A 56,454-nucleotide genomic window follows, 5' to 3' on the forward strand; every position below is an offset into this window, starting at 1 on the left:
CCCGGTCGAACCCCCCCCCCTCCCCGTCCCAGACCGGATCGTGCGCGGCCAGCCTCCCCCAAGGCTGGCCGCACCCCGTTTGAAGCCTCAGAAATTCCGATTTCGTTGGGACTTTCGATACTGACACGTCGCTATCGCGCTGAATCTATCGCGAACGCGCGGGCCGAGGCGCGGAAAATCCGTGGAATTTATTCCCCAATCGTTCGCACCTGATTGACGACGCATTCGAGGCTGAGGCCCGGCTTGATAAGGCGATCAGCATCCGATGGGCCGGTCCGATGACAGGCTACGAAAAGCCCTCCCCCCTCGGACTACGGCTTATGGCAGGCCTTTCCAGGGGGTGGCGCCACTGGCCGATGGCGCGACCACACTCAGCCGCCCGCTGTGCCCCACGTCGCTGCGTGCGAGGAATGGCGTCGGGTCGATCTGCTGCCGAGGCCAGACAAAAAATCACCCGAAGGGGAGCGCTGATCAGCGACGAACTACCAGCTTTGGAGAATTGAGCAACGTCATCCAAACGAGATTGTAACTCCGTTGTTAGAGGCCTGCTTACGAACCACGTCAGGACTCACGCGAAGCTCATCGGCCAACTCTCGTATATCGGATTGAGTGAACTTGCTTTTCTTCCCACGGAAACGCGATCGAATCAGCGCCTTTGGCGCCGTTAATTCCGCTGCAAACGCGCGGTTTGCCTGCTGATCCCTCGTGACAGCAGATGTAAGAAGTCTACTCTCCGTTGGGGTCTCGGAAGACCAAGCGGAAAATACCGCTCGCGCTGCAGCGAAGCGCCTCTTCGCTTCTGTTTGCTGCAGCAAGGCAACCTTCATCTCATTTTCAAATCGAACAACTGCTCCGGTAACTGCAACATCATCGTTACGTTGAACCGATTTAGTCTGGAGCGTCGTGTCGATTTCCAGCATATCAAATATCCGACTGGCAGCGTTCGGATCAGTATCGCTGATCCCCAGTCTCTTTCGCAGGATTTCTGCCGCCTGAAGTCCTCGCCGGAACGCCGGAACTGCGTAGTTATCCTGGGGAACGGAAATAGCTTCGATCGGCGACAATGTAGACTTCTCAACCGTCCTCGTGAGAGCAACAGCATCTTCCGCAACCTTAGAAACAGAAACGAAGTCGTTTTCCGACGAAGCCAAACACAGGTCCATAAGCAGGCGCTCGCCAAGCGCAACTTCGAGTCGCTCTAACAGTTTGGCGAACCCATCGTCGACATCGTATGGAGACATACCTAGTGCTCCGACGAAGCGACAGAAATTCAGCTCATCATCTTTTGTTTCAGTTATGAGCGACCAAGTATCTTGTAGCCAAGTTTCGGAAACGCGACGATCGTTCAACCGGTCGACGACCGACTGCACGAACTGCCTCAACTCGGACTCGACCTTTTCTCTCGGCGCTGTTGCGCGTGCGGAATTGCAGAAACGAACATCAGAGAATCTTGGATCTCGCGCTCTCGCCGAAATCTGTAGTGTCCCTCCCGACGCCACAAATTCCAACCGTGGCAGGGAGAATCCATGCTGAGCAGTTAGCAACGAATGACGCGACAGGAACTCGTCGTCATCGGCTTCTTCTTCGTTCTTTCGCGGCTCCCATAAAATGGGCCACCAGTTATCGGCAATCCACTCTGCGACGAAGTAAGCGGGGATTTGGACCGCCTTGCATTTGTTTCGTAGCGGACCGCCAAATTTGTTCATATGCCGAGCAGTAAATTCGGTCACAGCGACGCCGCCCACCTGGATCAGCAGGCTTGCAAGAGTAGCGTCGGATTGGTTCCGCCCCTCTTGGTCGATCCAATCGACTTGCAGCTCAAAATCGCTCATGATCTCATTAGCTCTGGCGGCACGACCTCGCGTACAGAGCGGCGGAGGCAGCAACCTCCAGCTCCTCCGCGCTCACGTTCTTGCGCAACACGCGTTGTTTACCGGGAAAACGAACTTCCCGGCCTTTCGGCCTCCCCATTCCCGACGCCCCACAATGCCGTTTGCAGTCTTTGCAACCATATGTCTCTGTTCTCTGAAAACGCAACCATTCCAGGGAGACGTGTTGAGACCGTCGCCCTGGATGATCTGCGGCTAATCGAACGCGAATAGTGGTCCCACCGCCGAGGGCGTGGAAAAGTCGTGGAAACGTAACTGTTGCCCCGTAACCATTTGATGTTGCTCACGGCTGCGTCGCCTCCCCAAGGCTGGCCGCACCCCGTTAGGGCGTTCCCGAGCGACGTGGAAGCGGTTCGGGGACGCAAGCGCGTCAACCGGATCGCCGTAGCTGCTCGGGGGCGCTCCCGTCAGACCGGGTTTGCGGGCCCCGCCATCCGGGCCCCGACCTTCAGGTCTGGTCGGTCACCCTCTGCATCGCCAGCTTGGTCCGGTGCTTCAACATCTCGAGCTTGGCTTTGACATCGTTCAGCGCTTCGGCATCGAAGTCGCGGAAGATGTATTCGTGCAGAGCTTCCCACCGCGGCGACAGGTGCTCGATCTTGCCCCTGGCCTCGTCCGACAGCGACATCAGCACCACCCGCGCGTCCTCCGTCGAGGGCACCCGATTGAGCAATCCCATTCGCTCGAGAATCTTGGTCTGGGTTGTGACGAAGGTCGAGACCGCGTGGATCTTCTGCGAGACGTCGCCGACCGACACGCCCTTACCCTGATCGAGATCGGCGATCGCCATCAGGATCAGCCATTGCGAGCCGCTGATCCCGAACAGCTTGGCCCACGCCCGCCGCATGTCCTCGAGATTGTTGCTGATCGACACGAAATCCCAGATCACCTGGTAGGACAACCCGAAATCCCGGTGCGCGCAGGTTTGCGGAGGACCGAACGGCTCCTCCACCGGCACCGGCTGGGGCGACGGCGCCGACGACGACGTCTGTGCAGCCGGCTCGCTGTGGTGCTGCTCACTCCTCCGATGCCGCATTCCGCGCCTCCGAATCATCCCCGAAACGTCTTTTGTTGTTTGTCGACTCGGACGAACCCGAAATCGCGGCGCAGCCCAACCTCAGCTATGTATCAAACTCGAGCCGAGACCAAAGCCGACAATTGCCGTCTCAGCCGTACTCCTGTTCGTCGCATCCGTCTCGCCGGCATCGGCCGTTGGCCTGAAAATTCAGCCAATTCAAGCCCATCGCTGCCGCCGACCGAGAACCGGATCGCTGCCGACAAAGTCCGGATGACGGAATTCCGTCATGACAGAATCATGACGGCCTGTTGCCTCAATACCACAGGTCTGTCCGATGACGCGCACTAGCGGTGTTCGATCCTTTCGTTAGCTATTTTTGTTATGTATCTAGTTCCCTGACGGAGGGGGGCAACCTCGAAGTCGTCCCGGCTCAAGCTGTCCAGCGCCTGCGGCAAAGGACAGTCGGGTTCACGGGCGGGCCGTTTCCCGGCGCAAGGCGCCGGTCCGGCATGCCCTTCGAAGGCAAACTTGGAGGTTTACGATGAATTTTGCGAAGAGCCTTATGCTCGGTGGTGCGGCGCTCCTCGTCGCCACCGCTGGCGCACAGGCGGCCGATCTTCCGCTGAAGGCCAAGGCGGTCGAATACGTGAAGGTCTGCTCGCTGTACGGCGCCGGCTTCTACTACATCCCGGGCACCGACACCTGCATCAAGCTCGGCGGCTACATTCGCGCCGAGTACGCGTTCAACGCCGGCGGCATGACGGAAACCCCGTCGTGGAACGGCAACGCCGGTCAGGGCAACCGGCTGTCGAACAACACCATCTACCGTTCGCGCGCCGACGTGAACATCGACACCCGCACCGCGACCGAATACGGCGTGGTCCGCACCTACTTCGACTCGGTGTTCACCTGGACCACCGGCAGCGACACGACTGCCAACGGCAGCCTCGGCGTGTTCTTCGCGTTCGTGCAGTTCGCCGGCTTCACCTTCGGTAAGGCGGTTTCGGCGTTCTCGACCCCGTGGCACGGCGGTCCGGGCAACATCACCTCGAACCTGCTCGGCGGCGACGACACCTCGACCGGTATCAACCAGGTCAGCTACACCGCCGAATTCGGCAACGGCGTGTCGGCCTCGATCAGCCTTGAAGACCAGAGCAGCTATCGCACCGCGTCGGGCGTTTCCAACGTGGTCAACACCACCGGTGGAGCCGCATCCGCCTGGCTGCAGGGCACCGGTAACGGCACCAACTACACTGCCGGCACCAACGTTCCGGACATCGTCGGCAAGATCCGCGTCGACCAGGCCTGGGGCCTGTTCCAGGTGTCGGCCGCGGCCCACCAGATCCGCGCCAGCTACTATACCCCGGCGCTGGAGACCTCGGGTCATCCGAGCGACAAGTGGGGCTTCGCGGTGCTCGCCGCCCTGTCGCTCAAGAATCTGCCGACCGGCGCAGGCGACTCGATCAACCTCGATGCGACCTACGCTGACGGCGCGACCCGTTACGTGATCGGCGGCACCAGCCCGAACGCCTTCGCGATGTACAGCGACAGCAGCGCTGGCGTGTACCAGAGCGTCGGCTTCGGCTCGGCTCCGGACGGCGTGTTCGGCGGCACCAACAACCTGAACGGCACCGGCATCTCCACCGTCAAGGCCTGGGGTATCCGCGGCGCGTTCAACCACAACTGGAACAAGAACTGGGCGACTTCGCTGTTCGGCGCCTACTCGTCGGTCGACTTCGGTGGCACCGGCGGCGCGCTGTACAACGCGGGCCTTGCCGCGGCGGTCCCGGGCTTCGGCACCACCTACACCGGCAACCCGAACTTCAACATCGCGCAGATCGGCACCCGCACTTCGTGGACTCCGGTCAAGAACCTGACGTTCTCGGGCGAAGTGATGTGGATGCGCCTCGACCAGAACTACTCGGGCGTGACTGCCGCCAACGTGCAGCCGACCGGCACCAAGCCGAGCGCTCGCTACGAGTTCAAGGATCAAGACACCGTGGTGGGCGCAATTCGCGTCCAGCGCACCTTCTAAGTCCGAGTAACTTGTAGACCTCCAAGGAACCTCCGGCGATGCCCCGCCGGAGGTTTTCCTTTTTGAGCGCCGCTCTGCGCGTCGAAACTCCTCCGCGCTTTGAAGGGCTGAAACGAGATCGCCGTTTTGGTGGGCGATCGGCAATTCGCCGCAGCTCCGCTGCTGCGCCCCCGGAACGTTTCTCCACCTCGGAACTTGACGTCGCGGAGACCCCGCGATGCGCAAGCTGATCGGCTTCGACGACGACACTTTCGACAAGCTGAAGCGGCTCGGCCGCGATCGGATGGCTAGCCTGCAGGAGCTCGCCGACGAAGCCTTCGCCGATCTTCTGAAGAAGCACGGCGTTCCGATCGACTTGAAGGACGCTCTGCGCAAGAGCGCAGCGGCCGGCTCGCATCGCAAGCATGGAGGAGCAGCCGATGTCACGCGACCCGGATCCGTTCACACGGGGCGAACGCGCAGCGCGCGACAACATTCCCGCCGAAGCTAATCCGTATCACGACGGCAGCGAAGAATACGCGCTGTGGGCGGCCGGCCACGAGCGCATCGCGACGGCGATGGAGGCGAGCGAATCGGAGGGGACTTGAGCGCCGCGACCGCCGCGGCCGATGGACCTCAGCCGATCTTCTTCAAGCCCTTGGCGTAGCGCTGTCCGTTGGCGACGTAGAACCCGGCGCCGGCCAGCATGGCTTGCACCTGCTCGGGCGTCAGCGTCCGCGCGATCTTGGCGGGTGCGCCGAGGATCAGCGAATTTTCGGGAAACGATTTGCCTTCGGTGACCACGGCCCCTGCGCCGACGACGCAGCCGCGTGCCAGCTTGGCGCCGTTCATGACGATCGCGCCCATCCCGATCAGCACGCTGTCTTCGATCGTGCAGCCGTGCAGGATGACGTTATGGCCGATGGTACAACCCTTGCCGACGGTGAGCGGAAAACCCGGATCGGTATGGCAGGTGGTGCCATCCTGGATGTTCGACCCTTCGCCGATCTCGATCCACTCGTTGTCGCCGCGCAACACTGCGCCGAACCACACCGACACCGATCCCCCGAGACGGACCTTGCCGACCACAGCGGCGTTATCGGCCACGAAGTACTTTCCGTCAGCCGGAAGAACCGGCGCCTGCCCGTCGAGTTCATAGATTGCCATCGCTGTCTCCTGTCCCCGCTCTCGTCATCGCAAATGCGAGCGGGACGACGCAATGGTTTTCAGGCGATCAGCCCGACCGCGTGCAGCGCCATCAACACCACGGTTCCGGACATCAGACTCCAGGTGCCCGCGATCACGGTCGCCAGCATCACGAATTCGGCGCGCCGTCGCGCGGTGATGGTGGTGCGCGGCCCGAGCAAGGTGTTGCGCATGATGATGAACGGAGCGGCGAACATCAGGAACGGCACCGCGGCGAAGCTCTGCGTCGCCACGCCTTGCTGCAACATCGTGAAACCTGCCGACCGCTGCGTCAGCGCCTGATAGGCGCAGGTCGCGGCCCCGGCGACGGCGAACCCGATCAGAAGCGAGAACAGGTTATTGAAGGCATCGGGCGACATCGGCGGCCTCCGGCTCGATGGGTGAGGCCCAGATGTCGCAAAATCCCGCGCAGGCCGCCACGACAGCCTTAAGAAAGGGTTAACGCGCGGGCGAAGAAATTGCCGGCGTGCGACGCACAATCCCGTTCGGCTGCGATTCGGCACGTGGCATAGTCCGAAACGATTCGTGTGGGCTCAGACATCTCGCGTCGTCATGACTTTGGTATCGTCGCTTGCCGGCCGCCAGCGCCACAGCCGCGCTTCGCGGACCAGCTCCCGTGTTCCGCTGATGATCGGCGGCGCCATCGGCGCGGCATCGGTCGCGGCTGTCGCCTATCTGCTGTGGCCGACCTGGCATGTGCAGCCCGTCGGCGATCCCGACAGGACACCGGTGACCATCGGCGACACCCTGTTCAACGTCCCCACCAAGGCGTTCAGGGTGAAGTATCAGCGGCGCTCCGGACCGCAGGAGCGGGTCGATCTGGCCTTCCTGTATCCGTCGCTGGCGCCGCCCGAGCACGTCGCGCACAAGACGGCGGAGCAGATCGCCGAATTTCAGCCGATCGATCGCATCTTCGTCTCGATCGCGGCGCATCATGACGCCCTCGCGCCCGACACTCGGCTGCGCACGATCTACCCGCGCTATCTCGCTCCGGTCGCGCCGCAAACCGCGGACGGGCTGACACTGCGCTCGTTCGTCGAGGGCTCGCCCTATGCGAACGAGGATCTGTTCACAGCCGACCAGCCCGAGCTGTCGGCGCGCTGCACCCGCGACCGTCAGACGCCGGGAATGTGTCTCAGCGAAATCCGGGTCGATGGCGCGGACCTCACCTTCCGGTTTCCGCGACAATGGCTGACGCAGTGGCGGGAGGTCGCGCATGCGATCGCGCAGCTCGCCGCGCAGATGCATGTGCGCGGCTGAGGCGACAGATCCGGTCAGTCGACGTCGGCGAGATCGTCTTCCAGAATCGCCATCTGGAACTGGAACGAGCGATCGTCGTCCTCGTCGTCGACGAACAGAACGCCGATGAACTCCTCACCGATGTAAACCTCGGCCGAATCTTCCTTCTTCGGGCGCGGCACCACGCGGATCTTCGGATTGCCGAACACCCGCTTGAGATAGGCATCGAGTTTTCTGACTTCCTGAACGTCCACGGTGATCTCCAATTCAACTGATTAGCGGCCGACGCGGGGCGGACAGCACGCTCATCGCGCGGCCGGGGTCGCCGTCAGTACTTTCTCGCGACCGCTGCCGCAACCCCTCGTCGCGAGTTGCGAACTGCAATCGAGGCGGCCGTTCGGCCGGTCGATCGAGATCCGCGCAAGCGCATTGCGCCGATCAAATTCCGATCGCGTTGAGCATCTGGTCCATGGTGCGCGAGGGCTCGGCGCAGCCGGCCTCGCCCACCACCTTTGCCGGCACGCCGGCAACGGTCATATTATGCGGCACCGGCTTCAACACCACCGAACCGGCGGCGACGCGGGCGCAATAACCGACCTCGATGTTGCCGAGGATCTTGGCGCCGGCGCCGATCATCACCCCGCGGCGGATTTTCGGATGACGATCCTCGTGCTCCTTGCCGGTGCCGCCGAGCGTGACGCCGTGCAGGATCGAGACGTCGTCCTCGATCACCGCTGTCTCGCCGACCACCAGCCCGGTGGCGTGATCGAGGAAAATGCCGCGGCCGATCTTGGCGGCCGGATTGATATCAGTCTGGAACACCGCGGAGGCTCGGCTCTGCAGATACAGCGCGAAATCCTTGCGGCCCTTGGCGTTCAGCCAATGCGCCAGACGATGGGTCTGGATCGCGTGGAAACCCTTGTAGTAAAGCAGCGGATCGATGAAGCGCGAAGTCGCCGGATCGCGATCGAACACCGCGACCATATCGGCGCGAAACGCGTTGCCGAGGTCCGGCTGGTCGCGCAGCGCATCTTCGAAAGTCTGACGGATCAGATCTCCCGACAGCGCCGAATGATCCAGCCGCTCGGCGACGCGATGCACGACCGCGTCTTCCAGCCGGTCGTGGTGCAGCACAGTGGCGAAAATAAACGACGCCAGTTCCGGCTCGCGCCGGACGATGTCCTCGGCTTCGGCGCGGACCCGTTCCCATATCGGATCGAGCGCCGTGACCGTCGCACTTTGCGGATTGATCTGATGCATCACCATGCGGGGCTCTCTCGATCGGGTCGTTGTCAAACTATAGCACGGCAGGCGCCGCGCTGTCGCGGCGCATGGCGGGCGCCGTCCGACGCCCGCTCCCAAAATGTTAACCCATTGACGTCCCCCGACATTCGGCAGCCCAGCCGAAACCACGGGCAACCATGGACATTTCAACGTGGGCTGCTGCCGGGATGGAATCAAGAGCCCGACGTCCGTCGCGGCGGCCGACATCGGCGGCGCATCACGGCCGCCGCGCGAGAAAGTCCACCACCCCTTCCTTGTACACCCGGTCGCCGACCGCACGCATGTGATCGCGGCGCGGGATGTCGAGCACCTCGGCGCCCGGAATGATCGCCCCGAGCGCGTGCGCCGAACCGGCGACGTCGTCGGTGGTGCCGACCGCGATCAGCACCGGCACGGCGATCTGCGCCGCCTGCTCGCGTGTCATCAGCCGCCGCGAGCCGCGCATGCAGGCGGCGAGCGCACGTCGGTCGGAGCGCGTCTGCTCGGCGAAGACACGGAAGGTGCGGCCCATCGGGTCGACGACATCGTCGAGAGATTGCGCTTCGAGCGCGGCAGCCACGTTCTCGCCCGGACCGCCGCCTTCGATCAGTCCGAGACCGAGGCCGCCGAGGATCGCCGAGCGCACCCGGTCCGGATGCTCGCGCGCCAACGTCGCGGTGATCCGCCCGCCCATCGAATAGCCCATCACGTCGGTGCGCGGTAGCTCCAGATGATCCAGCAGCGCCAGCGCATCGCCGGCCATCGCCGCGAGCGTGTAGTCCGCCGGGTCGTACAGCTTGGTGGACTCGCCGTGGCCGCGATTGTCGATCGCGATCACCCGCCGGCCGGCGCGCTTCAGCTCCGACAGCCAAGACGGATACACCCAATTGACGTTCTTGTTCGACGCGAAGCCGTGAATGAGCAAAATCGGCTCCCCCTCGCCGTCGTCGAGGTAAGCGATGGTGAGTCCGGCGTGATCGAAGCTCGGCATCAGGTATCCGTCGTTGATGATGGGAATGAGCGTGGCGGGTTATGTCGTCAGCCCGAACGGCGAGCGCAGCCGGACCACACGATCCGTCGCTTCGGCAAGCGAGTACGGCCGCGATAGGCGCCGTCGTATCGAACAGGAGAGAACGTTATCATTGTGGCGGCGCTCGCACTATGCCTCGACCGCAGCAGAGGCCGCGCGGACGGACGGCTGCGGCTGTGTCTCGGCGGCGAGCACGCGTTTGGCAGCCTTGCGTTTGCGGCGGTCGAGCCAGCGCTGCGTCAGACGCTCGGTGCCGGCTTTCAGCGAAGTGACGACGCCGATCAGCATCAGCAGCGCGCTGAAGATCCACGAGGCGAAATTCCACGTTCCTGCCGTGAGCAGCAGGGCGCCGCGCCCGAACAGCTTGATGATCGCGCGGGTCTGACCGCCCTTGGCCTCGGCGAGCTTGGCGGCGCGCGCGACGTCCTTCGGACTCTCGGCGACTTTCAACGCGTCGAACGCGCCGCGGGTGCCGGCCTTGTCGCCGATCCTGCCGACGTTCTTGGCGAGCCGCAGCAGGCCACCGGCCTTGTCGGTGCGGACCGCCGCCTTCACGGCATCGAGCGTCTTTGCAGGGCGGAGCAGCGAGGCATCGGCCACCGCGCGTCGCAGCGCCGGCGTATCGACGATGTCGCGCGCCGACCGCCCGGCCCATGTCGCCAGCCCCTCGCTGATGCGGCCGACCTTGCGCGCATCCTTGACCAGCGTCAGTCCGGCGCGCGCCGGAGCGGCGGCGCCGATGCTGACATAAGTCGCGGCCGTCACCGCGATGCCGGCCGCGGCGAGCCCGAGCACCAGATGATCGGCCGCCTCCCCGCTCGCCAGATGCTTGCCCTCGCGGATCACGTCCCGGATATCACCGAACACGAACAGATCACCGGCCATCGTGCCGGACAGCCCCGCGAGATCATCGGCCTGACCGGTGACGAGACCGGTGGCGAACCGGCTCGCGACTTGCGCCGGCGCACGCTCCGCCGCGACGGCGTCCGCCACCCGCCGGGTGAGCGGCTCCGCCAGCGCAACCTGATGCGCATCGGCCAGCTCGACCAGACTGCGTGCGAGATCGGCGTCGCCGACCGCGAGCGCGGCTTCGATCTGGCGCTCGATCATGCCGCGATCCTGCCGCAATGCTTCCGCGATCTGCAGCTCGGATAGTCGGACCGGATCGTCCCCGGCGGCCAGCATTGCAGCGCCATGGCGGGCGTGCGGCCAAGCCGCCACCAGCGCCACTGCGCTGATTGCAAGGCAGAGCTTCGCCACGCCGAGTTGCAGCCGCATCGGAACCTCGTGTTCTCCCGAAGAAGATGTGGTGCGTCATCACTTCGACACAACCGATCAGACGAAAGAAGGGCTTCTCCCACACCACGGGATTGTGTCGAATTTCACTGGGCAATCTCTATTCGGCCGCTCTAGGAATCAGGCAGCGGCGCCGGTATGGTGCGCTGCACCGTGTTAGTTGCCCATCCGCTGTCAGCAAAGGTGAGCTGAATGTCCGACCACGTGGTTCCCCACTTCCAGAACGATGCCGGCGTTGCGACGATCGAAATCGGTTCGCGGGAATTCATGTGCGTTGGCGCCGCTCCTCCGTTCGATCACCCCCATGTGTTTCTCGACCTCGGCAACGACAACGAGATCATCTGCCCGTATTGCTCGACGCTGTATCGCTACGCACCGGACTTGAAACCGGGCGAGGCGCGGCCGCCGGAATGCGTGCTGAAGGACAAGGTCGCCTGATCGGACGCTGACCGCGACGTGGCGGTCTCCCGAACCATGATCGTCGCCGGCGCTGGAATCGGCGGCCTGACGGCGGCTTTGGCGCTCGCCGCCAAGGGATTCAGGGTTGTGGTGCTGGAGCGGACCGAGCGGCTCGATGAAGTCGGCGCCGGCCTGCAGCTCTCCCCCAATGCCTCCCGCATCCTGGTCGATCTCGGCCTGCAATCCCGGCTCGAAGCCTGCGCGGTGGTGCCGGACGCCGTCACCGCGATCAATGCGCACTCCGGCCGCGCCATCGCGCGGATGCCGATCGGCGATGTCGCCGTCCGGACCGGCGCGCCGTATTGGGTGGTGCATCGCGCCGATCTGCAAGCGGCGCTGGCCGCCAAGGTGGCTGCACATCCCTCGATCGACCTCCGGCTCGGCTGCGCCGTCGAGGATGTCGCGCCCCATGCCAACGGCATCACCGTGTCGGCCGGCGGCGGTCAGGAGTCCGGGCTGGCGCTGATCGGCGCTGACGGCATCTGGTCGGCGGTGCGCGGCCTTGCTTTCCCAAAGACTCCACCGCTGTTTTCCAGCCTGATTGCCTGGCGCGGTACGCTGCCGGCCGAGGCGATGCCCGGGGGCCAGAAGCTGCGCGGGGTGCAGCTATGGCTGGGGGCGGACGCGCATCTGGTGGTGTATCCCATCTCCGGTGGGCGCCGGATCAATCTGGTGGCGGTGGTCAGCGGGTCGTGGAACCAGCACGGCTGGAGCGCGCGCGGCGAACCCACTGAGATCGTTGCGCGTTTCGCCCATTGGGCGGGTGCCGCCCAGGGGCTGATCGGGGCGGTGACAAGCTGGACGCGCTGGGCGCTGTTCGCGATGCCGGACGGCGGGGTGTGGACCCAGGGCCCGATCGCCCTGTTGGGCGACGCCTCCCACGGCATGCTGCCGTTCGCTGCCCAGGGCGCCGGAATGGCGATCGAGGACGCCGCTGTGCTGGCGGATTGCCTCGCCGCCAGCCGTGGCGAGGGCCGCGGCGGCACCGCTGCCGAGGTCGCCGCGACGCTGCAGCGCTATGCGGCGCTGCGCCGGCCCCGGGTCAAGCGGGTGCAGCAGCTCGCGCGGCAGAACGGCACGATCTACCACCTGCCCGGCGTCGCCGCGATGGCTCGCGACGTCGCGATGCGGGCGCTCGGCCCGGAGCGGCTGCTGGCGCGGCAGAGCTGGGTGTACGACTGGCGCCGCTGAGGGCGGCAGCGCCGACAGGCTCGGCCAACCAGCGCGAGCGCGCGCCGCTTCAGCGCGTCCCGCGCCCCGCCCGCTTGGGCTCTGCCGGCGCTGCGGCGGGCTGCTCGGGCGTCTCGGTGCAGCGGTTCTCCCGCCAGGTCTGCTCGGCGAGCCGCGATAGCGCCTTCAGGTTGATGTAGTCGTTGCGGTAGGCCATTTCGGAGACGACCGGCCCGGCAACCCCGGTCTGCGCCTTGCGCATCAGGCCGTCGAGCCGGGCGAGCTGGGCATCGAGCCCCTTGCGCTCGACCTCGAGCTGCTTGCAGTCGTACAGGGCGTAGCGGGCCGGATCGACGAACGCCTGCGACAGCGCACTGTCGCCGATCCCGGCGCAGCCGGACAGGCCGAGGGCGGCGAACGTAGCGGCGGCAGCGGCGCGGGCTGCGGGGAAGGCGGACGAGCGTTGCGATGTCATGGTGACGGGCTGTGTGAACCAGGTTGAGGTTTCGGTCAAATCAGGCTGTGATGACCGCAGTGTGGCCGGCCAGCTAGGCCCCACTGCCCGTTGTCCAACTCGGCGCGTTGTCTCCACGCGAACCGGCTCCGACTTCGCTCGACAACGCCAACAGGACGCGACCGATGCCGAAGATCCTCCTCCCCTATGACGGCTCCGCCAATGCCGGCCGCGCGCTGGACTGGGTGATCGCCCTCGCCCACGACAACGTCCCGATCGAGCTGGTGCTGGTCTACGCTCATCCCGAACCGGCGCTGTATGGCGAGATCGCCGTGTACGTCTCCAAGGAGAAGATGGAGGAGCTGCAGCGCGCGCACAGCGACGACATCCTGCAACCGGCGATCACCAAGCTGAACGCGGCGAACATCCCGTTCACCGCCGAAGTGCTGACCGGCGACACCGCGCAGCGCATCGTCAAGCGCGCCGAGGAGCTGGGCTGCAGCGCCATCGTGATGGGCACCCGCGGCCGCAGCGCGATCGGCAATCTGGTGCTCGGCTCGGTGGCCAACAAGGTCGTCCACCTGACCAAACTACCTGTGACGCTGGTGAAGTAACCGCCCACTCGCGCCGCGCTCGCCTTGCCAAACCGGCGGGTTTGGAACAGTGTCGCGCCGCAATCGAACAGGCTTTCCGAGGAGCGAGCGGTGTCGGGATTAAAGCAAATGCTGCGTGCCCCCTGGGTGTGGCGGGCGCGGGCGCGCGACCGCCTCGTCGCGCAGCGCGACGTGCCGACGCTGGCGGTGGTGGCGATCTTCCGCGAAGAGGCGCCGTTCCTCGACGAGTGGCTGCGCTTCCACGAGGCCGTCGGCGTCGGCCATTTCTACCTCTACAACAATTTCAGCACCGATCACTTCCGCGACGTGCTGGCGCCGTGGATCGCGCGCGGGCTGGTGACGCTGACCGACTGGCCGGTCGAGGTCGGGCAGCTGCCGGCGTATCGCCACTGCATCAAGCAGCACATGCTGGATGCGAAGTGGATGGCGTTCATCGACATCGACGAGTTCCTGTTCTCGCCGGTCGCGGACAAAGTCACCGACGTGCTCGGCCGGTTCGACGGCGCGCCCGCGGTCGGCGTGTTCTCGCCGTATTTCGGCTCGGCCGGCCACGAGCAGCGGCCGCCGGTGCCGATCAGCCGCGCCTTCACCAAGCGCTCGCCGCTGTCGAAGATCTCGGCCAAGACCATCGCCAACCCGCGCTGGATCCGCGCCATCCGCAACGTGCATCTCTACAAATACTGGCAGGGCGAAACCATCGACACCATGGGCCGCCTGTTCCAGGGCGACCGCCCGGTGCTCGACCTGCTCCGCCTCAATCACTACTGGTCGCGGTCGCTGTCCGACCTGCAGACCAAGATCCAGCGCGGCGACGCCTCGACGCCGGTGCCGCGCGACAGCGACTGGCATTTCGCCGCCGAGAAAGACATGAACGCCGAAGACGACACCTCGATCCTGCCGGTGCTGGATCGGGTGTTCGGCAAGGCGGAGGACGCGGCGAAGGCCGGGTGAGGCCACGCCTGACGAAAGGCATCGCATGCCTGTATTGATCCGCCGCGGCACCCCCGCCGACGTCGCGGCGATCACCGACCTCACGATGCGCGCCTATGGCAAGTGGCTGGCGCTGATCGGCTACGAGCCGCTGCCGATGCTCGCCGACTACGCGGTGGCGATCCGGGAGCATCGGTTCGATCTACTCGAAGCCGACGGCGTGTTGGCCGCGCTGATCGAGACCGAGCTGCGCGACGACGATCTGTTGATCGTCAACGTCGCGGTGTCGCCCGACGCCCAGAAACGCGGCTACGGCCGCCGCCTGATGGCCCTCGCCGAACAGATCGCCGCCGAAGCCGGCTGCACCACGTTGCGCCTCTACACCAACGAGCGCTTCGAAGAAAACATCCGGCTGTACGCGTCGCTCGGCTACGTACAGGAACGGCTGGAGACGCGGGCCAACGGAGCACGGGTGGTGCATATGGTGAAGGGGATGGGGTAGTTTTTGCCACGCGAGATCGCGCATCGCGTAGAATGACACCACATCCAAGTAACTATTTTTGATAGGTCCGACGAGTTATTCCCGTCACTATCGGCATTCGCCCCGCTCTTGCCAACACGTTGTTCAACCGAGCAGACGCTCTCTTTCGTCACAACAAACGACGTGCCTGTGCCGCGCGCGGCATCAAGAACGCCGCCAAATCTGCGACAACATCCGCCAGCGGCACAACATCGACTTCGATATTCTCCATGAACGCCTTCCACTGCTTGGCTTTGGCAGCACCTTCGGCAAATGCCTTTGTCAGCGCATCCGGCAGCTCTGTTGGAATCTCTGTCCGTCGGCGCGCGAAGGTCGCTGCAATGGCACGCGCAAGGCTTTCGCCTTCAAACTGATAGTCACGCGAAAGAACCCAAATATCATAGAAGTCTTTCATCCGACTGTTTGCCCTGCCAAGCGCGACCATCGCCTGAAACTTCTCGGCGATCACGGTCTAGGGCGGATAAGTCCGGATGCGGGGAGACGGCTGATCGAGCAGCACCGGCAAATCGACTTCTGCCGCTTGCGGTTCAACCGCATCTCCAAAGCCGATGTCGACGACAACCCGCACTCGGGCTCCGCCGACCGTCGCATTGGTCTTGATGCGAAGGCCACCATACTCAAGTTCTTCGCGGATTTGGTCGATCTCGAGTGCAGCAACGTCGAAGACAACGCCGTCGTCGAAGTCGATGGCGCAAACGTCCGTGAATACGCCCAGCATCGTGTCCGGGTCTGGATCGCCATACCCGAGCAGATCAAGATCGCGCGTCGGCCGGAATGCCGCCTCCAGCCATGTTGTCAGCAGCATTGCGCCCTTGAGGACAAAACGAGAGCCGTGAGGAGTCTGGCTCAAACGGAAAAGCAGCCGCTCGAGCACATAGCGCGTCAGCAACAGCTCGAACGGTTGCTTGCGCTCGCGGGCGAGATTGGCGAGGCGATCCCGCGCCGACGCGGCGACATTCCTGACCGGCGGCCTAGCCATCGGTAGTCATTGCATCGAGATAAGGTCGAACGACCTTCCAAACGCCGGCCTCTTCGGCGTACTTCGCAATCTGTGCAGGCGTCGCTTTCCGTTTGCGAAGCGCCTCTTTCATGCCTTCCAGCGCGAGACTGAGACCCGGACTGCGCTTGAAGCGCCTCCCCTCGCTTTGGCGATAGCGAAACAGGTCGACGACTGTCTTGGCGGGGTTGTAGATCCGCACAGTCACGCCCTCGATCCGGTGCTCCTCGATACCCGATTTGAGAACCTTGCCGCCGAACCGGACAAACTGAAGAAGCGGCTGCGTGACGCGCGGCTTCCAATCCTTGGGCCCGATGGCAATCCAGATGCGCGGCGGGATGGTGTCGGTCAGCTCGTGAAACGCCAGCGCTGACACGAGGCAAACAACCCCTTTGGGCGCAAGCTTCGCTGCTTCAGCAAGCGAGCTACCTACTCCCGGCGCGGCCCCGGCAAGCTGATAGAGACCTCGGCTGAGCTGGACGATGTCTCCCCGTTCTTTCATCCGCGAAATCGTCGTCGGCGAAATGCCTTCACTGCGGAATTCGGCCGCACGAACCAGCCCGCGCTCTCGAAGAAGGAGCTCCACTCTCTCCGATTGCGTTCTTGAGCTGGCCGTCATACGGCAAGATTGGTTCATTTCCTCGGATACGTCAACTACGTATCCGAGGAAATGAACCCACAAGGTTTCGGCGGAATAGGGCATTCCGCGAACGCAAGGTGCCTGTCAGCCCGCTATGGGCTCTTTGACAACGGCGTCAATGCCGTGGCGCCTTCGCCACGCCTGATCAAGCCTTTCAAGGCGATGTGATTGCCAATAGTCGCGCCAACCGGCATAATAACCGGCAATATCAACGGTCTATTTCTCTATAAGATATTGATATTTAGAGACTTAAACCGGCAAAGAAAGCGGCAAAATTGACTTCTCCCAGCGCCATGGAACCCTTGCTCCCGGAAGAGAACAAGGCGCTTACGGATCTTGCGACCGACCTCGTCGCCAAGAGCAACGCCCTGGCGGGCCGCCTCCATCCGATCATTCAGACGAGCGTCGGCGACCTCGTCCGGTCGATGAACTGCTACTACAGCAATCTCATCGAGGGGCACCACACCCACCCTGTCGATATCGACCGGGCCCTGGCCGGGGATTACAGCGCCGAACCGGAGAAACGGAACCTCCAGCTCGAAGCCCGCGCACATATCGACGTGCAGCGGAAGATCGATCTTGGCGAAGGCCCGCAACCATCGACCTCGACCGACTTCATCGCTTGGATACACAAGGAGTTCTGCCAGCAACTACCTGAGGACCTCCTGATTATCTCTGATCCACGCACCGGCAAACAAGAGCGGGTGATCCCGGGCGAACTGCGGAAGGTGGCCGTCCAGGTCGGGCGTCACATCGCCCCGATGTCAGAGGACCTCGGGCCCTTGCTGATCCGCTTCGCAAGCGCCTATGGCGACACCAAGCTATCGACCATCCAACGCATCGTGGGCGTGGCGGCTTCCCACCACAGATTGCTCTGGATTCACCCATTTGCCGACGGCAACGGCCGCGTCGCACGCCTGTTCTCTCACGCCTTCCTGAAAGAACTCGGCATCGGCTCGAGCCTCTGGTCGGTCTCACGAGGACTCGCCCGGGCGGTCGACAAGTACAAAGCCGCCCTGCAAGCCGCCGACGAACCACGGCGGGGCGATCTCGACGGGCGCGGCAACCTCACCCAATCCGGCCTGGTGGGCTTCTGCACGTTCTTTCTCACCAGTTGCGTCGACCAGATCGTCTTTATGAACTCCCTGTTCGAACCCGGCGAACTCCAACGCCGCATCGAGATCTGGTGCGAGGAAGAAACCCGCGCTGGCCGCCTTCTCAAAGGCAGTTGGCCACTTCTTCGTGAAGCCCTGCTCTGCGGCGAGTTCGCGCGCGGCAAGGCTCCCGAACTGACCGGTTATCAGGAACGCCAAGCACGAACGGTGCTCAATACCCTCATTGAAAAAGGCTTCCTGATCTCGCCGACCTCACGCTCCGCGGTGCGGCTCGGCTTCCCGCTGGCCGTCATCGACCGATGGTTTCCGCGCCTGTATGTGGGACCGGCGGCCGCGACCTGACCGCCGAACTGCTGGTGCGGACGGCAGAGTCGAACCCGCACGACGCGTTCACGCCCGATGCGGCATAGAATGCCTTGCTATAGCTCATTTTTCTTCCAATATTGGGCTATAGAAAGGAGTTCTATAGCTCATGCCTTGGAATTGGGAGGACCCGAATTGGCCCGTATTTTCTTACGAAGCCAAAGGGTTAGATAAATTTGAAAGCGATTTTCTCTTGCGCTCCGGAGAGTTCATCGGAGCCTTCAAGCACGTCAGCCAGGATGAACAGACCAGCCTCCGCATCGAGTTGATCAGTGAGGAAGCCCTCAAGACCTCAGAAATCGAAGGCGAGATCCTGAACCGCGATAGCGTGCAGTCCTCGCTTCGCTATCAATTCGGCCTCGCGAAGGATCAACCGGACGTGCCAGCGGCCGAACGCGGCATCGCCGAGATGATGGTCGACCTCTATCGCAGGTTTGCCGAGCCACTCACCCACGAGGCTCTGTTCGGGTGGCACCAGATGCTCATGGCGCAGACGATGTCCATCCGGGTGGTGGGGGCCTACAGGACTCACGCCGATCCCATGCAGGTCGTGTCAGGACCAATCGCACACCGCAGAGTCCACTTCGAAGCTCCACCGTCAGAGCGCGTGACGGAGGAGATGACGGCTTTCATCAACTGGTTCAACGAAACCGCTCCCGGTGGCCCCCAAGCGCTGCCCGCGCTCACACGCGCCGGGCTTGCTCACCTCTACTTTGTCAGCATTCACCCATTTGAAGATGGCAACGGGCGGATCGCGCGTGCCTTGGCTGAGAAATCACTGGCACAAAACCTCAACCAGCCCACGCTCATCGCTCTCGCCTACACCATCCAACACAAACGGAAAGCCTACTACGACGCCTTGGAGCACAATAACAAGTCGACCGAAGTCACCGACTGGCTGGTCTATTTCGGGAAGACGGTCCTTGAAGCTCAGGACAACACCAATAAGCGGGTCGAGTTCTCCCTTGCCAAGACCCGATTCTACGAACGCCTGCGTGGCCAATTGAACGAAAGGCAAGAGAAGGCCATCGCCCGCATGTTCGAGGAAGGGATCGAAGGCTTCAAAGGCGGCCTGAGCGCCGAGAACTATATCACCATCACCAAGGCGACCCGCTCGACCGCCACGCGCGATCTACAAGACCTTGTTGCAAAGGACGCTCTGACCCGAACGGGTGAACTGCGCTATACTCGCTATCACCTGAAGCTGGACTAATCACACCAAAAGAGACTCATTGGAAATAGAGAATAAAATGGTCTCTACTGATCGCACAAATGTCGATTTTAAGCGCCTGACCGCCTCTGGACTACTCGGGTTCTTCACACACGTCGAAGCCACGGAAATTTTTGCTCTACGCGGAAATGATCCGACTCCATTCAATGTCTTTTCGATTCTTGTCGCGGAAGAACGCGATGATCCGCCGGGAAGCTTACCTCCGTTCGTCGGCACCCCCATTCAAATCAAACAACTAAAAGGCTGGAAGTTCGGCATTAAGCGGACGATCCTCCAACTCAACAGCATCGAGCCATTGCTCAATAACTTCCAGAATACCGGCAAATGGGAGCCATCAGGAGAACCGCTGCGCATAGGCACTGTTACGGCACTCCCCACACAGTTCATTCCGCCGGATTCGACGGTTGTCCCAGCGTGGAATCACGTCCTCAAGAATAATTTCTGGAGCGGATCGTACGTTGTCGAACTGGCTGATACAGAGAAATTGGAAGTTCGGCAGCTTATCGACAATCCGCCCGCCCTTCAGGAGCTCTCTGCTGCCATTCAGAAGCGCATTCCCCTTCGTATTGCGAGCCTATCGGATCGATTGGGCAATATCGTCTTCCAGATTCCTGCATCAATCATCGTCGTACAGTTTGCAAAAGACCGCACTTCCGGGGACGCGACTGTGAATCTCGCCTGGCACCCCAAAGCCACCCCCCGACCAATTCGAGCCATGTGCCAGATGGAGCATGACAACGTTCTCACGGGTTACTCCTCTGCGGAGATTCTGGGCTCTTCTGCCACGCTGCCCATGGCTGCCGGACCTGGGATGCAACGCGGCGTCATTTGGGACGACCAGAACGGACTCGTTCTGGCCGCTACGTCGAGCACGGGCTTCATCAATACGATCGCCATGAATATGAAAGCGCTGGACCCCGAGCCCCGTGTGTTCACGCTCAAGGATGCCAAAGGGAACGCGATCGAAAAGCGCATTCCACTGGCATCCGGCTCGACTGTGCAGGTGGGTCCAGTATCCGACGAACGCTCCGCAGAATGGACGCGAAAGCGCATCTATCGTGATGAAGCTGCGCGTCTGGCCGCCGAGCGCGTATTCGTGCAATACAAGCCGCAGCCCGGTGGCGCCGACCTCCATGAAAAGGCGCTTGAAGATATTCGTGTGCTTATCAACCGTCACGGCGAGTTCGGAGCGTGGCTATGGGACCCCTATCTCAGCGCGGATGACATTCTACGAACGCTGTTTTTCTCTCGGCATACAGGCGCCGCCATGCGGGCGTTGAGCGCGGCAAAAACCGTTGCCTCGTCCGTGCCAAGCTCTTTGCTTGCAGACACTCAACGGGCGGTCTTTGCTGCGGCCAATTCCAACCTGCGGGGATTGAAGCTGGAATTCCGAATGAAGGTCGGCCAGGCGGGCTGGGCATTCCACGACCGTTTCTTGATCTTTCCCATCAAGGACGGCGGCGCTCTTGCATGGTCTCTCGGCACATCCGTCAACAGGATGGGACGACAGCACCATATCCTTCAGCGCGTGGACGATGGCCAGCTTATCGCTGACGCCTTCAACGAATTGTGGGAAGCTCTGGGCCAAGCCGAGCACCTGATTTGGAAGACGCCATGAGCGCTTACGGCGATTTCCTGCAGGCGGCTGAAAAGCTGTCACAGTCAAATTGCGAGGCGGTTGCGCCAAGCTGCCTTCTTGATTTTGTCGCACAGTCCTCGCATCCCATCAACGATCTGTGCGACGGCGACCGCGCGAACTTGTTGTTTGGCGCCTTCTATAGAGATTTTGCGATCCTGCAGAGAGCGCGCGCGCCAGGTCCACCTTTTGAGCCTGACGACATTTCTCGTTGCGCCGGACTACTGTGTTGGCTCAAGAACCAACTGGCGGGGTGGCAGGTACAAACAGATCCCCAACGAAGGCTATTCACAGCAATCGTCGTCTCGGCTCAGGCTCTCGATATCGAGCATGAACTCTGGCCTCGACTCGCCGGGAGTTTTGGACGGAAGCTTGAAATCGCCGAAGAGTTCGGCCGAGTGATCTCATCTTTGGCCATTGAATTCACGACAAGAGGTTCAATGCCAGCACCGCTCTGGGAGCAGGAAGCGGTGGAAAAGCTCAAAGAAGCGGAGGCAGCCGCCGATTGGGGGGCCATTGGCGACTGCTGGCAACCTTTCGCGTCGCAGTTTTTTCCTAACGTTCTGCTGACCCAGTCCGTACGTTCTCTTTCTCACTTCTGGCGAGATTGCCTCGTTTCTGCGACCGATACCATTCATCACATAGCCTCCGCTATGCTTCTCGCTCAGGTCCTGCCCACAGATCAACGCCTGGTACTAGGATTCGCAAGCAATAATCCATTTATTGAGTTCGCGACCGTCTATGTGACACTTTGCGGCCGCTCGGCAATGAGAACGCTCTCTTCCTCAGACGCATCTGCGTTGACAGCCATTCTGCTTAAAGTCTCGAACGATTGTGCGCGCTGGAAGGGTTGGATGAAGGTCTTCAACGCCTACCCGCTTAGATTTCCTGCGCTTCAGGCATCGCTAGGTAATTGCCTTGCGGCCGCCTCCAGCGATGCAATCTATGCGTACGTGCACGCGATCGTGTTGTTCCCCGGACACTCAAGCGACGATGCAGGGCGACGATCCGTAGCTGAATGCTTGCGAGTCTTTCGCACTGCCGCTTCTGCCCAACGCCGCACGGAGCTGTGGACCATCGCCCACGAACGATGGAAAGGCTGGCGATTTGACGACGGCAACTCCAATTCGCACCTCTTCGACGTGAATTACTCCGTTCTGGACTATGCGATTATCGGGTACGCGAACGAATGCATGGACCAGGCGGAACGGGATTCCATCATGAACAAAATTCGATGGGAGTTGGGGCATCTAGACGATAAGTGGCACGGGTCTATTACTGACGTTATTACGGCCTGGAACAGGCTCCTTTCGACGTTTCAACCTTACGCGCGCGCAACTACCATCCAGAGCACCGGAGGGGATTGGCTCAATGAGGGTCAAAAATATCTTCCCTATGACCCAGCCAAGGATCGGTATGTGGCGATGAGATATCGATCATTTTGACCAACGCGGTAGAAGTTGCGTTTCGACAAGAGGCGGTCTTTACCGTTCAGTATCCCTATCTTTTTCTCGATCCGCTTTGAGCCGGTCTAGGGCTGCCTTATCCTTCGAAGACGTCATTTGCTGATCTGCCAGCTTTTGTTTGAAGCTCTTTCCCGCCCGGGGCGCTGCCTCTCTAATTTCCCGTTTTTCAGGCTGCTGTTTCTCCGCCGACAGCATATCGGCGCCGGCGGCTCGCTCGGCGTATTTCAGCCTCTCCTCCTCCCTGTTCTTCTCAAGGGCCGCTTCAGGCAGATACTTCCGGGCAATATGAGAGCCTTCCCTGCGTTCACCTGCACCGGGAGCGTAGCCATCCCGCGACGCAATGCTCCCTGACCGACCACCAAATGCAGTCTTGCGCGCATTGTCGGCCAATTTTTCTTGAAGCGCCTTGTCGCCCTGCTTTGCGCGATAGGCCTCCATCTGCCGTTCGGCTGATTCCGGATCGAGGTAGGACCGTTCCATCAGGCTATCGTATTTGGCTCGCGCTCTTTCAGCGCTCTCCTTCGCAGTGGCGAGCTCAGCCGTGCACCGATTGGTTACATCTTCATCATCAGACAATGAGAGGCCCTTCCCAGCTTTCCCCTGCTGATTCACATTACTCACACTATGCCGCTGACAATGGTTCGATTTCTGCCGAGACTCATTCTCGGACTCGAGTGCTGGTGCGGGCGGCCGGGGTCGAACCGGCACAGCTCTTTCGAGCCGAGGGATTTTAAGTCCCTTGCGTCTACCAATTTCGCCACGCCCGCATCCCGGACCGCGACGCCGCCTTCACGGTGGCGGCTGCGGCGGTGGCTGTCCGGCTCGGCGGCCGTGATGGTGCCGGGTTCCGCGCCAGTGCGCCGCATTCATAATCGACCCGGCGGCGCAACGCAAAGCGGGGTTGCAGCCGTGTGGCGGCTTCGCCGTCCGCGCGCTTTGACATCGCCCCGCATTGTCGGCTGGAATACGCACGGCGCCTGCGGCGTCGGGCACGGCGGTCTGTCTCACGCCGATGCCGATTCCGCTCTCCCTCTGCCCTGCCCCGCTCTTGCCCGTTCCTTGCATGCAGGCCGCCCGAGACGTCCCATACAGCCCGCCACAGCCGAGGTGACCCGCGCATGCCGACCATCGATCGTATCGACGCCTTCGCCGACGAACTGACCGCGATCCGCCGCGACCTCCACGCCCATCCCGAGATCGGGTTCGAAGAGGTGCGGACCTCGGGCATCGTCGCCGACAAGCTCGGCCAATGGGGCATCGAGGTGCATCGCGGCATCGGCGGCACCGGCGTCGTCGGCGTGCTGAAGGGCAAAGGCGACGGCGGCCGCCGCATCGGTCTGCGCGCCGACATGGACGCGCTGCCGATGGACGAAGCCACCAACCTGCCGTGGCGTTCGACCATCCCCGGCCGCTTCCACGGCTGCGGCCACGACGCCCACACCACCATGCTGCTCGGCACCGCGCGCTATCTCGCCGAGACCCGCAATTTCGACGGCACCGTGCACTTCATCTTCCAGCCCGCCGAGGAAGGCCTCGGCGGCGCCCGCGCGATGCTGAAGGACGGCTTGTTCGAGAAATTTCCGTGCGACGAAGTCTACGGCCTGCACAACGCGCCGGACCTCGGCCATGGCGAGATCGCGATCCGGCCCGGACCGGCGATGGCCGGCGCCGATTTCTTCGACATCACCATCTCCGGCTACGGCGCCCACGGCGCGATGCCGGAGCGCTCCAAGGACCCGGTGGTGATCGCGATGACGCTCGGCCAGGCGCTGCAGACCATCGTCAGCCGCAACGTCGATCCGCTGCAGTCGGCGGTGCTGTCGATCACCCAGATCCATTCCGGCTCGGCCTATAACGTGATCCCCGGCGAAGCCCGGCTCGCCGGCACGGTGCGCGCGTTCTCCGACGAGATCCGCAACCTGATCCGGACCCGGATGCGCGCGGTCGCGGCCGGCATCGCGGCGGCGTTCGAGGTCGACATCAAGGTCGACATCCGCGACATCTTCAGCGTGCTGGTGAACGCCCCCGAGCACAGCGAGCGCGTCGCCGAAGTGGCGAGCAGCATCGTCGGCGAAGCCAATGTGAAGACCCGCGAAACGCCGAAGATGGGCAGCGAGGATTTCGCCGATATGCTGCAGGCGGTGCCCGGCGCGTATTTCTGGATCGGCCACGACGGCAACGTGCCGCTGCACAATCCCGGCTTCGTGCTCGACGACAAGATCCTGCCGGTCGGCGCCAGCATGTTCGCCCGGCTGATCGAAACCCGGCTGCCGCTCGGCGGCGACAACGGAGCTGCGCATGTCTGACGGCCTCGCCACCACCGCCACCGCGCTGCACGACCTCTCCGCCACCGAATTGCTCGCCGGTTACTACGGCAAGCAGTTCTCGCCGAGCGAGGTGATGGAGGCGGTGATCGCCCAGGCGACGCGCTGGGAGCCGCATATCAACGCGCTGTACGGATTCGACCCCGATGCCGCGCGCAAGGCGGCAGCGGCCTCGACCGCGCGCTGGGCCAAGGGCGAGCCGCTCGGCCTGCTCGACGGCGTGCCGGTGACGATCAAGGAGAACGTCGCCACCGAGGGCGTGCCGGTGCCGCTCGGCGTGCCGATCACGCCGCTGACGCCGGCCGCGACCGATGCGCCGCCCGCCGCGCGGCTGCGCGAAGCCGGCGGCATCCTGTGGAGCAAGACGACGATGCCGGATTTCGGCATGCTGTCGTCGGGCCTCTCCAGCTTCCACGGCGTCACCCGCAATCCGTGGGACGTGTCGCAGAACACCGGCGGCTCTTCGGCCGGCGCCGGAGCCGCGGGCGCGGCCGGCTACGGGCCGCTGCATCTCGGCACCGACATCGGCGGCTCGGTGCGGCTGCCGGCCGCGTGGTGCGGCATCTTCGCGTTGAAGCCGAGCCTCGGCCGCGTGCCGATCGATCCGCCCTATGTGGGCCGCTGCGCCGGGCCGATGACCCGCACCGTCGACGACGCCGCGTTGATGATGAGCGTGCTGTCGCAGCCCGACGGCCGCGACGGCATGAGCCTGCCGCCGCACGATTTCGACTGGAGTGAGCTCGACGTCGATATGCGCGGCAAGAAGATCGGCCTGCTCACCGATCTCGGCTTCGGCATGGAGCTGGAAGACGAGGTACGCGACATCGTCACGCAGGCGGCGCGTACATTCGAGGCGCAGGGCGCGATCGTCGAGCCGGTCGGGCTCGGCTTCACGCGCGAGATGATGGACGGGCTCGACGCGTTCTGGCGGGCGCGGATGTGGAGCGATCTGGCGCAATTCTCCGACGAGCAGCGCGCACGCGTGCTGCCCTACATCGTGCGCTGGGCCGAGCCCGGCGCGCGGCTGAGCGGCGTCGAGGTGATCCGCGGCTTCAACCAGACCATGGCGATGCGCGCGCTCGGCGCCAAGCTGTTTGCCGGCATCGACTATCTGATCTCGCCGGTGGCGCCGGTGGTGAGCTTCGCCGCCGATGTCGCGTCGCCGTGGAATGATCCGGACCGGCCGTTCGATCACATCCTCTATACCGTGCCCTGGAATATGGCGGAGAATCCGGCCGCCTCGATCAACGGCGGCTACAGCACCAAGGGTTTCCCGATCGGCGTGCAGATCGTCGGCAAGCGTTTCGATGATCTCGGCGTGCTGCGCATGGCGAAGGCGTTCGAAAGCTTGCGCGGCGAACAGAAGCCGTGGCCGGTCGTGCCGCGCTAACGCACGCGGCGTCCCAAGCACAATGTCATTGCGCGGGCTCGACCCGCGCATCCATCTCCTTCATAAAGATGGATGCGCGGGCCGAGCCCGCGCATGACTCGTACAAACAAAAACACGCTGGAGGAAACCAGATGCCGTTCGAGACCATCAAATACGAGGTGGCCGATCAAATCCTCACCATCACGCTGAACCGCCCCGACAAGCTCAACGCCTTCAATCCGGCGATGCAGGCCGAGCTGATCGAGGCGTTCGACAAGGCCGACGCCGACGACGACATCCGCGCCATCATCGTCACCGGCGAAGGCCGCGCGTTCTGCGCCGGCGCGGATCTTTCCTCCGGCGCCGACACTTTCGATCGCGACGCCCGCCGCGGCCCGGTACGCCGCAATGCCGACGGCTCGGCGGACTACTCCGATCCGCAGGTGCGCGACGGCGGCGGCCAGGTGACGCTGCGGATCTTCAAGTGCCTGAAGCCGGTGATCGCCGCGGTGAACGGCCCGGCGGTCGGCATCGGCGTCACCATGCAGCTCGCGATGGACATCCGCATCGCGTCGGAAGCCGCGCGGTTCGGCTTCGTGTTCTCGCAGCGCGGCATCGTGCCGGAAGCGGCGTCGAGCTGGTTCCTGCCGCGCATCGTCGGCATCAGCCAGGCCCTGGAGTGGTGCTACACGGGGCGCGTGTTCCCGGCGCAGGAAGCGCTCGACGGCAAGCTGGTCAGCCGCGTGGTGCCGGCCGATCAGCTCCTCGACACCGCCCGCACGCTCGCCAAGGAAATCGCCGCCAAGACCGCACCGGTGTCGGTGGCGCTGATCCGGCAGATGATGTGGCGGATGATGGGCGCCGACGATCCGATGGAGGCCCACAAGATCGACAGCCGCGGCATCTACGAGCGCGGACGCTCCGACGACGTCAAGGAAGGCGTCTCCTCGTTCCTGGAAAAGCGCCCGGCGCAGTTCAAGAACAAGATCACCACCGACATGCCGCCCTACTTCCCGTGGTGGGACGAGCGGGAGTACAAGTAAGCGCCTGCGGACGGCACCGAGGCTCGCGCGCTTGAGCCACAGACACGTCATTCCGGGGCGCGAGCGCCAGCTCGCGAACCCGGAATCCCGAGCTTGTTGCGAAGAGAGATTCCGGGTTCGCGCTGCGCGCGCCCCGGAATGACGGGGAGAGGTTTGGCGCGACGCGCCCTCACCCCTCCTTCGCCGGCGCGGCTTTCAGCTCGGGGAAGTCCTCTTCGGAAAATGCGAGCCCGCGCAGACTATCGGCCTGATCGTTGTCGTGCTCGATGCGGCGGAGTTGAACGCGGCGGATCTTGCCGGAGATGGTCTTCGGCAGCTCGCTGACGATCTCCAGCTTGCGGATGCGCTTGAACGGCGCCAGCCGGCCCTGCATGTGCTTGAAGATCGACAGCGCGGTGTCGCGCGAGCGCTCGGCATCGGCGGTCAGCAGCACATAGGCTTTCGGGATCGCAAGCTTGATCGGATCCGGGCTCGGCACCACCGCGGCTTCCGCGACCAGATCATGCTCCAGCAGCACGCTCTCCAGTTCGAACGGAGAGATCCGGTAGTCGGACGACTTGAAGACGTCGTCGGTGCGGCCGACGAAGGTGAGATAGCCGTCCTCATCCGCAAACGCGACGTCGCCGGAGCGATACACCTCGCCATCGGCGCCCGCCAGCTTGCCGCCCTCGCCCTGATAGCCCTGCATCAGGCCGGCGGGCCGGGCGTCGCCGAGCGCCAGCGTGATCTCCCCCTCCTTGGCCGGTTGGCCATCGGCATCGGTGATCTTGACGACGTAGCCCGGCAGCGGCCGGCCCATCGAGCCGATCTTCACGGTCTGGCCCGGCGAGTTGCCAACCATCGCGGTGGTCTCGGTCTGGCCGTAGCCGTCGCGGATGGTGACGCCCCAGGCCGCCTTGACCTGATCGATCACTTCCGGATTGAGCGGCTCGCCGGCGCCGCAGACTTCGCGCAAGGCGACCTGATAGTCCGCCAGCTTCTCCTGGATGAACATCCGCCACACCGTCGGCGGCGCGCACAGCGTGGTGACGCCGCAGCGGCCGATCGTCGTCAGCAGGCTCTTGGCGTCGAACCGCGGCTGGTTGACCACGAACACGGTGGCACCGGCGTTCCACGGCGCGAACAAGCAGCTCCAGGCGTGCTTGGCCCAGCCCGGCGATGAGATGTTGAGATGCACGTCGCCCGGCTGCAGGCCGAGCCAGAACATCGTCGACAGCGCGCCGACCGGATAGGAGCGCTGACTGTGCCGCACCAGCTTCGGCTTCGCTGTGGTACCGGAAGTGAAGTACAGCAGCATCGGATCGTCGGCCTGGGTCGGCCCGTCCGGGGTGAAGACGTCAGGCTGCAGCGCGGTCCCGTCGTAATTGAGCCAGCCGTGCTGGGCGTCGCCGACCACGATGCGCAGCAGATCGTCGCCGCCGAGGCCGGCGAACTTGGCGACCTGATCCGGCGCCGCCACCACCGCCTTGGCGCGGCCGCGGTCGAGCCGGTCGCGCAATTCCTCCGGCGTCAGCAGCGTGGTGGCCGGGATGGTGACGAGGCCGAGCTTGATCGCGGCCAGCATCACCTCCCACAACGGCACGACGTTGCCGAGCAGCAGCAGCAAATGATCGCCGCGTTTCAGGCCCTTGGCCCGCAGATAGTTCGCGACCTGATTGGAGCGTTTCGACAGATGCGCGAAGCTCGGCTTCTCCTCCCGGCCGGTGGTGCCGTCGACGATCCACAGCGCGGGACGGTTGCGACTGTCCGGATTGCTTGCCAGCTCGGCGTCGAACCAGTCGAGCGCCCAGTTGAACGGCACCGGATCGGGCCAGCGGAAACCGGCGACCGCGGCTGCGTAGTCGGTGCGGTGTTGGAGCAGGAACGAACGGGCTTGCTGGAACGTGGTCATGAAGCACCTCGCTTACGCGGCACAGCGGCCACCGCCAGTTCACCCGTCATTGCCGGGCTCGACCCGGCAATCCATCGGATTGCGAAGAGCGATGGATGCGCGGGTCAAGCCCGCGCATGACGGCGATTACGGAGGTGTCGCCGTGCGAAACATCAAACGCTTACTTCCGCCCCTGCTCGCGCAGGTAGTTGATGATTCCGGAAAAATCCGTGCCGCCGTGGCCGGCCTGTTCGAACGCCGCATAGATCTCGGCGGCGTGCTGGCCGAGCGGCGTCGAAGCGCCGGCCGCCTTGGCGGCCTCCTGCGACAGCTTCAGATCCTTCAGCATCAGCGCTGCGGCGAAGCCCGGCCTGTAGCTGTTGTTGGCGGGCGACGCCGGCACCGGGCCCGGCACCGGGCAATAGCTGGTGAGCGACCAGCACTGCCCCGACGAGGTCGAGGCAACGTCGAACAGCGCCTGATGCGACAGCCCGAGCTTCTCGGCCAGCGTGAACGCTTCCGACACGCCGATCATCGAGATGCCGAGGATCATGTTGTTGCAGATTTTCGCCGCCTGGCCCGCGCCGGCGCCGCCGCAATGCACGATCTTCTTGCCCATCCTTTCGAGCACGGGCTTGGCGGCCGCGAACGCAGCTTCGCTACCACCGGCCATGAAGGTGAGCGTTGCGCCCTTGGCACCGCCGGTGCCGCCGGAGACCGGCGCATCGACCGACGCGATGTCGTGCTTGGCGGCGAGCGCATGCGCCTGCACGGCGCTTTCGACGTCGATGGTCGAACAATCGATGATCAGCGCGCCCTTGGCGGCATGCGGCAGGATCTCGTTCCACACCGCCAGCACGTGCTTGCCGGCCGGCAGCATGGTGACGATGACGCCCGCGCCCTTCACCGCATCGATCGCGGTCGGCGCGATGCCGACGCCCTCGGCCTTCGCCGCCTCGCAGGAGGCCGCGACCAGATCGAAGCCGGCGACGTTGTGGCCGGCCTTGGCGAGATTGCCGGCCATCGGCCCGCCCATATTGCCGAGACCGATGAATGCGATCTCCGTCATGTCCCCTTCCTCCCCTTGTCTGTCCCCGGTTCTTCAGCCCGGAAATTTCAGCTCGTCGTCGCCGCGATCTTCAAAGTAGCGCGCCACGATCTCCGGCGTCACCTCTGCGATCGTCGCAGGCCGCCATTTTGGCTGGCGGTCCTTGTCGATCACCGCGGCGCGGACGCCCTCGACGAAATCGTCGCTGACGAACACCTGCAACGCGGCGCGATATTCGTGCACCAGACATTCTTCCAGCGACGCCCTGTGCCGCGCGGCGCGCAGCAGCTTCAGCGTCACCTTCAGGCTGGTCGGCGATTTGATCCGCAGCGTCTTCAGCGCGGCCTGCGCGAACTCCGACGCATCGCCCTCCAGCGCGGCGACGATCTGTTCGATCGTCTCGTGCCCGAACCAGCGGTCGATGGCGGCCTGATGCAGCTCGGCCGGGCCCTTGGCCGGCTGTTCCGCAAAGCGCCCGATGATGCCGCCGACCTGCGCGGCCGAGGCGCCACTCGGTGCTTCGGTGAGCGCCTGGCGCAGCGCCGCCCAATTCGCGGTCGGCACATAGGCGTCGGCGAACTGCGCGTGGATCGCATCGGCGCCGTTCATGATCTCGCCGGTCAGGCCAAAGTACGTGCCGATCTCGCCGGGCGAGCGCGTCAGCAGCCAGGTGCCGCCGACGTCGGGGAAGAAGCCGATGCCGACTTCCGGCATTGCGATCTTGGTCTTGTCGGTGACGATGCGATGGCTGCCGTGCGCCGCGATGCCGACGCCGCCGCCCATCACCAGCCCGTCCATGAACGCCACATAGGGCTTCGGATACTGCGCGATCTTGGCGTTAGTGATGTACTCCTCGCGCCAGAACACCTTGCCGAGATCGCCGCCCTCGCGCGCGCTGTTGTAGAGGCCGACGATGTCACCGCCGGCGCACAGCCCGCGCTCGCCCGCCCCCTCGACCAGCACCAGCGCGACCTCCGGATCGGCCGCGAACGCGTCGATCGCGCGGTCGAATTCGCGGGCCATCTCCAGCGTCAGCGCGTTGATCGCCTTCGGCCGGTTGAGCCGGATCACACCGGCAGAGCCCTCGCGCCGCACGATCAGGTCGGGTTCAGTCACGGCTCCGTTCATCGATTGGCCTCGAGCAGCTTGCGCGACACGATCAGCCGCATGATTTCGTTGGTGCCTTCGAGGATCTGATGCACGCGCAAGTCACGCACCAGCTTCTCGATGCCGTATTCGGCGAGATAGCCGTAGCCGCCGTGCAGCTGCAGCGCCTCGTTGGCGACGCCGAAGCCGGCGTCGGTGGCGAACCGCTTGGCCATCGCGCACAGCTTGGTGGCGTCGGCATCCTTGCGGTCGAGCGCGGCGGCGGCGCGCCACAGCAGCGTGCGCGCGGCCTCCAGTTCGGTCGCCATGTCGGCGAGCCGGAATTGCAGCGCCTGGAATTCGTCGAGACGCTTCCCGAACGCCGTGCGCTCCTTCATGTAAGCCAGCGTCTTGTCGAGCGCGGCCTGGGCGCCGCCGAGCGAACAGGCGCCGATGTTGAGCCGGCCACCGTCGAGCCCGGCCATCGCGATCTTGAAGCCGATGCCCTCGTCGCCGAGCCGGTTGGCGACCGGCACCCGCGCGTTTTCGAAAATCACGGTGCGGGTCGGCTGCGCGTTCCAGCCCATCTTGCGCTCGTTGGCGCCGAACGACAGGCCCGGCGTGTCCTTGTCGACCACCAGCGTCGAGATGCCGCCGGGGCCGTCGCCGCCGGTGCGAACCATCACGACGTAGAGGTCGTTGGCGCCGGCGCCGGAGATGAACTGCTTCTGGCCGTTGAGGATGTAGTGATCGCCGTCGCGCACCGCGCGGGTGCGCAGTGCCGCGGCATCCGAGCCGGAGCCCGGTTCGGTCAGGCAGTAGCTCGCGACCTGCTCCATGCTGCAAAGCTTCGGCAGCCAGCGCTGACGCTGCGCGTCGGAGCCGTAGCTGTCGATCATCCACGCCGCCATGTTGTGGATCGAGATGAAGGCAGATACCGCCGGGCAACCGGTCGCCAGCGCTTCGAAGATCAGCGCCGCGTCGAACCGCGTCATCGCGCTGCCGCCGACATCGTCGCGGATGTAGATGCCGCCTATGCCCAGCGCCGCCGCTTCGCGGATCACGTCCAGCGGCAGGTGCTTGTCTTCATCCCACTTCAGCGCATGCGGCGCGATCTTCTCGGCCGCGAAGTCCCGCGCCATGTCGCGGATGGCGATCTGGTCTTCGTTGAGGTCGAACTGCATCATTCAGGCTGCCAGTCGGAAAGGAGCGTGACGTACCGAGCATGCTCGGTGCCGGCAAGCTTGGCGGCGAACCGGCGGTCCGCGGTGACGAGCCGAGCACCGAGCTTGCGCGCTGTTTCGAGATAAATCAGATCGTAGATCGGATGGCGAAGCGTGCAGCCCCTTCGAAGAGCTGCGGGAATGACGTCATCGATGGAGACGATTTCGTCGAAGAATAACGGCAACTTATCGTACTCGTGCATCGCCCTGTCCATCGAGAGCTCGCCGCGTGCAGCCTTCCGAACCAATGCGTTTGCGACTTCAATCAGTAAGAGACGTGGCGCAAGGAGCGGATTTCCACTGCGTGCGAGCGAGATGGCGTTAGTCGACAGGTCCTCGTAGACAAGCCATTTCACAGCGACGCTGGCGTCTACGACCAGGCTCGTCACATGAGACCTTCGCGTATTTCGTCGAGCGTCATAGACGGCTGAGGCTCCGAATATTGCGAGAGGAAATAGGCCGACACCGCAACGCGCTCAGCCGGAGTGTACGGACGCCCCTCGCCTCCGAGCGCGTCGATTTCCTCGCGCAACGTGCGCCCGTTCGCTTTGGCGCGCTCGACATAGGGCGCCAACGTCTCGTCGAGCTTCTGCTTGAATGCGGTGTCGGTCATTGCCTGATACCAATGCAAGCTGCGGGAAATGATCTTACATCATTCCCCGGCGTTTCGCCTCACTTCATCAGCGGGATCGAAAACTCCGCACCTTCCTTGACGCCCGACGGCCAGCGCGAGGTGACGGTCTTGGTCTTGGTGTAGAACCGCACCGAATCCGGGCCGTGCTGGTTGAGGTCGCCGAAGCCGGACTTCTTCCAGCCGCCGAAGGTGTAGTAGGCGATCGGCACCGGGATCGGCACGTTGATGCCGACCATGCCGACATTCACCTTGGCGGCGAAGTCGCGGGCGGCGTCACCGTCGCGGGTGAAGATCGCGACGCCGTTGCCGTAGTCGTGATCGGACGGCAGCGCCAGCGCTTCGGCGTAGTCGTGGGCGCGAACGACGCTCAGGACGGGGCCGAAGATCTCTTCCTTGTAGATCCGCATGTCCTTGGTGACGTTGTCGAACAGACAGCCGCCCATGTAGAAGCCGTTCTCGTAGCCCTGCATCTTGAAGCCGCGGCCGTCGACGGCGAGCGTCGCGCCTTCCTGGACGCCGATCTCGACGTAGTTCTTGACGCGCTCCAGCGCTTCCTTGGTCACCAGCGGGCCGTAGTCGGCGGTCGGATCGGTCGACGGACCGATCTTCAGCGCTTCGACGCGCGGGATCAGCTTGCTCATCAGCGCGTCCGCGGTGGCCTTGCCGACCGGCACCGCGACCGAGATCGCCATGCAGCGCTCGCCCGCCGAGCCGTAGCCGGCGCCGATCAGCGCGTCGACGGTCTGGTCGATGTCGGCGTCCGGCATGATGATGGCGTGGTTCTTGGCGCCGCCGAAGCACTGCGCCCGCTTGCCGGTCTGCGCCGCGCGCTCGTAGATGTACTGCGCGATCGGCGAGGAGCCGACGAAGCCCACCGCCTTGATGTCCGGATCGTCGAGAATGGCGTCGACCGCTTCCTTGTCACCGTTGACGACGTTGAGGATGCCCGGCGGCAGGCCGGCTTCGAGCATCAGCGCCGCCAGCGCCATCGGCACGCCGGGATCGCGCTCGGACGGCTTGAGGATGAACGCATTGCCGCAGGCGATCGCCGGGGCGAATTTCCACATCGGGATCATCGCCGGGAAGTTGAACGGGGTGATGCCGGCGACGACGCCGAGCGGCTGGCGCATCGAATAGATGTCGATGCCGGGGCCGGCGCCTTCGGTGTATTCGCCCTTCATCAGATGCGGGATGCCGCAAGCGAACTCGGCCACTTCGAGGCCGCGCTGGATGTCGCCCTTGGCGTCCGGGATGGTCTTGCCGTGCTCACGCGCCAGCAGCTCGGCGAGCTTGTCGTAATCGCGATGCACCAATTCGAGGAACTTCATCAGCACGCGGGCGCGGCGCTGCGGATTGGTGGCGCCCCATTCCGGCTGCGCCGCCTTGGCGTTTTCGACCGCTGCGCGGAGTTCGGCTTTGGTGGCGAGGGCGACTTTGGCCTTCACCTCGCCGGTCATCGGCTCGAACACGTCGGCGAAACGCCCCGACTTGCCCTCGACCTCTTTGCCGCCGATGAAATGCCCGACCGTGCGCATGGACTTCCTCCTGAAAGGCTGTGTTCTCGTTCTCTTGAACAGAATTTTTTCAGGTTTGGGAAGGCCCCGCACGCGCGACACCTGTGCCGAAATGCCGAAGCGGCCTCGCCGCGGCATGCGGCCACCGCTCGCGGCGGCGCAAGGAGCTGCAAGCCGGTTTCAGTCTTGCGCGGCCGACCTTGCCGCGGCCTTGGCGGCGGTTTTTCTCGGCTTGGCCGTGATCACCCGCGTCGGCTTCTTCGGCACAGTGGCGCCGGCCTCGGCGAGCGCCGCTTCGCGGCCGGCGGCAAGGATCTCGTCTGACAATTCGCCGCTGCCGGCGATCCGCGCCAGCACCAGCGTTCCCATCATCGTCGCCAGCGTCGCCATCGCCTGCTTGCGTGCCGTCTTCGGCGGAGCATCGACATATTGCGCCGCAATCATCGCGATCATGTCGTCGAGCTTGGCGGCAAACGCCTTGCGGGTCTTCGGGCTCTCGCGCGCGATCTCGGCGCCCAGCGCCGGCACTGCGCAGCCGCGGCCGGGATCATCGCGGTGGGTCGCGCTGAGATAGCCGTCCACCAGCGCGGCGAGCCGCCGCTCCGGCGGCAGCTCCTCCGCCAGCTTGCGCCAGCGTTCGGTCGAGCGGTCCATCGCGTAGCTGAACGCCTCGATCACCAGCGCCTCGCGCGAGGCGAAATGCGCGTAGAACCCGCCGTGGGTGAGGCCCGCGTCCTTCATCAGATCGGCGACGCCGATGCCGTGGGCGCCCTTTTCGCGGAGCTTCACCGACGCCCGCCGGACGATGCGGTCGTGGGTCTCCTGCTTATGTTCCTTCGAATAGCGCATCGGCGATCCATGCCATGTTCAGGATCATATTATGACACCGAACGCGGGCGTTTGCCTCAAGTTTCGCATCGCCTCAGGAATCGTGCGGATGTGGCGCCGCAGCAGGCGCGCCGCCGAGCATCGCAAAAGTTGCAGTGGCGTGCACCGCCAGCTTGCCGGCGCCGTCATAGACGAAGCCCTCGGTGTAGCTCGACTGCCGGCCGAGTTTCACCACCCGCCCCTCGGCCACGATCGTGCCGGAGCGCACCGACAGCGGCCGCAGATAGCTGAGCTTCAGGTCCATCGTCACCGAGCCCTGCCCGGCCGGCTGGCGCGTCGAGATTGCGCAGCCCATCGCGGTGTCGAGCAGCGCGGCGGCGATCGCGCCGTGCAGCAGGCCCGCGGTGTTCTCCAGGCTCTGGTCCGGATCGAGCTGCATCACGATGCGGCCGGGATGCACTTCGGCCATCTTGAAGCCGATCAGCCGCGCCAGCGGCGGCGGCGGCAACCGGCCGTCGCGGATCGCCTGCATCGCCTCCAGCCCGGACATCGCCATCGCGGCGCGGGCGACCGGCCCCGGCTCCTGCCAATCGACGGTGCGGCTGCGGCGCTGCGCGGCAGCAAACAAGCCGGCGAGATCTGGCGGTGCGGCAGCATCAATCATCGTCATCAGCGACCTCTCTTTTGGAATTATGATCATAATATAATTAATTCGCGGTCGCGGCAAGCGGAGCGGCCTGATGCAGCTTGACAGTCCCCCGGCGTCGCCGGACATGATGCCGGCCCCGCCCTCGACTTGCTGACGAGACCCACCATGCAGATGCTCAACACCCATTGCGGCGTCGACCGCGATTCCCGCGGCGTCGCACGCCTCACCATCTGCAATGCCGGGAAGCTCAACATCCTGAACACCGCGGTGATCACCGATGTGCGCGATGGGCTGCATCAGCTCGCAAGCGATGAAAGCCTGCGCGTGCTGATCGTCGCCGGCCAGAGCGAGCGCAGCATGATCGGCGGCGCCGATATCAACGAGATGGCGACGCTCGATCAGAGTTCCGCCGAGCGCTTCATCACCGGGCTTGCGGAGCTGTGCGAGTCGGTGCGCGCGGTGCCCTATCCGGTGATCGCGCGGATTCCCGGCTGGTGCCTGGGCGGCGGGCTGGAATTCGCCGCCGCCTGTGATTTCCGCATCGCGACGCACGATGCCAAATTCGGCATGCCCGAGGTGCGGGTCGGGATTCCGTCGGTGATCCACGCCGCCCTGCTGCCGCGGCTGATCGGCTGGGCACGGGCGCGCTATCTGGTGATGGCCGCCGAGAACATCGACGCCGACACCGCCCTGGCCTGGGGCCTGATCGACAAGATCGCACCGCCGGGCGAACTCGACGCCGCGGTCGAGCATCTGGTCGGCGCACTGCTCGCCGGCGCGCCGCAGGCAATGCGGGCACAGAAGGCGCTGATGGCGGCGTGGGAAGACATGCCGCTGCCGCAAGCGGTTGCGCATTCGGTCAAGGTGTTCGGCGGAGCGTATCTGACCGGCGAGCCGCAGTCGCTGATGGCGGATTTCATCAACCGCAAACGCTGAGCCGTTCACGCGATCTTGGGAATCCCCGAGTTGCGTTGCTGGCAACAGTTTATATGATGAGCATCATTTCCAATGAGCCGGCCGTAGCCGGCGCGTTCGCCGACAGGATCGCCGCATGATCTCCGACGCCCTCGCCGCCGCGCTGGCCCGCCGCAACATTCACTACGGCTGGGTGATGGTCGGCGTCACCTTCCTCACCGCGCTGGTCAATGCCGGCGCGGTCGGGGCGCCCGGCGTGTTCATCGTGCCGCTGCAGCAGGAATTCGGCTGGAGCACCGCGGATATCTCGTCCGCGCTGTCGATCCGCTTCGTGCTGTTCGGCCTGATGGCGCCGTTCGCCGCGGCGCTGATGAACCGGTTCGGGCTGCGGCAGGTGACGCTGACCGCGCTTGTCGTGGTCGCCACTGGGCTGATCGCGTCGCTGGCGATGAATTCGCTGTGGCAGTTGATGCTGCTGTGGGGCGTGGTGGTCGGCGTCGGCACCGGTCTCACTGCGCTGGTGCTCGGCGCCACGGTGGCGACGCGCTGGTTCGTCTCCCGCCGCGGACTGGTGATCGGCCTGATGACCGCGAGCGTCGCCACCGGCCAGCTCGTGTTCCTGCCGATCCTCGCCTCGCTCACCGAACGCTACGGTTGGCGGATCGCGATGGCTTACGTCTGCGCGCTGCTCGGCGTCGCCGCGATCGCGGTGCTGATCGCGATGCGCAACCGGCCGAGCGACGTCGGGCTGCGGCCCTATGGCGACACCAGCACCGAGCCGGCTCCGCTGTCGGCACAGGCTGCGCCGGGATCGATCGCCGGAGCCGCACTCGGGGCCTTGCGCGATGCGGCCAAGACGCGGGTGTTCTGGGTGCTGTTCGGCACCTTCTTCATCTGCGGCGCTTCGACCAACGGCCTGGTGCAGGTCCACCTGATCCCGCTGTGCGCCGACTTCAACATCCCGCAGGTGCAGGCCGCGGGCCTGCTCGCGGCGATGGGCGTGTTCGATTTCATCGGCACCATCCTGTCGGGCTGGCTGGCGGACCGCTACGACAATCGCTGGCTGCTGTTCTGGTACTACGGCCTGCGCGGCCTCAGCCTGCTGGCGCTGCCGTTCACCGACTTCTCGTTCTACGGCCTGTCGCTGTTCGCGATCTTCTACGGACTCGATTGGGTCGCCACCGTGCCGCCGACGGTGCGGCTGACGGCGCAGAAATTCGGCCCGGAGCGCGCCAATCTGGTGTTCGGCTGGATCTTCGCCGGCCACCAGCTCGGTGCCGCCACCGCAGCCTTCGGCGCCGGCCTGTCGCGCGACCTGCTGGCGAGCTACCTGCCGGCGTTCTTCATCGCCGGCGCCCTGTGCGTGATCGCCGCCGCGGCCGCGCTGACGATCAGCAAGGCGGCCAAGCCGGCGGCGGCGTGAACAGGAGCGTTGCCTGCTCCCTCTCTCCGCCCGTCGCGGGGAGAGGTCGGAAGGCCTACGGCCGCATCCGCATGCCGGTCGCGACGCCGGGCTTGCGCAGCGGTTCGACGAGGCGGGCGAACTCGCAGAGCAGCGAGCGGGTCTTGCGCGGATCGATGATCTCCTCGACCCAGAACTTCTCGGCCGAGCGGAACGGCGAGCGCAGCTTGTTCAGCCGCTCCTCGATCTCGCGCATCTTGGCGTCGCGATCCTCCGCCGCATCGAGGTCGGCGCGATACGCCGCTTCGATGCCGCCTTCGAGCGGCAGCGAGCCCCAATACGCCGACGGCCAAGCGTAGCGCATCGAGAACCGGTTGGCCGGCTGGTGCACCACGCCGGCAACGCCGAAAGCGTTGCGGACGATGATCGTGCACCACGGCACGGTCGACTGATTGACCGCGGTCATCGCGCGGACGCCGTGGCGGATCGTCGCCGACTTCTCCGCTTCGAGTCCGATCATGAAGCCGGGGCAATCCATCAGATACACCACCGGCAGATGGAAGGTCTCGGCAAGGTCGACGAAGCGGATGACCTTCTGGCAGGTGTCGGCGGTCCAAGACCCGCCATAGTGATACGGATCGCCGGCGAGCAGTGCCACCGCCCGCCCCTCGAGCCGCGCCAGGCCGGTGATGATCGAACGGCCGAACGCCGAGCCGATCTCGAAGAACGAGCCCTGATCGACCACCGATTCGATGATCGGCCGCATCTTGTAGACCTGCCGGCGATTGCGCGGCACCGCCTTCAGCAGCTTCTCATCGGCGCGATCGGGATCGTCGTCGCAGGCAATCGTCGGCGGCAATTCGTGCACCGACGACGGCAGATAGGACAGGAAACGACGCGCGCAGGCGAAGGCTTCTTCCTCGGTGTCGACCGCGTGATCGATCGCGCCGGCGCGGGTCTGGATATCGGCGCCGCCGAGCTCCTGCTTGGTGAGATCCTGGCCGAGCCGCGCCACCACCGGCGGTCCGGCGACGAACATCGCCGAATTGCGGGTCATGATCGAATAGTGGCTCGCGGCGAGCCGCGCCGCACCGAGGCCCGCGACCGAGCCGAGCCCGAGACCGACCACCGGCACCTGCGCGAGGTTCGCCGTCGTGTACCAGTACCAGCGGGTGCCATCGACGCCGCCGGGCAGATTGGCGGCGCCCTTGCTCTCGATCGTTCTCACCGAGCCGCCGCCGCCCGATCCTTCGATCACGCGGATAATCGGCAGCCGATAGTCGTGCGCCATCTCCTCCGCCATCTGCGGCTTGGCGTGGATCGACGCATCGGCCGAGCCGCCGCGCACGGTGAAATCGTCGCCGACCACCACCACGGTGCGGCCGTCGATCTTCGCCCGGCCGAACACGCAGTTGGCCGGGGTCAGATGAGTGAGTTCGCCGCTGGCGTCGTATTCGCCGAGACCGGCGACAGCGCCGACCTCGTGAAAGCTGCCGGCGTCGCTCAGCCGATCGATGCGCTCACGGACGGTGAGCCGGCCCTGGTCATGCTGGCGCTTGACCTTGTCGATGCCGCCCATCTGCCGCGCGAAGTTCTCGCGCCGGGCCAGCTCGTCGAGCTCCGGCTTCCAACTCATGCATTCCCTCCGGCCTGATCGTCTTCTTGTTGTTGTTTCCGGACGGGCGCACCGCCACCAGGCCGCCATCCGCGTTCTGCACCAGCGGCTCGATCGATCCGGCGAGCTTGAGCAGCGCCGGCGCGATCTCGTCGTGCAACCGCTGCTCGTCGTACATCGCGGCCAGCACGCCGATCGTGACCATCACATAGGTCTGATACTGCGGCGACCAGATCGGCACCGCAATGCCGTTGATATGCGGACTGAACAGACCGCAGCACACCACGTAGCCGCGCTCGCGCAGCATCGCGCGATCGGCTTCGAGCCGTTCGCTCAGCAGCGCCGCATCGGCCGGCGTATCACGCTGGATCTCCGCCAGCAGCGCGGCCGCGACATTGTCGTCGAGCGAAGCGGCGTAGGCGTGGCCGGCGGCGGAACGGCTGATCGCGATTCGGCTGCCGGTGGTCGAATGCAGACCGAGTGCCTGCGCCGAGCGGGCGAATTCGAGATAGACCAGATGGAAGCGGTCCGGAATCAGGAAGCCGACGGTGCCTGGGATCTGATCGGCGACCTCCTGCAGGCGCGATCGAATCAGATTGCGCAGTTGCAGGCCGCGGGTCATCGAGGTGCTCATCGCGACCGCGCTGGGGCCGATCCGGTACTTCTGGTCGCGCGGCAGATAGACGAGCTGCCCCATCCGGGTCAGCGTGTGGGTGAGGCGCGACACCGTCGAGCGCGGCAAGCCGCAGCGATTGGAAATTTCGAGATTGCCGAGCCGGACGTCGTGTCCCTCGAAGCAGCGCAGCACGTCGAACGCGCGCGACACCACCTGAATCACATCGCCTTCACCGGCGCCGTCCCCTTGCCTGCACAGTCGTTCCGAGCGTCGTCCCATGTCTTTTTGTCCTGCGTGGTTATGATGCTCGATGCTCCGAGAGCGCCCACCTTCCTACCCGGAGCATCTTACGTTTCTTGGTTCTTGTTTCGCTCCGCGGAATATAATTCCGCTTGAAGACAAAGCTACATCAGGCAATTTGCCTCGACAATATCGGCGGGCTCCACGCAACGCCCCACGCGTGACCACTCAGCGCAAGATTTTTGCCCCCGGCCGCAGCAGCGGAACCGGACGCCGACAACGACGACACAACGGAGGAACACCGATGGCCGAGATCAAGATCGTTACCGAAGTCGCCGGCCGCGTCTGCGCCTTGCCGCTGTCGATCGGCGACGGCGTCGGCGAAGGCGACGACATCGCCTTTGTCGAAGCGATGAAAATGGAAATCCCGGTCGCCTCGCCCGCCGACGGAACGCTGAAGTCGCTGCACGTGGCGCTCGACGACGTGATCGCCGAAGGTCAGCTCGTCGCGGTGATCGAGAGCTGAAGCCCGCCTCACGTGTCTCGCGGCGGCTTACACGTGATGCGCGATGTCGGGACGTAATGTCGCACCAGGCAGCGGCGGCGTCGCGCGCAGACAATCTCAGCATCGCGTTGCCATCACCTCGCGGCGATGACATGCTCTCCCGATAACAAAGCAATCCGCAAAGCGGATGCGTTCGGGGAGAGAGACATGACGGGACGTTTCGGTCCGCTCGCGGCGCTCGCCGCGGGTTGCGCGCTGCTCATCACAACTCATGCGCGTGCAGGCGACATCAAACTACCAACCACGATGGCGTTCACCGCCTACGACACCGGAACCGCGGGCTTCAACATCGCGGTCGCGGTCGGCAAGATGATGAAGGACAAGCACGGCACCGACGTGCGCGTGCTGCCCGCCGGTAACGACGTCGCCCGTCTGGCCCCGCTCCGCGCCGGCCGCGCCCAGCTCGCCTGGATGGGATCGGGCACTTACTTCGCTCAGGAAGGCGTGTTCGAATTCGGCGCCAAGGAATGGGGCCCGCAGCCGCTGCAGATCTCGCTCAGCGTGATCGACTGCAACGGCTCCTCGCTCGGCGTCGCAAGGGACACCGGCGTCAAGGAGATCAAGGATCTGCGCGGCAAGCGCGTCGGCTTCGTGGTCGGCTCGCCGGCCCTGAACCAGAACGCGCTCGGCATCATGGCCTATGGCGGCCTGACCAAGGACGACGTCAAGATCGTCGAATTCGCCAGCTACGGCGCGATGTGGAAGGGCCTGGTCAACAACGACGTCGATGCCGCGTTCGGCACCACCATCACCGGCCCGGCCAGGGAAGCCGAGAACTCCCCGCGCGGCCTGATCTGGCCGCCGATGCCGCACGCCGACAAGGCGGCGTGGGAGCGCGTGAAGAAGGTCACGCCGTTCTTCAACCCGGCGATGTCGAGCTGCGGCGCGGCCCACGAGCCCGGCAAGCCGATCGAGCTGTCGAACTACCCCTACCCGATCGCCACCGTCTACGCGACGCAGTCCGCCGATCAGGTGTATTCGATCACCAAATCGATGATCGTCGACTACGACGCCTACAAGGACAGCGCTCCGGGCGCGACCGGGCTGGCGGTGAAGACTCAGACGATGAAATGGGTGGTGCCGTTCCACCCCGGCGCCGTGAAGGCGCTGCAGGAGGCCGGGCAATGGAGCGCCGAGGATCAGGCGCACAATGACGGGCTGATCAAGCGCCAGGAGGTGCTGGCCGCAGCGTGGAAGCAATACGCAGCCGCGGCGCCGTCCGGTGAGCAGGAATTCCGCGACGGCTGGATGATCGCGCGTGCAGCGGCGCTGAAACGTGCCGGCCTGGCCAACGGCTTCGAGCAGTAAACGCATCGCCGCGCCGGGGACATCGCCATGCGCGCTGCCGAATCCGCCGCCCGCCCGACCAAGCGGATCGTGCTCGACGATCCGCATTCGGTCGACAACATGCAGGAAGCCGAAGTCACGCGGGTGCGCAGCCTGCGCGGCTTCTGGCGCTGGACTCTGGTGGCCGCCGCCGCGGCCACCATCCTGCTGTGCATCAATCAGCAGTTTTCGCTGCGCTTCTTCGTCGGCTATACCCAGCTCAATACGGAGTACTTCTACCTCCTGATCGCGCTGATGCTGCCGTTCACCTTCCTGATCTTCCCGGGCACATCGACTGCGCGGCTGGATCGTATCCCGGTGTACGACGTCGCACTGTTCGTGCTGACGATCGGCGCGGCGCTGGTGCTGATGAGCACCATCCGCAAGGCGGCGGAGGCCGGATGGGAATTCGGCGGCGCGCCGACCCACGTCTTCATCGCCGGCCTGGTGATGTGGGCGCTGCTGATGGAGGCGCTGCGGCGCACCGGTGGCTGGAGCCTGCTGCTGTGCATCTTCCCGTTCACCGTGTATCCGCTGTTCGCCGGCGCGCGCTGGCTCGGCCCGCTCGGCGGCTCGCAGTCGACGCTGGAACAGGCGACCGCCTATCACGTGCTGTCCGGCGAGAGCCTGCTCGGGATTCCGATCCAGGCGTTTGCCGACACCGTGATCGGCTTTCTGGTGTTCGGCACGGCGCTGATGCTGACCGGCGCCGGAAAGTTCTTCATCAATCTGGCGTTCGCGATCTGCGGCACGTTCCGCGGCGGCGCCGCCAAGGTCTGCATCTTCGCCTCGGCGCTGCTCGGCATGATGTCGGGCTCGATCATCTCGAACGTGCTGACCGCCGGCACCATGACCATCCCGGTGATGAAGAAGAGCGGCTTCCGTGCCTCCTACGCCGCGGCGATCGAAGCCTGCGCCTCCACCGGCGCGGTGCTGGCGCCGCCGGTGATGGGGGCCACCGCCTTCGTCATCGCGCAATTCCTCAACGTGTCCTACGCCGAAGTCGCCATGGCGGCGATCCTGCCGGCGGCGCTGTATTACATCGGCCTGTTCATGCAGGTCGACGCCTATGCGGCCCGGCACGGACTCGAAGGCATCCCGCGCTCGGAGCTGCCGAGCCTGTGGCAGACGCTGAAGGAAGGCTGGTACTACGCCTTCGTGATCGCGCTGCTGGTGGTGATGCTGCTGTATTTCAAGCGCGAGAGCCACGCCCCGTTCTACGCCACCGCGCTGCTGCTGGTGCTCAACCAGATCTTCTCGAAAGACACCCGCTGGACTCTCGGCAGCATCGTCCGCTTCCTCGAAGTCAACGGCCGCACCTTCGTCGAGCTGATCGGCATCCTGGCCGGCTGCGGCCTATTGATCGGCGCGTTCTCGATGACCGGGGTGATCTCGAGCCTCGCCGCCGACCTGCTGCGGCTCGCCGGCGACAACGCCTTCCTGCTGCTGGCGATGTGCGCGATCACCAGCCTGATCCTCGGCCTCGGCCTCACCACCACCGCCTGCTACATCTTCCTCGCCATCCTGGTGGCGCCGGCGCTGGAGAAGCTCGGGCTGAACCGGATGGCGGTGCACATGTTCATCTTCTATTGGGGCATGCTGTCGTCGATCACGCCGCCGGTCGCGATCGCATCCTTTGCGGCTGCCGGCATCGCCGGGTCGCCGGCGATGAAGACCGGCTGGGAATCGATGTGGGTCGGCAGCATCATCTATTTCATCCCGTTCTTCTTCGTGATGAACCCGGCGCTGGTGCTGCAGGGCCCGAGCCCGTATCTGGCGGCGCTCGGCCTGCTCGGGCTCGCCGCGCTCGGCACGGTGTGCATCTGCGGCGGCATCCAGGGTTATCAGGTAGGCGTCGGCGATCTGCGCCGCGCCGGCGCGCTGGAATGGCCGCTGCGCGTGGCGCTGGTGATCGGCGGCTTCGTGCTGGCGACGCCGGGCGGCGGCATCAATCCGCTGTCGCAGGTGCAGATCACCTCGCTCGGGCTGTGCCTGCTGGTCCCGACGCTGGCGATCGCCCTGCTGCTGGTCCGCCGCGGCGATGCGCCCCGGCAGGCGGCACGGCCGGTGCTCTGACGACGGCGTCGGACGGCGAAGCACAGTCCGCCGCCCGACGTCTTCCAAAATTCACTGGACGGGACACCCGCATCGGTTGAGCATCCTGGTGTTTCAAACCAAGGAGCTTTGCAATGCAGCGTGTATTGGAAGTCACTTCGGTTGATCTCAGCCTGGTCAAGACCAAGCCTCCGCAGATTCACATTGTCACTCACGGGACCGTGCCGACTTCGGGATGGAAGCATCCGCGGCTGTCGCCGTGGTTCTATATCCGGCCGCCGGACGACGGCATCCAGGACTTCGACTTCGTCGCCGATGCCCCGACCGGCATCGTGCTGCCGATGATCACCACGATCGTCGCCGAAGCCACCATTCCGCGCGACCCCGAGGATTATTGGGGACCGGCAAAGGCGCTCCGCGGCGTCCGGATCCATGCGCGCGGCAACACCAAGGAAGCGAGCTTCAATGCAGCCGAGGATCTCGCACAGGCGATCTCGCTGTTTCGCGGCGACGATGATCCGATTCCATGGCTGATCGTCACGGCGACGGCGGCGGACTGCGACCTCACCGGCAAGGTGCTCCGCGTCTATCATACCGGCGACGTGCTCGAGACAGGCTACCGGACCGACCGCGGCAATATCGAGCTCGATCCCACCACCGACCGCGTCGTGCGGGTGTGGTGCGGCTGAGCTTCGCGACCAACGGCGGCGGGCATTGAGGTGCCCGCTTGCCGTTCCGGCTCAGCGATCAGACTTCTCGAAGAACGGCACCAATTGCCCGGTGAACTGCGTAAAGCCGGCGCGGACGCGGTCGCCGATCGCAAGATCGTGCGCGCCGTGGGCCATCATCCGAAATCCTTCGGCGCAATCGACCAGCACGATCTTGAACGGCACATGCGCCCGCGCCTCGGCGGTGGCGGCGCGATGCACCAAAGTCTCGGCGCAGACCACGCCCTCGCCGCTCGCGACCAGCGTCGTCAGCTCCTCGCCGCCACAGCCCGCGCAGAAGTCGCGGCGGAAATACTGCACGGCGCCGCAACCGCCGCAGCGCTGATACACGATCTTCGGTTCGCCGCAGGTCCAGTCGGGCATCGCCATCTCGCTCATCGCACCCGCTCCAGGATCATGCTGACATGCGACGACAGCACGCCGCCATCGCCATGCAGCAGCGCCAGCGACGCGTCGCGTACCTGACGGTCGCCGGCCCGCCCGGTCATCTGCAGATGGGTCTCGACCAGATGCGCCATCGCACCACCGACGCCGCAATGGCCGTAGCTCAATAGTCCGCCATGAGTGTTCAGCGGCATTGCGCCGTTTCGCGAGAAGGAACCGTCGCGGGCGCGTGCCGCCGCCTCGCCGCGGCCTGCGATCCCGAGGTCTTCGAGCAGCATCAACAGCGTGATGGTGAAGCTGTCGTACACCGCAGCGTAGCGCATGTCGGACACCGCAGCGCCGCTCGCAGCCCAGGCGCGCGCGATCGACTGCTCGGCGCCGGACGGTCCATCCGCCGGCATCGCAGTGACGTGCTGATGGGTGTGAGCCTGACCGCAGCCGCGCACCTTGATGCGATGTTCGGTGGTCGGCTCAGCGCTGACCACCAGCGCGGCGCCGCCGTCCGACACCGGGCAGCAATCGAGCAGCTTCAGCGGCGAAGCGATCGGCTTCGACGCCATCACCTCGGCGACGCTGATCGGCTCGTGAAACTGGGCGCCGGGATGACTGAGGGCGTGGGTCCGCATCAAAACCGCGAGTTCGGCGAGGTCTTCCTCGGTGACGCTGTGGTCGTGCATGTAGCGCGATGCCACGAGACCGTAATAGGCCGGGATGGTCGGCCCGAGCGGCACTTCGTAGATCGGGTGGCCGACCTGGGCCAGCGCTTGCACCGAGGCGTCGCGGCTCTGGCCGGTCAGCCGGTTCTCGCCGCCGACCACCAGGATGTTCTTCGCCGCCCCGCTCTCGACGAGCTGATGCGCCAGCATCGCCATCGCCATGCCGGTGGCGCCGCCGACCTGCACCGCGTGGCAGTAGCTCGGCCGGATGCCGAAATGCTCGGCGAACACCGTCGCCAACATGATATGCGGCATCGTGGTCGAATAGCCGCACAGCAGCCCGTCGATATCGCCGCGCTTCAAGCCGGCATCCGCAATCGCCGCCTCTGCCGCCTCGCGCATCAGGCCGAGCGTAGTCGATCCGTCGATCTTGCCGAACCGGGTGAGGCCGACGCCAGTGATGTAGCTCATGACATCAGCGCCTGTTCTCGTTGCTTGGCAGAGCCTCTCAACGTCATTCCGGGGCGTGAGTGCAGCGCACGAACCCGGAATCTCTGTGCACAACGATCTCGAGATTCCGGGTCTGCGCTGCTGACGCAGCGCATCCCGGAATGACGTAGGAGAGACCGATTGTGATCAAGGCGATCAGCATCGCGCCGAGCAAAGCGCGCTCCCCTCCCCCTTGCGGGGAGGGGTCGGGGGTGGGCGGCCGCGGGCACTGAGCCTGTGGCAAGTGCCCTCACCCCAGCCCTCTCCCGCAAGCGGGAGAGGGAGAACAGGCACTGTGCCGGCAACCCAGCAATGCGATCGAGCCCTGCTCTCGCTTGCTCCATCCGATCAACTCTCCGCTTCCGGCAACCTGACGGCCCCACACTCCGCCAGCGCCGCGATCTCACCGTCGCCATAGCCCGCCTCGCGCAGCACCTCGGCGCCGTGTTCGCCGAGCCGCGGCGCGAAGCGCTGGCGTTCGACCTTGGTATCCGACCACGTCGCCGAAACCTTCATGTCGCGGATCGCGCCTTCGCTGGGATGCTCGACGACGGGGAAGAAATCCGTCGCGACGAGATGCGGGTCATGCAGGATGCTTTCGAGGTCGTGCATCCGCATTGCCGGCACATCGGCTTCGTCGAGCAGCGTCACCCAATCCTCTGTCGTCCTGGTCAGGAAGATCCGCGCCAGCTCGGCATAGACCACGTCGATGTTCACCGCGCGCCGGGCGAAGCTGGTGTAGCGATCGTCGGCGAGCAGATCGTCGCGGCCGACCGCGGTGAGAAAGCTGATCCACTGCTTGTCGTTGTAGACCATCGCGCAGATGTAGCCGTCGGCGGTCTGGTAGGGCCGACGGTCCGGCGACAGATGCCGGGCGTAGCCGCCGCGATCGAGCGGCGGCTCATAGGTGAGGCCGCCCATGTGATCGCCCATCACGAAGCTCGCCATCGTCTCGAACATCGGAATGTCGAGCCGCTGGCCCTTGCCGGTGCGATCCCGATGCACCAGCGAGGCGCAGATCGCGCCGACCGCGGTGAGCCCAACGATGCGATCGACCAGCGCGTTCGGGACGTATCGCGGCGTGCCGTCACCTACCCGCGCATTCAGCGCCGGCAGCGCGGTGGCGCCCTGGATCAGGTCGTCATAGGCCGGCTTGGCCGCATACGGCCCGTCCTGGCCGAAGCCGAACACGCCGGCATAGATCAGCCGCGGATTGAGCGGCGCGACGTCGTCATAGCCGAGCCGCAGCCGCGCCATCGCCTGCGGGCGAACGTTATAGACCAGCACGTCGGCGCGCGCGATCAGCCGCAGCGCGGCGGCGCGGCCGGCGTCGTGCTTGAGGTCGAGGCAGATGCTGCGCTTGTTGCGATTGGCGTTGAGAAACACCGGCCCCATGCCGGGATGCCGCGCCGGCCCAATCTGCCGCGTGACGTCGCCGTCGGGGGATTCGATCTTGATGACGTCGGCGCCGTAGTCGCCGAGCATCTGGGTGGCATAAGGCCCCATCAGCACCGACGTCATGTCGACGATTGTCGTGCCCGCCAGTGGCCCCATCGCGGCGCTTCGCATCCCTAGTTCGCGGCGCTTATGATCGGCACCGTCATGGCGATGTAACGGGACCACCTCGCCGAGATCAAGCCGACGTCCGGCATGGCGCCATGCGGGACAAACTCCGCGGCGCGGAAGGTTTTGACCGCCCTCATTGACCGCACCACCCCACACGCCGTTGACTTCGCGCGTCCCTGGGCCGAGACGAGAGGCAATGACCACCCATCATGAGACCTACACCGCGCCGCCATTCGGCCCGGCGCTGATGCTGAACGCCTTCGCGCCCTCGCGCGGCTGGAATCCGACAGACGGCTTCCCGGACTTCAGCTTCATCTGGCGCGGCTATCAGACCAGCCCGGCCGCTCTGGCGACCTTGCAGCGCGCTGCGGGCCGTGACGACGCAGCCACGGCCGACCGGCTGATGCTGCTGGCACCGCACGTCACCGGCTTCCGACTGACGATGGCGCTACTGATGTGCCGGGACTGGCCGCTGCCGATCTGGCGCGCGCTGCAATTGCGCAACCGCCTGATCCGCCGCGGCGAGATCCGCATCGCGTTTCCGTCCAACCTGATCGTGCGCGCAACGGGGTGGCGGGTACACGACAGGGGCATCGAGCTCGACATCCACGCTCACCTGCTGCAGGGCGACGACTGCGTCTGGGAGAGTATCACCACGTTCTACTATCGCGGCCGTTTCGACGGGCCGGCGAGCCACGGCGCCGACGACGGCGCCCCGATGACCTCCCCGGCGATCGACCCGGAGTTGGAGCCGGTGGCGCATTGGATCGCCGAGGGCGGCGATCGGCTGCGCTGGGCGCGGCTGACCGGCGACTACAATCCGCTGCACCTGCTCGACGTCTATGCGCGCCGCACCGGCTTCGCCGCCGCCTCGGCCCACCCGCAACGCATCGCCGCCGAATGCCTCGGCCACCTGACGAAAACCTCCGCTCCGAACCAGCTCGACCTCTGGCTCAAGGGGCCGGTCTACTACAACCGCGCGGTGACGCTGCGACAGACGCATTCGGCCGAGGGCGAAGACTTCGCGCTGTGGGTCGACGGCGACGAGCGCGCCGCGATGGTGGGGGTGATACGCTAACTCCGTCATCGCGGGGAGGCGAAGCCGACGAAGCAATCCAGCTCTGGAACTATCAACTTGTCATGCCCGGCCTTGTGCCGGGCATCCACGCCTTTTAGAGCAGTTCGGCTTTTTGTAGAATCAGAGCTGATCCGCACCGCGTGCCACACGCACAACCTCATGGTGAGGAGGCGCGTAGCGCCGTCTCGAACCATGTGACGCAGGGAATGCGTTGCCCCATCCTTCGAGACGCCCGGCTTCGCCGGGCTCCTCGGGATGAGGACGCAGTGCCTTCGGAAAGGTCGGATCGTTTCAATCAAAAGATGAACCGCTCTAGAATCCCGACGGCGCCGAAGGCGTGGATGGCCGGGACGAGCCCGGCCATGACGGGGAGAATCGGAAGTCGTTGCCGAACTACTTCACAATCTTCCGCAGCTCGGTCTTCAGCACCTTGCCGTAGTTGTTCTTCGGCAGCGCGTCGAGATAGACGTAGCGCTTGGGGCGTTTGAAGCGGGCGATGGCGGCGAGGCAATGTTGGTCGAGCGCAGAGTCGCTCGGCTCCGCGCCCTCCGCCAGCACGACGCAGGCGACGACGTTCTCGCCCCATTCCGGATCGGCCACCCCGATCGCCGAGACTTCGCGCACGGCCGGATGCGTCAGCAGCGCCTCCTCGACCTCGCGCGGATAGATGTTGGTGCCGCCGGAGATGATCACGTCCTTGGAGCGGTCTGACAGCGTCAGGAAGCCGTCGTCATCCAACCGTCCGACATCGCCTGTGCGCAGCCAGCCGTGCTTCAGCGTCTCGGCATTGGCCTGCGGATTGTTCCAATAGCCGAGCATCACGGTTGAGCCCTTGACCTCGATCTCGCCGGTCTCGCCCGGCGGCAGCACTTCGCCGCTAGCGCCGGTGATCCGCACCGACACCACGCTCTGCGCGGTGCCGACCGAGGCGAGCCGCTGCAGATAGCGCGGATGATCGATGTCGGCATGCAGCGCACGCTTCAGCGAGGTGATCGTCATCGGCGATTCACCCTGGCCGTAGATCTGCACGAAGCGCTGGCCCATCACGCTGAGCGCCTCGCGGATGTCGGCGAGATACATCGGGCCGCCGCCATAGACGATGGTGCGCAGCCCCTCGCCGGTCTCGCCGCGGCGCTTGGCGGCCTCGACCAGGCGCTTGATCATGGTCGGCGCGGCGAACATCGCGACGTTGCCGAGCTGCTTGCCGAGGCTCAGCACCTCGTCCGGATCGAACCCGCCGGACTCCGGCACGACATGCCGCGCCCCGAACCGGACATGGATCATGTTGTAGAGCCCGGCGCCGTGCGAGATCGGCGCGGCGTACAACGCCGCATCCTCGGGCGTCACCGCGTCGACATCGGCCAGATAGCTCAGCGACATCGCCACGAGATTGCCGTGGCTGAGCATCACGCCCTTGGGGCGGCCGGTGGTGCCGGAGGTGTAGAACAGCCAGGCGAGATCGTGATCGTCGCGCGCGACCGGCGCCTTGGCCCCCTCGCCGCTGCGGGCGCGGTCGTATCCGTCGCTGTCGATCGCCAGCACCGCCATGCCGGGCGGCAGATCGCAGGAGGCCTCGTTGAAGGTGTCGGCGGTGTCGTCGCAGATCAGCGCCAGCCTCGCTTCCGCGTTGCTGCAGATCCAGGCGACCTCCTTGCCATGCAGCTTGGCGTTGATCGGGATCGCCACCGCGCCCGCCCACCAGATGCCGTACAGCGCTTCGAGATAGCGCGTGCAATTATGCGCGAACAACGCGACGCGATCGCCGGGCGCGATGCCGTAATCGCGCGCCAGCGCCGCGCCGAACGATGCCGCACGCGACGCGAACGTCGCGTAGTCGGCATCGACCGTAGTGCCCGTCAGCAGCGCCGGAGCGCCCGGCCGCAGCCGGGCACTCGCAGCAAGCCATTCCGCCAGATTCATCCCCCGCCCCCCGGCTGTTGGTTACTTGGCCGGTTCGAGCACCGACACGTAATTGGCGACCGCCGCGCCGCCCATATTGAAGATGCCGGCGAGCTTGGCGTCCTTGATCTGCATGCCTTCCGGCGCCTGGCCAAGCAACTGCATCGCGCTCAGCACGTGCATCGACACGCCGGTCGCGCCGATCGGATGGCCCTTGGCCTTGAGACCGCCGGACGGATTGATCGGCAGCTTGCCGTCCTTCTGGGTCCAACCCTCCTTGATGGCGCGGGCGCCCTGCCCCTTCGGCGTCAGGCCCATCGCTTCGTATTCGATCAGCTCGGCGATGGTGAAGCAATCGTGGGTCTCGACGAACGACAGATCGTTCAGCGTGACGCCCGCCTGCTCCAACGCGCGCTGCCAGGCCACGGTGCAGCCCTCGAACTGCAGGATGTCGCGCTTGGACATCGGCAGGAAATCCTGCGCATGGGCGCGGGCGCGGATGTTGACCGCCTTGCCCATCGCTTTGGCGTTCTCGGCAGACGTCAACACCAGCGCCGCGGCGCCGTCGGACACCAGCGAGCAGTCGGTGCGCTTCAGGGGACCGGCGACGAACGGGTTCTTCTCGCCTTCGGCGCGGCAGAACTCGAACCCGAAATCCTTGCGCATCTGCGCATAGGGATTGGCGACGCCGTTGTGGTGGTTCTTGGCGGCGATCATCGCCAGCGCGTCGGACTGGTCGCCGTATTTCTGGAAGTACTTTTGGGCGATGATCCCGAACACGCCGGCGAAACCGGCCGGGGTCTCGCCGTCTTCCGGCAAGTACGACGCGCGCAGCAGGTTCTTGCCGATCTCCGGCCCCGGGGTTCGGGTCATCTGCTCGACGCCGACCACCAGCACCACCTTGGCGGCGCCGGATTCGATCGCGCGGATGCCCTGATGCACGGCGGCCGAACCGGTGGCGCAGGCGTTCTCCACCCGGGTCGCCGGCTTGAACCGCAGCGCCGGATCGGCCTGCAGCACCAGCGAGGCGGTGAAGTCCTGTGGCGAGAAGCCGGCATTGAAATGCCCGAGCACGATCTCGTCGACGTCCGAGGCAGCGATCCCGGCGTCGGCGATCGCCTCACCCGCGACACGGACGATCATGCTTTCCACGGTTTCGGCGTCGAATTTGCCGAACGGCATATGGGCCCATCCAACGATGCTGGCAGTCATGGCGTTTTCTCCTCGAAGGTCGATGAAACTCGGACCTGGATTTATTATAGGATGACCATCAGATAAAGACATCCCTGCTCACGGTATGGTGGCCGGGCGAATCCGGGTCGCAGGCGCCATTCGCGCCCCCGCCCGTCATGCCCTACGCTCGACGATCACCCGGTCGAGCCGACGATGCCGTGTGCGCATTGGTCAGGCCACGAACTTGCCGCCCAATTCGTCCTCGATGTGGATCCGGATGATGTCGTCGAAGGTCTTTTCGGCGGTGGTGAAGCCGAGCTTCAGCGCGCGGTCGGTCGAGAAGTTGCGCGGCCAGCCGGCGACGATGCCGATGATGGTCGGATCGGGCTCACGCTTGATCCGTGCCACCACGGCCTTGCCGGCGACGCGCTCCAATGCGGCGATCTGCTCGCCGACGGTGGCGGGCAGCCCCGGCATCGACAGGCTGCGGCGCGGCCCGATCGCAGCAGTGTCCATGGTGGCGGCGTGGATCAGGAAGCCGACCGCCGAGCGCGGCGAAGCGTGCCAGTGCATCACGTCCTCGCCAACCGGCAGCACAGCCTCCTGCCCGCTCAGCGGCTCGCGGATGATATTCGAGAAGAAACCTGACGCCGCCTTGTTCGGCTTGCCGGGCCGGACGCAGATCGTCGGCAGGCGGATGCCGATGCCGTCGAAGAAGCCCTTGCGGGTGTAGTCGGCGATCAGCAGCTCGCAGATCGCCTTCTGCGTCCCATAGCTGGTCAGCGGCGCGGACAGGAATTCGTCGCCGATCTTATCCGGGAACGGCGCGCCGAACACCGCGATCGACGAGGTGAACACCAGCCGCGGATGATAGTCGTCGCCCTCGGCGCAGATCGCGTCGATCAGATGCTTGGTGCCGTCGAGATTGATCCGGTAGCCCTTGTCGAAATCGGCCTCGGCTTCGCCCGAGACGATGGCCGCCAGATGGAAGATCACCTCCGGCCGATGCGCCACCAGCGCCGCCGCCTGACCGGGCTCGGCGAAGTCGGAGGTCACCACCTGGATCGCGACCGAGGCATGCGGCGGCCGCGCCGGCGCCACCACGTCCTGCAGCGTCATCCGGGTGATGTCGCGGCTGCCGAGGCGGCCGTCGGCGAGCAAGCGGTCGGTGAGTTTGCGACCGACCATGCCGGCGGCGCCGAGGATGAGAATGTGCAAGGAAAGCTCCGTCGATTGGCAGGGCGCGCCGGCCCCGAGCAGTGACCCTCATGGTGAGGAGGCGCGAAGCGCCGTCTCGAACCATGAGGCGAGTGTGGCCCATCCTTCGAGACGCGCGCAAGAGCGCGCTCCTCAGGATGAGGTGGTGCCGGCGGTGGGAAGCGATGCTACTCCTTCACCGCCCCGGTCATCGCCGACACGTAATGCTCGACGAAGAACGCGTAGAGGATGACGAGCGGCAGCGAGCCGACCAGAGCGCCGGCCATCAGCGAGCCCCATTTGTAGATGTCGCCGTCGACGAACTCGTTGACGATCGCCACCGGCACGGTCTTGTTCGGCGTCGATTGCAGGAAGGTCAGCGCGTAAATGAACTCGTTCCAGCACAGCGTGAAGCAGAAGATGAACGCCGAGATCAGCCCCGGCACCGCCAGCGGAATGATGATCTTGACCAGGATCTGCCAGCGCGAGGCGCCGTCGATCAGCGCGCATTCCTCGAGCTCGAACGGGATGGTCTTGAAATAGCCCATCAGCAGCCAGGTCGAGAACGGAATCAGCAGGGTCGGATACACCAGGATCAGCGACAGCGGCGAGTCGAACAGGCCGTAGGCCTGGATCACCGAGGCGAGCGGAATGAACAGGATCGACGGCGGCACCAGATACGCCAGGAAGATCGCGCCGCCGACCGTATCGGCACCGCGGAAGCGCAGCCGCACGATCGCGTAGGCGGCGAGCACGCTGGCGGCGATCGACAGCACGGTCGAGGCGGCGGCGACATACATCGTGTTCCACAGCCAACGCGGATATTGCGTCTCGAACAGCAGCTTCTCGATGTGCTTGAAGGTCGGATGCACCACCCAGAACGGGTTGTAGGTGTCCATGTCGATCAGTTGCTCGTCGGGTTTGATCGACGTCAGCGCCATCCAGTAGAACGGGAACAGCAGCACCACCAGGATGATGAGCAGCGGCAGATACAGCGTCACCAGCCGGCGCGGCAGCGATTCCAGATAGCTCATGCCTTCGCTGTCGTCGCTCTGCGCCACGGTGGCGGCAGCTTTGACGGCGAGCCGGGGATCGGTGGCGGTGGTCTCAGTCATTGTCGCTCCCCTGCTGCCATTTGCGCCGCTGCATGCCGAACCACGAGATCGCGATCGCAGCCAGCAGGAACGGGATCATCGCGGTGGCGATCGCCGCGCCCTCGCCGAGCCGGCCCGACAGAATGCCGCGCTGATAGCTCAGCGTCGCCATCAGATGCGTGGCGTTGACCGGGCCGCCGCGGGTCAGCGCCCAGATCAGTTGGAAATCGGTGAAGGTGAACAGCACCGAGAACGTCATCACCACCGCGATGATCGGGGTCAGCAGCGGATAGGTGATGTAGCGGAAGCGCTGCCACGCGGTGGCGCCGTCGAGCGTCGCGGCCTCGTACAGCGACGGCGACACCGTCTGCAGGCCGGCCAGCAGCGTGATCGCCACGAACGGCACGCCGCGCCAGATATTGGCGAAGATCACCGATGCGCGCGCCCAAGTGGTGTCGCCGAGGAAGTTGATGTTCTGGTCGATCACCCCGAGCTTGATCAGCGACCAGGAGATGATCGAGAACTGCGAGTCGTAGATCCACCAGAACGCGATCGCCGACAGCACCGTCGGCACGATGAACGGCACCAGCACCGCGGCGCGGATGATCGCCTTGAACGGCATGTGGCGGTTGAGCAGCAGCGCCAGATACAGGCCGACCGCGAATTTGATCGCGCTGGCGACCACGGTGTACAGAATGGTGTTGAACACCGACAGCCAGAAGATGCTGTCGTCCCACAGCCATTCGTAGTTCTCGATGCCGATGAACACCCCGTCGCGCCCGATCCGCGCGTCGGTGAAGCTCATCCACACCCCGAGAAACAACGGATAGGCCAGGAACAGGATCAGGAACGCCGCCGCCGGCAGCATGAACCACAGCGCGATGAAGTTGCGGTTGGTCTTGAGCTGCGACCAGGCCGAGGGCCCGCCGTCGGACCGCCCCGGCGCGGCTGTCTGGATCGTGCTCATCGGCCGCTGCTTTCTGTTGACGTCTTCTGCTTCATTCCGACCGACCCGTCGTTCCTCACCGTCATGCCCGGGCTCGTCCTGAGCATCCACGTATCAGGCGCCTCGTCCATTGCCGTGGATGGCCGGGACAAGCCCGGCCATGACGACCTTTGAGATCCACGGCGCCGCGACTTGCACCGCCCTCATCCTGAGGAGCACGGCGCCGTCCGCAGGACGGAACCGTGCGTCTCGAAGGATGGCCGCGAGCGCTTCGGCCTCATGGTTCGAGACGGCGCTGACGCGCCTCCTCACCATGAGGGACGGATGCCGGCGTAATCGGCGCCGGCTCCC

52 protein-coding genes, 1 tRNA gene and 1 pseudogene are annotated in these 56,454 nt (G+C 64.9%); 22 read left to right on the top strand and 32 right to left on the bottom strand.

Annotation, left to right across the window (positions count from 1 at the left end; genetic code table 11):
* Positions 1-509 precede the first annotated feature (509 nt).
* Together DU475_RS02840 and DU475_RS02845 are read right to left on the bottom strand one after the other, a co-directional pair.
* Positions 510-1,832 (bottom strand): ImmA/IrrE family metallo-endopeptidase, encoded by a 1,323-nt coding sequence (locus DU475_RS02840; RefSeq protein ID WP_164630554.1) that lies wholly within the window; start codon positions 1,830-1,832, stop codon positions 510-512.
* A gap of 505 nt (positions 1,833-2,337) precedes the next feature.
* Positions 2,338-2,925 carry a MarR family winged helix-turn-helix transcriptional regulator gene (locus tag DU475_RS02845; protein WP_164630557.1) on the bottom strand — a complete coding sequence of 196 codons (588 nt, stop codon included), beginning with the start codon at positions 2,923-2,925 and terminating at the stop codon, positions 2,338-2,340.
* A 523-nt stretch (positions 2,926-3,448) separates the two neighbouring features.
* On the opposite strand from DU475_RS02845, the gene DU475_RS02850 reads away from it, so the two are divergent.
* A complete protein-coding gene (locus DU475_RS02850; RefSeq protein ID WP_013501710.1) occupies positions 3,449-4,942 on the top strand; it encodes a porin in 1,494 nt (497 codons plus the stop codon).
* Between the two features lie 419 nt (positions 4,943-5,361).
* Entirely contained in the window at positions 5,362-5,529 is a 168-nt protein-coding gene (locus tag DU475_RS24020) for a hypothetical protein (RefSeq protein ID WP_013501708.1), read from the top strand.
* Between the two features lie 28 nt (positions 5,530-5,557).
* On the opposite strand, the gene DU475_RS02860 is transcribed toward DU475_RS24020, so the two are convergent.
* Both DU475_RS02860 and DU475_RS02865 read right to left on the bottom strand, forming a co-directional pair.
* Positions 5,558-6,088, bottom strand: a complete 531-nt coding sequence (locus DU475_RS02860; RefSeq protein WP_013501707.1) for a gamma carbonic anhydrase family protein — start codon at positions 6,086-6,088, stop codon at positions 5,558-5,560.
* A gap of 59 nt (positions 6,089-6,147) precedes the next feature.
* Positions 6,148-6,486 carry a DUF6949 family protein gene (locus DU475_RS02865; RefSeq protein WP_013501706.1) on the bottom strand — a complete coding sequence of 113 codons (339 nt, stop codon included), beginning with the start codon at positions 6,484-6,486 and terminating at the stop codon, positions 6,148-6,150.
* Positions 6,487-6,679: 193 nt separating this feature from the next.
* On the opposite strand from DU475_RS02865, the gene DU475_RS02870 reads away from it, so the two are divergent.
* Positions 6,680-7,387 (top strand): hypothetical protein, encoded by a 708-nt coding sequence (locus DU475_RS02870; protein WP_164630560.1) that lies wholly within the window; start codon positions 6,680-6,682, stop codon positions 7,385-7,387.
* Positions 7,388-7,401: 14 nt separating this feature from the next.
* Here the strand turns inward: DU475_RS02870 and DU475_RS02875 are convergent, their stop codons facing one another.
* From DU475_RS02875 to DU475_RS02890, 4 genes are all read right to left on the bottom strand, one after another.
* A complete protein-coding gene (locus DU475_RS02875; protein ID WP_013501704.1) occupies positions 7,402-7,620 on the bottom strand; it encodes a DUF3126 family protein in 219 nt (72 codons plus the stop codon).
* A 184-nt stretch (positions 7,621-7,804) separates the two neighbouring features.
* Positions 7,805-8,632 (bottom strand): serine O-acetyltransferase, encoded by an 828-nt coding sequence (cysE, locus tag DU475_RS02880; protein ID WP_013501703.1) that lies wholly within the window; start codon positions 8,630-8,632, stop codon positions 7,805-7,807.
* A gap of 235 nt (positions 8,633-8,867) precedes the next feature.
* A complete protein-coding gene (locus tag DU475_RS02885; RefSeq protein ID WP_164630562.1) occupies positions 8,868-9,620 on the bottom strand; it encodes an alpha/beta fold hydrolase in 753 nt (250 codons plus the stop codon).
* A 168-nt stretch (positions 9,621-9,788) separates the two neighbouring features.
* A complete protein-coding gene (locus DU475_RS02890; protein ID WP_164630564.1) occupies positions 9,789-10,937 on the bottom strand; it encodes a hypothetical protein in 1,149 nt (382 codons plus the stop codon).
* Positions 10,938-11,147: 210 nt separating this feature from the next.
* Between DU475_RS02890 and DU475_RS02895 the strand changes: the two genes are divergently transcribed.
* Together DU475_RS02895 and DU475_RS02900 are read left to right on the top strand one after the other, a co-directional pair.
* Complete coding sequence (locus DU475_RS02895) at positions 11,148-11,393, top strand: zinc-finger domain-containing protein (RefSeq protein WP_013501700.1); 246 nt, start codon at positions 11,148-11,150, stop codon at positions 11,391-11,393.
* An 18-nt stretch (positions 11,394-11,411) separates the two neighbouring features.
* Positions 11,412-12,605 (top strand): FAD-dependent monooxygenase, encoded by a 1,194-nt coding sequence (locus DU475_RS02900; RefSeq protein WP_164630566.1) that lies wholly within the window; start codon positions 11,412-11,414, stop codon positions 12,603-12,605.
* A gap of 49 nt (positions 12,606-12,654) precedes the next feature.
* Here the strand turns inward: DU475_RS02900 and DU475_RS02905 are convergent, their stop codons facing one another.
* Positions 12,655-13,059 carry a hypothetical protein gene (locus tag DU475_RS02905; RefSeq protein WP_047307412.1) on the bottom strand — a complete coding sequence of 135 codons (405 nt, stop codon included), beginning with the start codon at positions 13,057-13,059 and terminating at the stop codon, positions 12,655-12,657.
* A 164-nt stretch (positions 13,060-13,223) separates the two neighbouring features.
* Between DU475_RS02905 and DU475_RS02910 the strand changes: the two genes are divergently transcribed.
* The 3 genes from DU475_RS02910 (at position 13,224) to DU475_RS02920 (ending at position 15,084) form a co-directional block, all read left to right on the top strand.
* Positions 13,224-13,652 (top strand): universal stress protein, encoded by a 429-nt coding sequence (locus DU475_RS02910; RefSeq protein ID WP_013501697.1) that lies wholly within the window; start codon positions 13,224-13,226, stop codon positions 13,650-13,652.
* 108 nt (positions 13,653-13,760) lie between these two features.
* Positions 13,761-14,603, top strand: a complete 843-nt coding sequence (locus tag DU475_RS02915) for a glycosyltransferase family 92 protein (RefSeq protein WP_205524200.1) — start codon at positions 13,761-13,763, stop codon at positions 14,601-14,603.
* 25 nt (positions 14,604-14,628) lie between these two features.
* Positions 14,629-15,084, top strand: coding sequence for a GNAT family N-acetyltransferase (locus DU475_RS02920; RefSeq protein WP_164630570.1), 456 nt, complete (start codon positions 14,629-14,631; stop codon positions 15,082-15,084).
* A gap of 148 nt (positions 15,085-15,232) precedes the next feature.
* Here DU475_RS02920 and DU475_RS02925 read toward each other — a convergent pair.
* Positions 15,233-16,102: pseudogene (locus DU475_RS02925) on the bottom strand (nucleotidyl transferase AbiEii/AbiGii toxin family protein).
* Positions 16,095-16,823 carry a type IV toxin-antitoxin system AbiEi family antitoxin domain-containing protein gene (locus DU475_RS02930; protein WP_502706837.1) on the bottom strand — a complete coding sequence of 243 codons (729 nt, stop codon included), beginning with the start codon at positions 16,821-16,823 and terminating at the stop codon, positions 16,095-16,097. The pseudogene DU475_RS02925 and the gene DU475_RS02930 overlap by 8 nt, the downstream one beginning before the upstream one ends.
* A gap of 230 nt (positions 16,824-17,053) precedes the next feature.
* Between DU475_RS02930 and DU475_RS02935 the strand changes: the two genes are divergently transcribed.
* From DU475_RS02935 to DU475_RS02950, 4 genes are all read left to right on the top strand, one after another.
* Positions 17,054-18,217: a Fic family protein gene (locus DU475_RS02935; protein ID WP_164630572.1), complete on the top strand. Its 1,164-nt coding sequence runs from the start codon at positions 17,054-17,056 to the stop codon at positions 18,215-18,217.
* Between the two features lie 130 nt (positions 18,218-18,347).
* Entirely contained in the window at positions 18,348-19,451 is a 1,104-nt protein-coding gene (locus tag DU475_RS02940; protein WP_164630574.1) for a Fic family protein, read from the top strand.
* A gap of 37 nt (positions 19,452-19,488) precedes the next feature.
* Positions 19,489-21,087 carry a VPA1262 family N-terminal domain-containing protein gene (locus DU475_RS02945; RefSeq protein WP_164630576.1) on the top strand — a complete coding sequence of 533 codons (1,599 nt, stop codon included), beginning with the start codon at positions 19,489-19,491 and terminating at the stop codon, positions 21,085-21,087.
* Positions 21,084-22,550: a hypothetical protein gene (locus DU475_RS02950; protein ID WP_164630578.1), complete on the top strand. Its 1,467-nt coding sequence runs from the start codon at positions 21,084-21,086 to the stop codon at positions 22,548-22,550. The genes DU475_RS02945 and DU475_RS02950 overlap by 4 nt, the downstream gene beginning before the upstream one ends.
* 39 nt (positions 22,551-22,589) lie before the next feature.
* Here DU475_RS02950 and DU475_RS02955 read toward each other — a convergent pair whose 3' ends face one another.
* Together DU475_RS02955 and DU475_RS02960 are read right to left on the bottom strand one after the other, a co-directional pair.
* Positions 22,590-23,051 carry a hypothetical protein gene (locus DU475_RS02955; protein ID WP_164630580.1) on the bottom strand — a complete coding sequence of 154 codons (462 nt, stop codon included), beginning with the start codon at positions 23,049-23,051 and terminating at the stop codon, positions 22,590-22,592.
* A gap of 198 nt (positions 23,052-23,249) precedes the next feature.
* Positions 23,250-23,338 (bottom strand) — tRNA-Leu (locus DU475_RS02960).
* A 351-nt stretch (positions 23,339-23,689) separates the two neighbouring features.
* On the opposite strand from DU475_RS02960, the gene DU475_RS02965 reads away from it, so the two are divergent.
* The 3 genes from DU475_RS02965 (at position 23,690) to DU475_RS02975 (ending at position 27,307) form a co-directional block, all read left to right on the top strand.
* Entirely contained in the window at positions 23,690-24,877 is a 1,188-nt protein-coding gene (locus DU475_RS02965; protein ID WP_114356512.1) for a M20 aminoacylase family protein, read from the top strand.
* Complete coding sequence (locus DU475_RS02970) at positions 24,870-26,285, top strand: amidase (RefSeq protein ID WP_164630582.1); 1,416 nt, start codon at positions 24,870-24,872, stop codon at positions 26,283-26,285. The genes DU475_RS02965 and DU475_RS02970 overlap by 8 nt, the downstream gene beginning before the upstream one ends.
* Before the next feature lie 131 nt (positions 26,286-26,416).
* On the top strand, positions 26,417-27,307 hold the full coding sequence (locus DU475_RS02975) for a crotonase/enoyl-CoA hydratase family protein (RefSeq protein ID WP_164630584.1): 891 nt from the start codon (positions 26,417-26,419) through the stop codon (positions 27,305-27,307).
* Positions 27,308-27,476: 169 nt separating this feature from the next.
* Here DU475_RS02975 and DU475_RS02980 read toward each other — a convergent pair whose 3' ends face one another.
* The 9 genes from DU475_RS02980 to DU475_RS03020 form a co-directional block, all read right to left on the bottom strand.
* Positions 27,477-29,198 carry an AMP-binding protein gene (locus DU475_RS02980; RefSeq protein ID WP_164630586.1) on the bottom strand — a complete coding sequence of 574 codons (1,722 nt, stop codon included), beginning with the start codon at positions 29,196-29,198 and terminating at the stop codon, positions 27,477-27,479.
* Between the two features lie 160 nt (positions 29,199-29,358).
* Positions 29,359-30,246 carry a 3-hydroxyisobutyrate dehydrogenase gene (gene mmsB / locus DU475_RS02985; RefSeq protein WP_164630588.1) on the bottom strand — a complete coding sequence of 296 codons (888 nt, stop codon included), beginning with the start codon at positions 30,244-30,246 and terminating at the stop codon, positions 29,359-29,361.
* 33 nt (positions 30,247-30,279) lie between these two features.
* Positions 30,280-31,353, bottom strand: a complete 1,074-nt coding sequence (locus DU475_RS02990) for an enoyl-CoA hydratase/isomerase family protein (protein WP_164630591.1) — start codon at positions 31,351-31,353, stop codon at positions 30,280-30,282.
* Positions 31,350-32,495 (bottom strand): isobutyryl-CoA dehydrogenase, encoded by a 1,146-nt coding sequence (locus DU475_RS02995; RefSeq protein ID WP_164630642.1) that lies wholly within the window; start codon positions 32,493-32,495, stop codon positions 31,350-31,352. Before DU475_RS02995 ends, DU475_RS02990 begins: the two co-directional genes overlap by 4 nt.
* Positions 32,495-32,923, bottom strand: coding sequence for a type II toxin-antitoxin system VapC family toxin (locus DU475_RS03000; protein ID WP_013501683.1), 429 nt, complete (start codon positions 32,921-32,923; stop codon positions 32,495-32,497). The genes DU475_RS02995 and DU475_RS03000 overlap by 1 nt, the downstream gene beginning before the upstream one ends.
* Complete coding sequence (locus DU475_RS03005; RefSeq protein WP_041807176.1) at positions 32,920-33,147, bottom strand: hypothetical protein; 228 nt, start codon at positions 33,145-33,147, stop codon at positions 32,920-32,922. The genes DU475_RS03000 and DU475_RS03005 overlap by 4 nt, the downstream gene beginning before the upstream one ends.
* A 59-nt stretch (positions 33,148-33,206) precedes the next feature.
* Positions 33,207-34,703 (bottom strand): CoA-acylating methylmalonate-semialdehyde dehydrogenase, encoded by a 1,497-nt coding sequence (locus tag DU475_RS03010; RefSeq protein ID WP_164630593.1) that lies wholly within the window; start codon positions 34,701-34,703, stop codon positions 33,207-33,209.
* Positions 34,704-34,862: 159 nt separating this feature from the next.
* Positions 34,863-35,531 carry a TetR/AcrR family transcriptional regulator gene (locus DU475_RS03015; protein WP_164630595.1) on the bottom strand — a complete coding sequence of 223 codons (669 nt, stop codon included), beginning with the start codon at positions 35,529-35,531 and terminating at the stop codon, positions 34,863-34,865.
* Positions 35,532-35,604: 73 nt separating this feature from the next.
* Positions 35,605-36,180, bottom strand: coding sequence for a PaaI family thioesterase (locus DU475_RS03020; RefSeq protein ID WP_164630597.1), 576 nt, complete (start codon positions 36,178-36,180; stop codon positions 35,605-35,607).
* 144 nt (positions 36,181-36,324) lie between these two features.
* Between DU475_RS03020 and DU475_RS03025 the strand changes: the two genes are divergently transcribed.
* Together DU475_RS03025 and DU475_RS03030 are read left to right on the top strand one after the other, a co-directional pair.
* Positions 36,325-37,095 (top strand): enoyl-CoA hydratase, encoded by a 771-nt coding sequence (locus DU475_RS03025; protein WP_164630599.1) that lies wholly within the window; start codon positions 36,325-36,327, stop codon positions 37,093-37,095.
* 115 nt (positions 37,096-37,210) lie between these two features.
* The gene (locus tag DU475_RS03030) at positions 37,211-38,497 is read left to right on the top strand and encodes an MFS transporter (protein WP_164630601.1); all 1,287 of its coding nucleotides are present in this window, start codon (positions 37,211-37,213) and stop codon (positions 38,495-38,497) included.
* 55 nt (positions 38,498-38,552) lie between these two features.
* Here the strand turns inward: DU475_RS03030 and DU475_RS03035 are convergent, their stop codons facing one another.
* Together DU475_RS03035 and DU475_RS03040 are read right to left on the bottom strand one after the other, a co-directional pair.
* The gene (locus DU475_RS03035; protein WP_164630603.1) at positions 38,553-40,112 is read right to left on the bottom strand and encodes an acyl-CoA carboxylase subunit beta; all 1,560 of its coding nucleotides are present in this window, start codon (positions 40,110-40,112) and stop codon (positions 38,553-38,555) included.
* On the bottom strand, positions 40,021-40,986 hold the full coding sequence (locus DU475_RS03040) for an IclR family transcriptional regulator (RefSeq protein WP_142883064.1): 966 nt from the start codon (positions 40,984-40,986) through the stop codon (positions 40,021-40,023). The genes DU475_RS03035 and DU475_RS03040 overlap by 92 nt, the downstream gene beginning before the upstream one ends.
* Positions 40,987-41,251: 265 nt before the next feature.
* Here DU475_RS03040 and DU475_RS03045 point away from each other — a divergent pair, with 265 nt between their 5' ends.
* From DU475_RS03045 to DU475_RS03060, 4 genes are all read left to right on the top strand, one after another.
* Complete coding sequence (locus DU475_RS03045; RefSeq protein ID WP_047309843.1) at positions 41,252-41,473, top strand: acyl-CoA carboxylase biotin carboxyl carrier protein subunit; 222 nt, start codon at positions 41,252-41,254, stop codon at positions 41,471-41,473.
* A gap of 186 nt (positions 41,474-41,659) precedes the next feature.
* Entirely contained in the window at positions 41,660-42,820 is a 1,161-nt protein-coding gene (locus DU475_RS03050) for a TAXI family TRAP transporter solute-binding subunit (RefSeq protein ID WP_164630605.1), read from the top strand.
* A gap of 27 nt (positions 42,821-42,847) precedes the next feature.
* Positions 42,848-44,914 carry a TRAP transporter permease gene (locus DU475_RS03055; protein WP_164630607.1) on the top strand — a complete coding sequence of 689 codons (2,067 nt, stop codon included), beginning with the start codon at positions 42,848-42,850 and terminating at the stop codon, positions 44,912-44,914.
* A 113-nt stretch (positions 44,915-45,027) separates the two neighbouring features.
* Entirely contained in the window at positions 45,028-45,582 is a 555-nt protein-coding gene (locus DU475_RS03060; RefSeq protein ID WP_013501671.1) for a hypothetical protein, read from the top strand.
* Between the two features lie 51 nt (positions 45,583-45,633).
* Here DU475_RS03060 and DU475_RS03065 read toward each other — a convergent pair whose 3' ends face one another.
* From DU475_RS03065 to DU475_RS03075, 3 genes are all read right to left on the bottom strand, one after another.
* The gene (locus tag DU475_RS03065; RefSeq protein ID WP_164630609.1) at positions 45,634-45,999 is read right to left on the bottom strand and encodes a Zn-ribbon domain-containing OB-fold protein; all 366 of its coding nucleotides are present in this window, start codon (positions 45,997-45,999) and stop codon (positions 45,634-45,636) included.
* Entirely contained in the window at positions 45,996-47,132 is a 1,137-nt protein-coding gene (locus DU475_RS03070) for a thiolase family protein (RefSeq protein ID WP_164630611.1), read from the bottom strand. The genes DU475_RS03065 and DU475_RS03070 overlap by 4 nt, the downstream gene beginning before the upstream one ends.
* 366 nt (positions 47,133-47,498) lie before the next feature.
* Positions 47,499-48,704, bottom strand: coding sequence for a CaiB/BaiF CoA transferase family protein (locus DU475_RS03075; RefSeq protein ID WP_164630613.1), 1,206 nt, complete (start codon positions 48,702-48,704; stop codon positions 47,499-47,501).
* A 208-nt stretch (positions 48,705-48,912) separates the two neighbouring features.
* Between DU475_RS03075 and DU475_RS03080 the strand changes: the two genes are divergently transcribed.
* Entirely contained in the window at positions 48,913-49,794 is an 882-nt protein-coding gene (locus tag DU475_RS03080) for a hotdog family protein (protein WP_164630615.1), read from the top strand.
* A 393-nt stretch (positions 49,795-50,187) separates the two neighbouring features.
* On the opposite strand, the gene DU475_RS03085 is transcribed toward DU475_RS03080, so the two are convergent.
* From DU475_RS03085 to DU475_RS03105, 5 genes are all read right to left on the bottom strand, one after another.
* Complete coding sequence (locus tag DU475_RS03085; RefSeq protein ID WP_164630617.1) at positions 50,188-51,714, bottom strand: class I adenylate-forming enzyme family protein; 1,527 nt, start codon at positions 51,712-51,714, stop codon at positions 50,188-50,190.
* Between the two features lie 21 nt (positions 51,715-51,735).
* Positions 51,736-52,905, bottom strand: a complete 1,170-nt coding sequence (locus DU475_RS03090; protein WP_164630619.1) for an acetyl-CoA acetyltransferase — start codon at positions 52,903-52,905, stop codon at positions 51,736-51,738.
* Between the two features lie 192 nt (positions 52,906-53,097).
* The gene (gene denD / locus DU475_RS03095) at positions 53,098-54,084 is read right to left on the bottom strand and encodes a D-erythronate dehydrogenase (protein ID WP_164630621.1); all 987 of its coding nucleotides are present in this window, start codon (positions 54,082-54,084) and stop codon (positions 53,098-53,100) included.
* A gap of 167 nt (positions 54,085-54,251) precedes the next feature.
* Complete coding sequence (locus DU475_RS03100; RefSeq protein WP_142883074.1) at positions 54,252-55,178, bottom strand: carbohydrate ABC transporter permease; 927 nt, start codon at positions 55,176-55,178, stop codon at positions 54,252-54,254.
* Positions 55,171-56,124: a carbohydrate ABC transporter permease gene (locus tag DU475_RS03105; RefSeq protein WP_013501662.1), complete on the bottom strand. Its 954-nt coding sequence runs from the start codon at positions 56,122-56,124 to the stop codon at positions 55,171-55,173. The genes DU475_RS03100 and DU475_RS03105 overlap by 8 nt, the downstream gene beginning before the upstream one ends.
* Positions 56,125-56,454: the final 330 nt, after the last annotated feature.

It is taken from the genome of Rhodopseudomonas sp. WA056 (assembly GCF_010906995.1).
Lineage (GTDB): Bacteria > Pseudomonadota > Alphaproteobacteria > Rhizobiales > Xanthobacteraceae > Rhodopseudomonas > Rhodopseudomonas palustris_G.

Excerpts from the sequence above, each read along its gene's own strand:
- DU475_RS02840 (WP_164630554.1), bottom strand. The coding sequence starts at position 1,832 with ATGAGCGATTTTGAGCTGCAAGTCGATTGGATCGACCAAGAGGGGCGG.
- DU475_RS02845 (WP_164630557.1), bottom strand. The coding sequence starts at position 2,925 with ATGCGGCATCGGAGGAGTGAGCAGCACCACAGCGAGCCGGCTGCACAG.
- DU475_RS02850 (WP_013501710.1), top strand. The coding sequence starts at position 3,449 with ATGAATTTTGCGAAGAGCCTTATGCTCGGTGGTGCGGCGCTCCTCGTC.
- DU475_RS24020 (WP_013501708.1), top strand. The coding sequence starts at position 5,362 with ATGTCACGCGACCCGGATCCGTTCACACGGGGCGAACGCGCAGCGCGC.
- DU475_RS02860 (WP_013501707.1), bottom strand. The coding sequence starts at position 6,088 with ATGGCAATCTATGAACTCGACGGGCAGGCGCCGGTTCTTCCGGCTGAC.
- DU475_RS02865 (WP_013501706.1), bottom strand. The coding sequence starts at position 6,486 with ATGTCGCCCGATGCCTTCAATAACCTGTTCTCGCTTCTGATCGGGTTC.
- DU475_RS02870 (WP_164630560.1), top strand. The coding sequence starts at position 6,680 with ATGACTTTGGTATCGTCGCTTGCCGGCCGCCAGCGCCACAGCCGCGCT.
- cysE (WP_013501703.1), bottom strand. The coding sequence starts at position 8,632 with ATGGTGATGCATCAGATCAATCCGCAAAGTGCGACGGTCACGGCGCTC.
- DU475_RS02885 (WP_164630562.1), bottom strand. The coding sequence starts at position 9,620 with ATGCCGAGCTTCGATCACGCCGGACTCACCATCGCTTACCTCGACGAC.
- DU475_RS02890 (WP_164630564.1), bottom strand. The coding sequence starts at position 10,937 with ATGCGGCTGCAACTCGGCGTGGCGAAGCTCTGCCTTGCAATCAGCGCA.
- DU475_RS02895 (WP_013501700.1), top strand. The coding sequence starts at position 11,148 with ATGTCCGACCACGTGGTTCCCCACTTCCAGAACGATGCCGGCGTTGCG.
- DU475_RS02905 (WP_047307412.1), bottom strand. The coding sequence starts at position 13,059 with ATGACATCGCAACGCTCGTCCGCCTTCCCCGCAGCCCGCGCCGCTGCC.
- DU475_RS02910 (WP_013501697.1), top strand. The coding sequence starts at position 13,224 with ATGCCGAAGATCCTCCTCCCCTATGACGGCTCCGCCAATGCCGGCCGC.
- DU475_RS02915 (WP_205524200.1), top strand. The coding sequence starts at position 13,761 with ATGCTGCGTGCCCCCTGGGTGTGGCGGGCGCGGGCGCGCGACCGCCTC.
- DU475_RS02920 (WP_164630570.1), top strand. The coding sequence starts at position 14,629 with ATGCCTGTATTGATCCGCCGCGGCACCCCCGCCGACGTCGCGGCGATC.
- DU475_RS02930 (WP_502706837.1), bottom strand. The coding sequence starts at position 16,823 with ATGCCCTATTCCGCCGAAACCTTGTGGGTTCATTTCCTCGGATACGTA.
- DU475_RS02935 (WP_164630572.1), top strand. The coding sequence starts at position 17,054 with ATGGAACCCTTGCTCCCGGAAGAGAACAAGGCGCTTACGGATCTTGCG.
- DU475_RS02940 (WP_164630574.1), top strand. The coding sequence starts at position 18,348 with ATGCCTTGGAATTGGGAGGACCCGAATTGGCCCGTATTTTCTTACGAA.
- DU475_RS02945 (WP_164630576.1), top strand. The coding sequence starts at position 19,489 with ATGGTCTCTACTGATCGCACAAATGTCGATTTTAAGCGCCTGACCGCC.
- DU475_RS02950 (WP_164630578.1), top strand. The coding sequence starts at position 21,084 with ATGAGCGCTTACGGCGATTTCCTGCAGGCGGCTGAAAAGCTGTCACAG.
- DU475_RS02955 (WP_164630580.1), bottom strand. The coding sequence starts at position 23,051 with ATGGAACGGTCCTACCTCGATCCGGAATCAGCCGAACGGCAGATGGAG.
- DU475_RS02965 (WP_114356512.1), top strand. The coding sequence starts at position 23,690 with ATGCCGACCATCGATCGTATCGACGCCTTCGCCGACGAACTGACCGCG.
- DU475_RS02970 (WP_164630582.1), top strand. The coding sequence starts at position 24,870 with ATGTCTGACGGCCTCGCCACCACCGCCACCGCGCTGCACGACCTCTCC.
- DU475_RS02975 (WP_164630584.1), top strand. The coding sequence starts at position 26,417 with ATGCCGTTCGAGACCATCAAATACGAGGTGGCCGATCAAATCCTCACC.
- DU475_RS02980 (WP_164630586.1), bottom strand. The coding sequence starts at position 29,198 with ATGACCACGTTCCAGCAAGCCCGTTCGTTCCTGCTCCAACACCGCACC.
- mmsB (WP_164630588.1), bottom strand. The coding sequence starts at position 30,246 with ATGACGGAGATCGCATTCATCGGTCTCGGCAATATGGGCGGGCCGATG.
- DU475_RS02990 (WP_164630591.1), bottom strand. The coding sequence starts at position 31,353 with ATGAACGGAGCCGTGACTGAACCCGACCTGATCGTGCGGCGCGAGGGC.
- DU475_RS02995 (WP_164630642.1), bottom strand. The coding sequence starts at position 32,495 with ATGCAGTTCGACCTCAACGAAGACCAGATCGCCATCCGCGACATGGCG.
- DU475_RS03005 (WP_041807176.1), bottom strand. The coding sequence starts at position 33,147 with ATGACCGACACCGCATTCAAGCAGAAGCTCGACGAGACGTTGGCGCCC.
- DU475_RS03010 (WP_164630593.1), bottom strand. The coding sequence starts at position 34,703 with ATGCGCACGGTCGGGCATTTCATCGGCGGCAAAGAGGTCGAGGGCAAG.
- DU475_RS03015 (WP_164630595.1), bottom strand. The coding sequence starts at position 35,531 with ATGCGCTATTCGAAGGAACATAAGCAGGAGACCCACGACCGCATCGTC.
- DU475_RS03020 (WP_164630597.1), bottom strand. The coding sequence starts at position 36,180 with ATGACGATGATTGATGCTGCCGCACCGCCAGATCTCGCCGGCTTGTTT.
- DU475_RS03025 (WP_164630599.1), top strand. The coding sequence starts at position 36,325 with ATGCAGATGCTCAACACCCATTGCGGCGTCGACCGCGATTCCCGCGGC.
- DU475_RS03030 (WP_164630601.1), top strand. The coding sequence starts at position 37,211 with ATGATCTCCGACGCCCTCGCCGCCGCGCTGGCCCGCCGCAACATTCAC.
- DU475_RS03035 (WP_164630603.1), bottom strand. The coding sequence starts at position 40,112 with ATGAGTTGGAAGCCGGAGCTCGACGAGCTGGCCCGGCGCGAGAACTTC.
- DU475_RS03040 (WP_142883064.1), bottom strand. The coding sequence starts at position 40,986 with ATGGGACGACGCTCGGAACGACTGTGCAGGCAAGGGGACGGCGCCGGT.
- DU475_RS03045 (WP_047309843.1), top strand. The coding sequence starts at position 41,252 with ATGGCCGAGATCAAGATCGTTACCGAAGTCGCCGGCCGCGTCTGCGCC.
- DU475_RS03050 (WP_164630605.1), top strand. The coding sequence starts at position 41,660 with ATGACGGGACGTTTCGGTCCGCTCGCGGCGCTCGCCGCGGGTTGCGCG.
- DU475_RS03055 (WP_164630607.1), top strand. The coding sequence starts at position 42,848 with ATGCGCGCTGCCGAATCCGCCGCCCGCCCGACCAAGCGGATCGTGCTC.
- DU475_RS03060 (WP_013501671.1), top strand. The coding sequence starts at position 45,028 with ATGCAGCGTGTATTGGAAGTCACTTCGGTTGATCTCAGCCTGGTCAAG.
- DU475_RS03065 (WP_164630609.1), bottom strand. The coding sequence starts at position 45,999 with ATGAGCGAGATGGCGATGCCCGACTGGACCTGCGGCGAACCGAAGATC.
- DU475_RS03070 (WP_164630611.1), bottom strand. The coding sequence starts at position 47,132 with ATGAGCTACATCACTGGCGTCGGCCTCACCCGGTTCGGCAAGATCGAC.
- DU475_RS03075 (WP_164630613.1), bottom strand. The coding sequence starts at position 48,704 with ATGGGGCCACTGGCGGGCACGACAATCGTCGACATGACGTCGGTGCTG.
- DU475_RS03080 (WP_164630615.1), top strand. The coding sequence starts at position 48,913 with ATGACCACCCATCATGAGACCTACACCGCGCCGCCATTCGGCCCGGCG.
- DU475_RS03085 (WP_164630617.1), bottom strand. The coding sequence starts at position 51,714 with ATGAATCTGGCGGAATGGCTTGCTGCGAGTGCCCGGCTGCGGCCGGGC.
- DU475_RS03090 (WP_164630619.1), bottom strand. The coding sequence starts at position 52,905 with ATGACTGCCAGCATCGTTGGATGGGCCCATATGCCGTTCGGCAAATTC.
- DU475_RS03100 (WP_142883074.1), bottom strand. The coding sequence starts at position 55,178 with ATGACTGAGACCACCGCCACCGATCCCCGGCTCGCCGTCAAAGCTGCC.
- DU475_RS03105 (WP_013501662.1), bottom strand. The coding sequence starts at position 56,124 with ATGAGCACGATCCAGACAGCCGCGCCGGGGCGGTCCGACGGCGGGCCC.